54 protein-coding genes and 1 riboswitch (1 of these 55 only partly in view) are annotated in these 57,671 nt (G+C 65.0%); of the genes, 26 read left to right on the plus strand and 28 right to left on the minus strand.

Annotation, left to right across the window (positions count from 1 at the left end):
- Positions 1-4: 4 nt before the first annotated feature.
- From rpsA to KFF05_00615, 12 genes are all read left to right on the plus strand, one after another.
- Positions 5-1,813, plus strand: coding sequence for a 30S ribosomal protein S1 (rpsA, locus tag KFF05_00560; GenBank protein UTW51929.1), 1,809 nt, complete (start codon positions 5-7; stop codon positions 1,811-1,813).
- A 123-nt stretch (positions 1,814-1,936) separates the two neighbouring features.
- Positions 1,937-2,851 carry a signal peptide peptidase SppA gene (gene sppA / locus KFF05_00565; GenBank protein ID UTW51930.1) on the plus strand — a complete coding sequence of 305 codons (915 nt, stop codon included), beginning with the start codon at positions 1,937-1,939 and terminating at the stop codon, positions 2,849-2,851.
- A 67-nt stretch (positions 2,852-2,918) separates the two neighbouring features.
- Positions 2,919-3,200: an integration host factor subunit beta gene (ihfB, locus tag KFF05_00570; GenBank protein UTW51931.1), complete on the plus strand. Its 282-nt coding sequence runs from the start codon at positions 2,919-2,921 to the stop codon at positions 3,198-3,200.
- 55 nt (positions 3,201-3,255) lie between these two features.
- On the plus strand, positions 3,256-3,645 hold the full coding sequence (locus KFF05_00575; protein UTW51932.1) for a DUF1049 domain-containing protein: 390 nt from the start codon (positions 3,256-3,258) through the stop codon (positions 3,643-3,645).
- A gap of 94 nt (positions 3,646-3,739) precedes the next feature.
- Complete coding sequence (gene pyrF / locus KFF05_00580; protein ID UTW51933.1) at positions 3,740-4,474, plus strand: orotidine-5'-phosphate decarboxylase; 735 nt, start codon at positions 3,740-3,742, stop codon at positions 4,472-4,474.
- A gap of 354 nt (positions 4,475-4,828) precedes the next feature.
- Positions 4,829-5,470 (plus strand): phosphoribosylanthranilate isomerase, encoded by a 642-nt coding sequence (locus tag KFF05_00585; GenBank protein UTW51934.1) that lies wholly within the window; start codon positions 4,829-4,831, stop codon positions 5,468-5,470.
- Between the two features lie 142 nt (positions 5,471-5,612).
- Positions 5,613-6,821, plus strand: coding sequence for a tryptophan synthase subunit beta (gene trpB / locus KFF05_00590; protein UTW51935.1), 1,209 nt, complete (start codon positions 5,613-5,615; stop codon positions 6,819-6,821).
- 4 nt (positions 6,822-6,825) lie between these two features.
- Positions 6,826-7,674 (plus strand): tryptophan synthase subunit alpha, encoded by an 849-nt coding sequence (gene trpA, locus KFF05_00595; GenBank protein UTW51936.1) that lies wholly within the window; start codon positions 6,826-6,828, stop codon positions 7,672-7,674.
- 101 nt (positions 7,675-7,775) lie between these two features.
- Complete coding sequence (locus KFF05_00600) at positions 7,776-8,741, plus strand: acetyl-CoA carboxylase carboxyltransferase subunit beta (GenBank protein UTW51937.1); 966 nt, start codon at positions 7,776-7,778, stop codon at positions 8,739-8,741.
- 29 nt (positions 8,742-8,770) lie between these two features.
- Positions 8,771-10,096, plus strand: coding sequence for a bifunctional folylpolyglutamate synthase/dihydrofolate synthase (locus KFF05_00605; GenBank protein UTW51938.1), 1,326 nt, complete (start codon positions 8,771-8,773; stop codon positions 10,094-10,096).
- A gap of 31 nt (positions 10,097-10,127) precedes the next feature.
- Positions 10,128-10,502: a helix-turn-helix transcriptional regulator gene (locus KFF05_00610; protein UTW51939.1), complete on the plus strand. Its 375-nt coding sequence runs from the start codon at positions 10,128-10,130 to the stop codon at positions 10,500-10,502.
- Between the two features lie 3 nt (positions 10,503-10,505).
- Entirely contained in the window at positions 10,506-11,159 is a 654-nt protein-coding gene (locus KFF05_00615) for a cation transporter (GenBank protein ID UTW51940.1), read from the plus strand.
- A gap of 19 nt (positions 11,160-11,178) precedes the next feature.
- On the opposite strand, the gene KFF05_00620 is transcribed toward KFF05_00615, so the two are convergent.
- The 8 genes from KFF05_00620 to tsaE form a co-directional block, all read right to left on the minus strand.
- Entirely contained in the window at positions 11,179-11,508 is a 330-nt protein-coding gene (locus KFF05_00620) for a cupin domain-containing protein (protein UTW51941.1), read from the minus strand.
- An 11-nt stretch (positions 11,509-11,519) separates the two neighbouring features.
- Entirely contained in the window at positions 11,520-12,290 is a 771-nt protein-coding gene (gloB, locus tag KFF05_00625; protein UTW53514.1) for a hydroxyacylglutathione hydrolase, read from the minus strand.
- Between the two features lie 33 nt (positions 12,291-12,323).
- Positions 12,324-12,641 carry a thioredoxin TrxA gene (trxA, locus tag KFF05_00630; protein ID UTW51942.1) on the minus strand — a complete coding sequence of 106 codons (318 nt, stop codon included), beginning with the start codon at positions 12,639-12,641 and terminating at the stop codon, positions 12,324-12,326.
- Between the two features lie 194 nt (positions 12,642-12,835).
- Positions 12,836-16,264 carry a double-strand break repair helicase AddA gene (addA, locus tag KFF05_00635; GenBank protein UTW51943.1) on the minus strand — a complete coding sequence of 1,143 codons (3,429 nt, stop codon included), beginning with the start codon at positions 16,262-16,264 and terminating at the stop codon, positions 12,836-12,838.
- A gap of 8 nt (positions 16,265-16,272) precedes the next feature.
- Entirely contained in the window at positions 16,273-19,278 is a 3,006-nt protein-coding gene (gene addB / locus KFF05_00640; GenBank protein ID UTW51944.1) for a double-strand break repair protein AddB, read from the minus strand.
- Positions 19,275-20,012: a nucleotidyltransferase family protein gene (locus tag KFF05_00645; protein UTW53515.1), complete on the minus strand. Its 738-nt coding sequence runs from the start codon at positions 20,010-20,012 to the stop codon at positions 19,275-19,277. The genes addB and KFF05_00645 overlap by 4 nt, the downstream gene beginning before the upstream one ends.
- Positions 20,013-20,032: 20 nt before the next feature.
- The gene (locus tag KFF05_00650) at positions 20,033-21,055 is read right to left on the minus strand and encodes a phosphotransferase (protein ID UTW51945.1); all 1,023 of its coding nucleotides are present in this window, start codon (positions 21,053-21,055) and stop codon (positions 20,033-20,035) included.
- The gene (gene tsaE / locus KFF05_00655; protein ID UTW51946.1) at positions 21,048-21,539 is read right to left on the minus strand and encodes a tRNA (adenosine(37)-N6)-threonylcarbamoyltransferase complex ATPase subunit type 1 TsaE; all 492 of its coding nucleotides are present in this window, start codon (positions 21,537-21,539) and stop codon (positions 21,048-21,050) included. The genes KFF05_00650 and tsaE overlap by 8 nt, the downstream gene beginning before the upstream one ends.
- A 125-nt stretch (positions 21,540-21,664) precedes the next feature.
- Between tsaE and KFF05_00660 the strand changes: the two genes are divergently transcribed.
- On the plus strand, positions 21,665-22,702 hold the full coding sequence (locus tag KFF05_00660) for an NAD(P)/FAD-dependent oxidoreductase (GenBank protein ID UTW51947.1): 1,038 nt from the start codon (positions 21,665-21,667) through the stop codon (positions 22,700-22,702).
- Between the two features lie 94 nt (positions 22,703-22,796).
- Complete coding sequence (locus KFF05_00665) at positions 22,797-23,387, plus strand: c-type cytochrome (GenBank protein UTW51948.1); 591 nt, start codon at positions 22,797-22,799, stop codon at positions 23,385-23,387.
- Between the two features lie 21 nt (positions 23,388-23,408).
- Here KFF05_00665 and hspQ read toward each other — a convergent pair whose 3' ends face one another.
- From hspQ to KFF05_00680, 3 genes are all read right to left on the minus strand, one after another.
- Positions 23,409-23,738, minus strand: a complete 330-nt coding sequence (gene hspQ / locus KFF05_00670) for a heat shock protein HspQ (protein ID UTW51949.1) — start codon at positions 23,736-23,738, stop codon at positions 23,409-23,411.
- Between the two features lie 106 nt (positions 23,739-23,844).
- Positions 23,845-25,509, minus strand: a complete 1,665-nt coding sequence (locus tag KFF05_00675) for a PAS-domain containing protein (GenBank protein ID UTW51950.1) — start codon at positions 25,507-25,509, stop codon at positions 23,845-23,847.
- A 91-nt stretch (positions 25,510-25,600) separates the two neighbouring features.
- Positions 25,601-26,995: an adenosylhomocysteinase gene (locus tag KFF05_00680; protein ID UTW51951.1), complete on the minus strand. Its 1,395-nt coding sequence runs from the start codon at positions 26,993-26,995 to the stop codon at positions 25,601-25,603.
- A 299-nt stretch (positions 26,996-27,294) separates the two neighbouring features.
- Here KFF05_00680 and KFF05_00685 point away from each other — a divergent pair, with 299 nt between their 5' ends.
- Together KFF05_00685 and KFF05_00690 are read left to right on the plus strand one after the other, a co-directional pair.
- Positions 27,295-28,002, plus strand: coding sequence for a haloacid dehalogenase type II (locus tag KFF05_00685; GenBank protein ID UTW51952.1), 708 nt, complete (start codon positions 27,295-27,297; stop codon positions 28,000-28,002).
- A gap of 94 nt (positions 28,003-28,096) precedes the next feature.
- Positions 28,097-28,804, plus strand: coding sequence for an alpha/beta hydrolase (locus tag KFF05_00690; GenBank protein ID UTW51953.1), 708 nt, complete (start codon positions 28,097-28,099; stop codon positions 28,802-28,804).
- Positions 28,805-28,836: 32 nt separating this feature from the next.
- Here KFF05_00690 and KFF05_00695 read toward each other — a convergent pair whose 3' ends face one another.
- The 6 genes from KFF05_00695 to KFF05_00720 all read right to left on the minus strand — a co-directional run bounded on the left by KFF05_00695 (position 28,837) and on the right by KFF05_00720 (position 33,740).
- A complete protein-coding gene (locus KFF05_00695; GenBank protein UTW51954.1) occupies positions 28,837-29,766 on the minus strand; it encodes a hypothetical protein in 930 nt (309 codons plus the stop codon).
- A 5-nt stretch (positions 29,767-29,771) separates the two neighbouring features.
- On the minus strand, positions 29,772-31,523 hold the full coding sequence (gene ptsP, locus KFF05_00700; protein ID UTW51955.1) for a phosphoenolpyruvate--protein phosphotransferase: 1,752 nt from the start codon (positions 31,521-31,523) through the stop codon (positions 29,772-29,774).
- A gap of 10 nt (positions 31,524-31,533) precedes the next feature.
- On the minus strand, positions 31,534-31,827 hold the full coding sequence (locus KFF05_00705) for an HPr family phosphocarrier protein (protein UTW51956.1): 294 nt from the start codon (positions 31,825-31,827) through the stop codon (positions 31,534-31,536).
- A gap of 21 nt (positions 31,828-31,848) precedes the next feature.
- Entirely contained in the window at positions 31,849-32,256 is a 408-nt protein-coding gene (locus KFF05_00710) for a PTS sugar transporter subunit IIA (protein UTW51957.1), read from the minus strand.
- Between the two features lie 111 nt (positions 32,257-32,367).
- Positions 32,368-33,255, minus strand: a complete 888-nt coding sequence (gene rapZ / locus KFF05_00715) for an RNase adapter RapZ (GenBank protein ID UTW51958.1) — start codon at positions 33,253-33,255, stop codon at positions 32,368-32,370.
- Positions 33,252-33,740: an HPr kinase/phosphatase C-terminal domain-containing protein gene (locus KFF05_00720; GenBank protein UTW51959.1), complete on the minus strand. Its 489-nt coding sequence runs from the start codon at positions 33,738-33,740 to the stop codon at positions 33,252-33,254. The genes rapZ and KFF05_00720 overlap by 4 nt, the downstream gene beginning before the upstream one ends.
- Before the next feature lie 236 nt (positions 33,741-33,976).
- Between KFF05_00720 and KFF05_00725 the strand changes: the two genes are divergently transcribed.
- Together KFF05_00725 and KFF05_00730 are read left to right on the plus strand one after the other, a co-directional pair.
- A complete protein-coding gene (locus KFF05_00725) occupies positions 33,977-34,756 on the plus strand; it encodes an SDR family oxidoreductase (protein UTW51960.1) in 780 nt (259 codons plus the stop codon).
- A gap of 28 nt (positions 34,757-34,784) precedes the next feature.
- Positions 34,785-35,714, plus strand: a complete 930-nt coding sequence (locus KFF05_00730; GenBank protein ID UTW51961.1) for a class I SAM-dependent methyltransferase — start codon at positions 34,785-34,787, stop codon at positions 35,712-35,714.
- Here the strand turns inward: KFF05_00730 and KFF05_00735 are convergent.
- Positions 35,711-37,420, minus strand: a complete 1,710-nt coding sequence (locus KFF05_00735; GenBank protein ID UTW51962.1) for a stimulus-sensing domain-containing protein — start codon at positions 37,418-37,420, stop codon at positions 35,711-35,713. The two genes, KFF05_00730 and KFF05_00735, sit on opposite strands and share 4 nt — an antisense overlap.
- Before the next feature lie 58 nt (positions 37,421-37,478).
- Entirely contained in the window at positions 37,479-38,171 is a 693-nt protein-coding gene (locus KFF05_00740; protein UTW51963.1) for a response regulator transcription factor, read from the minus strand.
- 226 nt (positions 38,172-38,397) lie between these two features.
- A riboswitch (cobalamin riboswitch) is annotated at positions 38,398-38,649 on the plus strand.
- 83 nt (positions 38,650-38,732) lie between these two features.
- Here KFF05_00740 and KFF05_00745 point away from each other — a divergent pair.
- From KFF05_00745 to KFF05_00765, 5 genes are all read left to right on the plus strand, one after another.
- A complete protein-coding gene (locus tag KFF05_00745) occupies positions 38,733-38,918 on the plus strand; it encodes a CbtB-domain containing protein (protein UTW51964.1) in 186 nt (61 codons plus the stop codon).
- 10 nt (positions 38,919-38,928) lie between these two features.
- A complete protein-coding gene (locus KFF05_00750; protein UTW51965.1) occupies positions 38,929-39,675 on the plus strand; it encodes a CbtA family protein in 747 nt (248 codons plus the stop codon).
- Positions 39,676-39,757: 82 nt separating this feature from the next.
- Positions 39,758-40,498, plus strand: a complete 741-nt coding sequence (locus KFF05_00755; protein UTW51966.1) for a pyridoxamine 5'-phosphate oxidase family protein — start codon at positions 39,758-39,760, stop codon at positions 40,496-40,498.
- Positions 40,499-40,732: 234 nt separating this feature from the next.
- A complete protein-coding gene (locus KFF05_00760) occupies positions 40,733-42,340 on the plus strand; it encodes a phosphoenolpyruvate carboxykinase (protein ID UTW51967.1) in 1,608 nt (535 codons plus the stop codon).
- 197 nt (positions 42,341-42,537) lie between these two features.
- Entirely contained in the window at positions 42,538-43,200 is a 663-nt protein-coding gene (locus tag KFF05_00765) for a hypothetical protein (protein ID UTW51968.1), read from the plus strand.
- On the opposite strand, the gene KFF05_00770 is transcribed toward KFF05_00765, so the two are convergent.
- Genes KFF05_00770 through KFF05_00780 form a run of 3 tightly spaced genes read right to left on the minus strand, consistent with a single transcriptional unit; the run spans position 43,148 to position 45,080 of the window.
- The gene (locus KFF05_00770; protein UTW51969.1) at positions 43,148-43,528 is read right to left on the minus strand and encodes a DUF423 domain-containing protein; all 381 of its coding nucleotides are present in this window, start codon (positions 43,526-43,528) and stop codon (positions 43,148-43,150) included. The genes KFF05_00765 and KFF05_00770 overlap by 53 nt on opposite strands.
- Positions 43,525-44,373, minus strand: coding sequence for an NAD(P)-dependent oxidoreductase (locus KFF05_00775; GenBank protein ID UTW51970.1), 849 nt, complete (start codon positions 44,371-44,373; stop codon positions 43,525-43,527). Before KFF05_00775 ends, KFF05_00770 begins: the two co-directional genes overlap by 4 nt.
- Positions 44,370-45,080: a gamma-glutamyl-gamma-aminobutyrate hydrolase family protein gene (locus tag KFF05_00780; protein UTW51971.1), complete on the minus strand. Its 711-nt coding sequence runs from the start codon at positions 45,078-45,080 to the stop codon at positions 44,370-44,372. The genes KFF05_00775 and KFF05_00780 overlap by 4 nt, the downstream gene beginning before the upstream one ends.
- A gap of 92 nt (positions 45,081-45,172) precedes the next feature.
- Here KFF05_00780 and KFF05_00785 point away from each other — a divergent pair, with 92 nt between their 5' ends.
- On the plus strand, positions 45,173-45,712 hold the full coding sequence (locus KFF05_00785; GenBank protein ID UTW51972.1) for a hypothetical protein: 540 nt from the start codon (positions 45,173-45,175) through the stop codon (positions 45,710-45,712).
- Between the two features lie 65 nt (positions 45,713-45,777).
- On the plus strand, positions 45,778-46,389 hold the full coding sequence (locus KFF05_00790; GenBank protein UTW51973.1) for a PAS domain-containing protein: 612 nt from the start codon (positions 45,778-45,780) through the stop codon (positions 46,387-46,389).
- 13 nt (positions 46,390-46,402) lie between these two features.
- On the opposite strand, the gene KFF05_00795 is transcribed toward KFF05_00790, so the two are convergent.
- A complete protein-coding gene (locus KFF05_00795; GenBank protein ID UTW51974.1) occupies positions 46,403-47,848 on the minus strand; it encodes a glutamate synthase subunit beta in 1,446 nt (481 codons plus the stop codon).
- A 3-nt stretch (positions 47,849-47,851) separates the two neighbouring features.
- Positions 47,852-52,477, minus strand: a complete 4,626-nt coding sequence (gltB, locus tag KFF05_00800; protein ID UTW51975.1) for a glutamate synthase large subunit — start codon at positions 52,475-52,477, stop codon at positions 47,852-47,854.
- A gap of 219 nt (positions 52,478-52,696) precedes the next feature.
- Here gltB and KFF05_00805 point away from each other — a divergent pair, with 219 nt between their 5' ends.
- Positions 52,697-53,512, plus strand: a complete 816-nt coding sequence (locus tag KFF05_00805) for an undecaprenyl-diphosphate phosphatase (GenBank protein UTW51976.1) — start codon at positions 52,697-52,699, stop codon at positions 53,510-53,512.
- 4 nt (positions 53,513-53,516) lie between these two features.
- On the opposite strand, the gene KFF05_00810 is transcribed toward KFF05_00805, so the two are convergent.
- From KFF05_00810 to KFF05_00825, 4 genes are all read right to left on the minus strand, one after another.
- A complete protein-coding gene (locus tag KFF05_00810) occupies positions 53,517-54,449 on the minus strand; it encodes a glyoxylate/hydroxypyruvate reductase A (GenBank protein ID UTW53516.1) in 933 nt (310 codons plus the stop codon).
- A gap of 17 nt (positions 54,450-54,466) precedes the next feature.
- On the minus strand, positions 54,467-56,092 hold the full coding sequence (locus KFF05_00815; protein UTW51977.1) for an ABC transporter ATP-binding protein: 1,626 nt from the start codon (positions 56,090-56,092) through the stop codon (positions 54,467-54,469).
- Entirely contained in the window at positions 56,092-57,111 is a 1,020-nt protein-coding gene (locus tag KFF05_00820; GenBank protein ID UTW53517.1) for an ABC transporter permease, read from the minus strand. Before KFF05_00820 ends, KFF05_00815 begins: the two co-directional genes overlap by 1 nt.
- A gap of 79 nt (positions 57,112-57,190) precedes the next feature.
- Positions 57,191-57,671: the 3' end of a microcin C ABC transporter permease YejB gene (locus KFF05_00825; protein ID UTW51978.1), read on the minus strand. Its footprint extends 638 nt past the window's final position; the window shows 481 of its 1,119 coding nt (coding positions 639-1,119); its start codon lies off the right edge, out of view — the gene reads right to left on this strand; it ends in the stop codon at positions 57,191-57,193.

A 57,671-nucleotide genomic window follows, 5' to 3' on the forward strand; every position in this document is an offset into this window, starting at 1 on the left:
ACCAATGGCCACGACAGATGCCGCCACGGCGGCCCCTACCTCCAACGAAGATTTTGAAGCCCTGTTGAACGAGTCCTTCGGCGACAACGAAGGCTTTGAAGGCCGCGTGCTGCGCGGCGTCATTGTCAACGTCGACGGCGATTTCGCCGTCATCGACGTCGGACTCAAGTCCGAAGGCCGCGTGCCGCTCAAGGAATTCATGAGCCCCGGCTCCGACGAAGTTCTCAAGGCTGGTGACGAAGTCGACGTCTATGTCGAACGCTACGAAGACCGTGACGGCCTGGTCCGTCTCTCGCGCGAGAAAGCCCGCCGCGAGGAAGCCTGGGTCGGCCTGGAAAAGGCCTTCGAAAAGGGCGAGCGCGTCAATGGCGTGATCTTCGGCCGCGTCAAGGGCGGCTTCATCGTCGACCTGGACGGCGCCGTGGCCTTCCTGCCCGGCAGCCAGGTCGATATCCGGCCCGTGCGCGACGTGTCCCCCCTGATGGGCATGCCGCAGCCGTTCCAGATCCTGAAAATGGACCCCCAGCGCAACAACATCGTGGTCTCGCGCCGCGCCGTGCTGGAAGAAACCCGCACCGAAGCCCGTTCCGAGCTGATCTCCTCCCTGCAGGAAGGCCAGGTTCTGGACGGCGTCGTCAAGAACATCACCGATTACGGCGCCTTCGTCGATCTGGGTGGTGTGGACGGCCTGCTGCACGTCACCGACATCGCCTGGAAGCGCATCAACCACCCGTCCGAAGCCCTGTCCATCGGCGAGACGGTGAAGGTCCAGATCATCCGCTTCAACGCCGAAACGCAGCGTATCTCGCTCGGCATGAAGCAGCTTGAGGCCGATCCCTGGGACGGCGTCGCCGCCAAGTACCCGGTCGGCACCAAGTTCACGGGCCGCGTCACCAACATCACCGACTACGGCGCCTTCGTGGAGCTGGAGCCGGGCGTCGAAGGTCTGGTGCACGTGTCGGAAATGTCCTGGACCAAGAAGAACGTCCATCCGGGCAAAATCGTCTCCACCTCTCAGGAAGTGGACGTCATGGTGCTTGACGTCGATCCCGACAAGCGCCGCATCTCCCTGGGTCTCAAGCAGTGCAACGCCAATCCGTGGGAAGACTTCGTGGTCAAGTTCCCGGTCGGAGCCGAAGTCGAAGGCGAGGTCAAGAACATCACCGAATTCGGTCTGTTCATCGGCCTCGACGGCGAAATCGACGGCATGGCCCACCTTTCCGATCTGTCCTGGGACAAGTCGGGCGAGGAAGCCCTCGCCGACTACACCAAGGGCGACATGGTGAAGGCCAAGGTGCTGGACGTCGATGTCGACAAGGAACGCGTCTCGCTCGGCATCAAGCAGCTGTCCGGCGACCCGACCGAAGGTGCGATGGAAGGCCTGAAGAAGGGCTCCGTCGTGACCTGTACGGTGACCCAGACCAACGACGGCGGTGTCGAAGTCATGGTCAATGACGCCGTGCTCGGCTTCATCCGCAAGTCCGACCTGTCGCGTGATCGTTCCGAACAGCGCCCCGACCGTTTCGCCGCCGGCGAAAAGGTCGACGCCAAGATCACCCAGATCGACAAGTCCGGCCGCAAGCTGTCGCTGTCCATCAAGGCCCTTGAGGTCGAGGAAGAGAAGAAGGCCATGCAGGAATACGGCTCGTCCGATTCCGGTGCTTCTCTCGGCGACATCCTGGGTGCTGCCCTGAAGGAAAAGCAGGCGCAGGCCGCTGCCGAAGGTGACGACGAAAAGCCGAAGAAGGCCGCCGCCAAGAAAAAGGCCGCCAAGAAAGACGAAACCGAAGAAGCGGAAGAAGGCGCGGAATAACCCGCCTTTCCCGTTGCCCTGCCTTAGGGCGGGCGTGATACATTGGCCGGGAGCTCTCGCAAGGGGGCTCCCGGTTTTCTTTTGTCCGGTCCCACCGAATTTTTGACGGATGCCCGCCCCGCCATGAGCCTTGACGCCGACATGATTTTCGACCGCCGCCGCCTCAAGCGCGCCCTGACCTTCTGGCGCCTGGTTGCCCTGGCCGCCTTCGCGGGCCTGGTCGTGGCCGCCGCCGGACGGTTCGGCGGGGCGGATTTTATCACCCGCGACCATGTCGCGCGCATCACCATCGACGGCATCATCTTCGACGACGACGAACGCAGCCGTGTAATCAAGGACCTGGCCGCGCGCGACGACGTCAAGGCGGTGGTGGTCCGGGTTGATTCCCCGGGCGGCACTTTCGTCGGCGGCGAGGCCCTGTTCACGGCGTTGCGCCGGGTTGCCGACAAAAAGCCGACCGTCGCCGTCATGGGCGGCACCGCGACCTCGGCCGGCTATATGGTGGCCATCGCGGCGGATCATGTGGTTGCCCGGCGAGGCACGCTGACCGGGTCGATCGGTGTGATCCTGCAGACCGCCGACGTGACGCAGCTGTTGGACAAGCTGGGGATCAAGCCGGAAGTGTTCAAAAGCGGGCCGATGAAGGCCCAGCCCAATCCGTTCGAGCGCCTCAGCGATCCTGCCCGCGAGGCGACCCAGGACATGCTGATGGAACTTTACGGGCAGTTCGTCGACATGGTCGCGGACCGCCGCAAGATGCCGCGCGACAAGGTCATCGCGCTGGCGGACGGGCGCGTCTACTCGGGACTTACGGCCAAGAGCAACGGCCTGGTCGACGCCATCGGCGACGAGGATCAGGCCCTCGACTGGCTTGCCTCGGCCCATGGCGTGGCCCGCGACCTGCCCCTGCGCGACCTCAAGTTGACGGACGAACCCCTGCCGTGGCGCGACGCCCTTACATCGCAGCTGCAAAAAGCATTGTTTTCAGAACGACTTAGACTTGACGGCGTGTTCTCCCTTTGGCACCCTTCTTTGTAGATATTCACCTGTGAGGGAAAGGTCCCCGGCCGACCGCGTTATCGCGCCGCCGCCTGGGGTTGGCAGCATGACCAAATCCGAACTCATCGCCCGTTTGGCGGCGGACAATCCGCATCTCTACCAGCGTGACGTGGAACGTATCGTCTCCACCATTTTCGACGAGATCACCGGCGCATTGGCCCAGGGAGACCGGGTCGAACTGCGCGGTTTCGGCGCCTTCTCCGTGAAGCAACGGGGTTCGCGCACGGGCCGCAACCCGCGCACGGGGGCCACGGTCGAAGTCGATTCCAAGCACATTCCCTATTTCAAGACCGGCAAGCAGCTGCGCGAAAAACTGAACGGCAGCTGATCCCGGCCGGGGCCGGACGGTGGCTTCCGGAACCTTCAATCGTCAGGTGTCGCGCGTGGGCAAACTTCTTTCCTGGATCCTGCTGACTCCCCTCGTTCTGGGGCTGATCCTGTTTGCCGCCTCCAACCGCGCGGATGTCGTGCTGCGCCTTTGGCCCTTCGATTACGAATTGACGACCCCGGTGGCGCTGGTCGGCGTCGGTGGCCTTTTCCTCGGTTTTCTCTGGGGGGCGGTGATGGTGTGGATCTCCGGCGGTGTCGCCCGCGGCCGCGCCCGCCGCGAAGCCCACCGCGCCGAAGGGGCGGAAAAGGAAGTCCTGCGCCTTAAGACCGATGTCGAAATGTTGGAAGAAAAGCTTCGCGCCGCCGACGCCAAGGCCAAGTCCGCGTCGCTGCCGGTGCCGGCGTCGGATACGCAGGCGTCCGGTTCGCGCCATATTCTCTAGCCCAGGCTCACCCGCCGTTCTGTATTTTTGAGGATGGCCGCCCGGGGCCGGGATCAGTATAAATGACCATACGGCCAATTCTGGGACCAATTCGATGACGTCTTCGATCTCCGCGCCGGGCATCAAAAGCCCCGCCGACCGCATCCTGGTCGCGCTCGACACCACCGACGCGGCGGGGGCCCTGGCGCTCGCCCAGGGGGTCAAGGGGGCCGTGGGTGGGGTCAAGCTGGGCAAGGAGTTTTTCACGGCCCAGGGACCCCAGGGCGTGCGCCAAGTCTCGGCGGCGGGCCTGCCCGTGTTTTTGGACCTGAAATTCCACGATATTCCCAACACGGTCGCGGGTGCCGTGCGCGCCGCGGCGCCGCTCCAGCCCTTCATGCTCAACGTCCATGCCTCGGGCGGGCGCGCCATGATGGAAGCCGCCGCCAAGGCGGCCACCGACGCCGCCCAGGGCGGGCACCGCCCCCTGGTCCTTGCCGTCACCGTGCTCACCAGTTTGAGCGACGAAGACCTGATCGAAGTCGGCATCAATAATGAGACTAAGGCCCAGGTCGCCAAGCTGGCCAAGCTGGCCCAGGAAGCGGGCATGGACGGGGTGGTCTGCTCGGCTCACGAGATCAAGGTCATCCGCTCCGTCTGCGGGCCCGACTTCACCCTGGTCGTGCCGGGCATCCGCCCCGAATGGTCCGTCAAGGGCGACCAGAAGCGCGTGGTCACCCCGCGCGATGCGGTCTCTCTCGGCGCCGACTACCTGGTCATCGGCCGGCCCATCACCCAGGCCGACGATCCCATCGCCGCCGCCCGGCGCATCGCGGACGAGTTAGATTAATCGTCATTCTTGAAGATACGCCGCTTCAATTGCTTCCCGAGTGCAGAACAGCTTGGGGCAAAAACTAAGTACAGAAGAGGCCCAATTAATACGGTCATTAATCCCGCTAATTGCAGATCGTCGCTCATCATTCCTTGCAACTTCAAAATTGGCACATGTCGTTCGCTGATAGAGTCTTAAATACCGCCTCCCTGTTCTAGGGAATTATGCGCGGAACATCCCATGAACATACCATGTTTGGGTGGGGCTAATTCAACGAGACGAATCGCGAACGCAACTCGATTTTGTTAAATAAACTTGTTGAAAAACGCACTTGAGTGGTGGTTGAGGGCGGCCATGAGGAAAAACGTGGTTATGTCGACACAGGTGAAAATCTGCGGGCTGAAAACGGCCGACGCCGTGGACGCCGCCGTGAACGCGGGGGCCGATCTGGTCGGCTTCGTGTTCTTCAAGAAATCACCGCGCCATGTCACGCCCGCCATTGCCGGCGGGCTGGCGGTGCGCGTGCCCGTGGGTGTGCTCAAGGTCGGCCTGACCGTGGATGCCACCAACGACGAATTGGCGGCGATCACCGGCAATGGTGCTGTCGATATCTTGCAGCTCCATGGATCGGAGACGCCGGAGCGGGTCGCCGAGGTTCGGCGCAAGTTCGGCCTGCCGGTGATGAAGGCCCTGCCGATTGCCGAACCGGGCGATGTTGACGCCGCCCGCGCCTATGAAGGCGTCGCCGACCGCCTGCTGTTCGACGCCAAGCCGCCATCGGGGGCCGACCGCCCCGGCGGCAACGCGCTGGCCTTCGATTGGGGGCTGCTGGCCGGCACCCGGTGGAACGTGCCCTGGCTGCTGGCGGGCGGGCTGACGCCGGATAACGTCGCGGCGGCGATCCGGGTTTCCGGCGCGCCGGGGGTCGATGTGTCCTCGGGCGTGGAGACGGCCCCCGGTCACAAGGACGCGGGCCTGATCGACGCCTTCATCAAAGCGGCCAAGGAAGCCTAGGGCCAGCGCCCGGAAAAGGCCGTGCCCAGGGGCTTTAGTCCTTGGGTTCCAGGGGGCCTTGTGCTTTATTTGCGCCGCCCTCGGGTGCTGTCATCGTTAACCATAAAACGGCAGAAACCCAGGGATAAATGAGGATTGGTTCATGTCGAAGCTCAATACCTACCGCGAAGGCCCGGACGAATCGGGACATTTCGACATCTACGGTGGCCGCTATGTCGCGGAAACCCTGATGCCGTTGATCCTGCAGGTTCAGGACGCCTGGGAAAAGGCAAAGAACGACGCGGCTTTTTGGGATGAGTTCAACCGTTACATGAAGCATTACGTGGGCCGGCCCAGCCCGCTGTATCTGGCCGAACGCCTGACCGAAGAGTTCGGCGGCGCCAAGGTCTACTTCAAGCGCGACGAGCTGAACCACACGGGTGCCCACAAGATCAACAACACCATCGGCCAGATCCTGCTGGCGCGGCGCATGGGCAAGAAGCGCATCATCGCCGAAACGGGCGCCGGGCAGCACGGCGTTGCCACGGCTACGGTCTGCGCCCTGTTCGGCCTACCTTGCGTGGTCTACATGGGCGAAACGGATGTTGCGCGTCAACGCCCAAACGTGGTGCGCATGAAGATGCTGGGGGCGGAGATCGTCCCCGTCACCGCCGGCACGGGCACGCTCAAGGACGCCATGAACGAGGCGCTGCGGGATTGGGTCTCCAACGTCGAGGACACCTTCTACATCATCGGCACGGTCGCCGGCCCGCATCCCTATCCGGCCATGGTGCGAGATTTCCAATGCGTGATCGGCAACGAAGTGCGCGAGCAGATGATGGAGATGGAGGGCCGTCTGCCCGACAGCTGCATCGCCGCCATCGGCGGCGGGTCAAACGCCATGGGCCTGTTCCATCCCTTCCTGGATGATGAAAGCGTGCACCTGATCGGGGTCGAGGCCGCCGGCCACGGGATCGAGACGGGAGAGCATTGCGCGTCCCTCAACGGCGGGCGGCCGGGCGTGCTGCACGGCAACCGCACCTATCTGCTGCAGACCGAGGACGGCCAGATCCTGGACGGCCATTCCATTTCCGCCGGCCTGGATTATCCCGGGATCGGGCCGGAGCATTCCTGGCTACGCGATACGGGCCGGGTCGAATACGTCTCGGCGACGGACAAGGAGGCCCTGGCGGCGTTCCAGCTGTGCACCCGCAAGGAAGGCATCATCCCGGCCCTGGAGCCGAGCCACGCGCTGGCCTATGTGGCCAAGATCGCGGGCGACCTGCCCAAGGATCACCTGCTGGTCATGAACATGTGCGGGCGCGGCGACAAGGACGTCGACGCCGTCGCCGGCTATCTGGGAATGGACTGAACCTATGACCACGCAGACCGGGCCTGAGACCCGCATCACCCGCAAATTCGCCGAACTGAAGGCCGAAGGCCGCGCCGGTCTGGTGACGTTCCTGACCGCCGGCGACCCGTCGCCGGAGCTGTCGGAACAGATCATCGTGGAGATCGCGGAGGCAGGGGCCGACCTGATCGAGATCGGCATGCCGTTCTCCGACCCGATGGCGGACGGACCGGCGATCCAGGCCTCCAGCCTGCGGGCACTGAAGGCCGGCATGACTTTGCCGAAGACCCTGGATATCGTGCGCGCCTTCCGCAAACGGGACAACGACACGCCGATCGTCCTCATGGGCTACTACAACCCCATTTACATCTACGGGGTCGACCGTTTCCTGGCCGATGCCAAGGAAGCCGGGGTCGACGGTCTGATCGTCGTCGACCTGCCGCCGGAAGAAGAGGGCGAGCTGTGCCTGCCCGCCCTCAAGGCCGGCATCAACTTCATCTATCTGACGGCCCCGACCACAGACGACGCGCGCCTGCCCAAGGTCGTGCGCCATGCCTCGGGCTTCGTCTATTACGTCTCGATCACCGGCATCACCGGCACCAAATCCGCCGATGCGGGCGACGTGGCGGCCAGCGTTGCGCGCATTCGCCGCCACACGGACCTGCCGGTCGCCGTCGGCTTCGGCATCAAGACGCCGGATCAGGCCGCGGCCATCGCGCGGGTTTCCGACGCCGCCGTCGTCGGCTCGGCCCTGGTCGGGATCATCGCCGAAAACCGCGACCCGTCCGGCGTGCCCCTACCCGACACCAAGGACAAGGTGTTAGACTTGGTCAAGGCGCTGGCGGCAGGTGTGCGCGGCGCGAGAAACGGTTAGGTTTTGCGCAAATCGTCGTCGCGGGCCGAGGCACGGCCCGCTCGGGATTTGCGACTGACGATCGCCCGCCGACGCCGGGCGGGAACGGAGATTGGAAGAACATGAACTGGTTGCGCGAATTCGTCCGGCCCAAGCTGAAGCGTCTGGTCGGTGCGGGCAAGGAAATGCCCGATAACCTTTGGCACAAATGCCCGGGTTGCAGCCAGATGATCTTCCACCGCGATCTGGAAAAGTATCTCCACGTCTGCCAGCACTGCGGCCATCACCTGCGCATCGGCGCCGACAAGCGCCTGGCCATGCTGTTCGACGAGGGTGCGTTCGAAAAGATCACCTGGGACACGCCCAAGCCGGACCCCCTGAAATTCAAGGACACGGAAACCTATGCCGCGCGCCTTAAATCCGCGCGCGCCAAGACCGGCGACCAGGACGCCCTGATCGCGGGCGTCGGGCGCATGAACGGCCTGCCGGTGGTCGTCGCGGCCTTGAACTTCGCCTTCATGGGCGGCTCCATGGGCCAGGCCATGGGGGCCGGGCTTTTGGCCGCCGCGCGCAAGGCGGTGGATGAAAAAGCGGCCTTCGTGGTTATCCCGTCATCGGGGGGGGCGCGCATGCAGGAAGGGATTCTGTCCCTCATGCAGATGGCGCGCACGACCATTGCCGTGGACGAGGTCAAGGAAGCGGGCCTGCCTTATATCGTGGTGCTGACCGACCCGACCACGGGCGGGGTCTCCGCCTCTTACGCCATGCTGGGCGACATTCACATCGCCGAACCCGGGGCCGTAATCGGTTTCGCCGGACAGCGGGTGATCGAGCAGACCATCCGCGAAACCCTGCCCGAGGGCTTTCAGCGCGCCGAATATCTGTTGGAACACGGCATGGTCGACATGGTGGTGCCCAGGGGCGAGCTTCGCGACACCCTGGCCCGGGTCATCGACATGCTGCTGAACCCGGAACCGGGCCGCCGGGTCGAAGGTTCGGACCAGGATATCGACCTTCTCGAAGGCGAAATTCTGCCGCCGGCCCGCAGCCACCGGCCGGGCGCCGCCCCCGTGCCTGGCGACGACTGATTCCCTGATTCTGTCGGACCGACCCGTCCATGACTGATCCCCTCGGCGCGGATGCACCGGCGCCCCATCCCTGCGATGAAATCCTCGCCCGTCTGCTGACCCTGCATCCCAAGGTCATCGACCTGTCCCTGGACCGTGTCCATCGCCTGCTCGACCGTCTGGACCATCCGGAACGCGCGCTGCCGCCCGTGGTTCATGTTGCCGGCACCAACGCCAAGGGATCGGTCATCGCCATCCTGCGCGCCATGCTGGAATCCTCCGGTAAGCGCGTCCATGTGCATATCTCGCCCCATCTGGTGCATTTCAACGAACGCATCCGGCTGGCCGGCGAGCTGATCCCCGATGCGGATCTGCAGGCGTTGCTGGCGGAATGCGAGGACGCCAACGGTGGCGAGCCCATCACTTTTTTCGAAATCACCACGGGGGCGGCGCTGCTCGCCTTCGCGCGCAGTCCAGCCGACGTGCTGATCCTGGAAACGGGTTTGGGCGGGCGGCTGGATGCGACCAACGTCATTGATAAGCCGCTGGTCACGGCGATCACGCCGATCTCCCTGGATCATCAGCAGTTCCTGGGAAATTCCCTGGAGGAAATCGCGGCGGAAAAGGCGGGCATTCTCAAGCCGGGGGTGCCCTGCGTGATCGGCCCGCAGCGGCCCAGCGTGCTGGCCGTGCTGGATGACCGGGCCAAGGCGGTGGGGGCGCCGGTACTGGCCCATGGCCGTGACTGGACCGTGGCCGAAGCCCCCGACGGCACGTCGTTCGACCTGACCCTGGGCGGGGTGATGGAAACCTATCCGGCGCCGGCCCTGGCCGGACGGCATCAGCTTCTCAACGCGGCCCAGGCGATCGTCTGCCTGAAGACCATGGCCGGGTTCACCAGCGTGCCGGATCAGGTCATCCGCGGTCTTGCCACGGCGGAATGGCCCGCCCGCCTGCAACATCTGACGCAGGGGCCGCTGGTCGGCACCCTGGCGCCCGGCTGGTCGCTCTGGCTCGACGGCGGACATAACGCCGCCGCCGCCGCCGCCATCGCCACCCATGCGGGGGAAGCCTGGGGCGACAAGCCCCTGCACCTGATTTGCGGCATGATCAATTCCAAGGACCCCATAACGTTCCTGAGCGCCCTCGCCCCCGTCGCGGCGTCGCTCACCGGTGTCGCCATCCCGGGCGAGGCCAATACCCTGTCCGCCGACGAAATCGCCGCAGCAGGGGGCGCCGCCGGCCTGCCGTCGCGCACCGCCCCTTCGGTGCAGGCGGCGTTGCGGGACCTGTCGGCGCGCGAGCAGGTGGCAGCCCGGGTGATGATCTGCGGCTCTCTCTATCTCGCCGGCACGGTATTGCGGGACAACACTTGAACATCTGAACATTTGTTCATATGTTTGGTTTATGAGCACCGGAACCAAACCTGCGAAACCGCCCGCCGCCGCCCCGGCCCCCCTGCCGGAAGGCACGCTCGACCGCGACCGGGCAGAGGAAATCGCCTCCATCTTCCATCTGTTGGGGGAGCCCAACCGCCTGTCGATCCTGGCCGCCTGCATGGCCGGGCCGCGCTCGGTCAACGATCTGGCCGCGCTGACCGGCATGTCGCCGTCTCTGACCAGCCACCATCTGCGCCTGTTGAAGGCCGCGCGCCTGGTGCGCCCCCGGCGCCAGGGCAAGTTCGTGCATTACGCGGTGCACGACCATCACGTGACCTCTGTCCTGCTGGACATGATGGAACACGTGGCGGAACCCGAACATACCCACGACGAGGAGGCCTGAGCCATGTCCGCCTGCTGTGACCACGGCCATGACCACGGGCATTTTCAGGACGCCGCCACGTCCCGCGCCTACCGCCGGGTGCTGTGGTTCGCGCTGATCGTCAACGGCGGCATGTTCTTCGGTGAAATGGTTGGGGCCTATCTGTCGAAATCCGTGGCCCTGCAGGCCGACGCGCTCGACTTTATGGGCGATGCCGCCAATTACGGGATATCCCTTGCCGTGGTCGGGATGCACCTTGTCTGGCGGGCGCGGGCGGCCATGGTCAAGGGCCTGTCCATGGGCCTGTTCGGGCTTTGGGTGATCGGCACCATGATCTGGCGGTTCATGGAGAGCGGCGTACCGGAGGCGCACATCATCACCGGGGTCGGTGTTCTGGCCCTCGTCGCCAACGTGGTGGTGGCCCTGGCCTTGTTCAAATACCGCGACGGCGACGCCAACATGCGGTCCGTCTGGCTGTGCTCGCGCAACGACGCCATCGCCAATGTCGCCGTCATCGCGGCGGGCGGCGGGGTGTGGCTGTCGGGCACCTTCTGGCCCGACGTCGCCGTGGGCGGGATCATCGCGGGCTTGGCGCTGTTCGCCTCGGCCGAAGTCATCCGCCGCGCGCGCGGGGAATTGCGCCAGGCGCGTGAACCGCTGCCGGCGGCCGCCGACTGATCAATACGCCGTCTAAGGCTTAGCCGACCGGGTGAAAATCGTGCTCGCCGGTCCCCTGGACCAGCATGAATTTGCAGCCGGCCCCGTCCTTGCCATGCACTTCATGGGCCGTCTTCACGGGCACGGTCAGGCGCTGGCCCGGCATCAGTTCATGGGTTTGGCGGGGGGCGCGGGTTTCAATAACCATCGGGCCCTCCATGCAGACGAAAGTATCATCGACTTCGGAATGCCAGTGCCAGGGCACGCATTCGCCGGGGCCCAGTTCCATGATCTGCACGCGTAGGCCGTTGACCTCGCCGATAAGCTCCCGGTCCAGAATGGTATAGGGCAGGTCTTCCGGCTTGGTCATGGCGGGGCAGCCTAGAAGTTGTCTTTGAGCCTGCGGGTTTCGGCGAAGACCTCGACGTAATCCCGGCCGGCAAGCCCGATTGTGCGCTGTAAATCGGGTGAATCGGCGCGCAGAAAGGGATTGGTCTTCAATTCGATGCCGATGGTCGACGGCACGGTCGGGATGTTTTTCGCCCGCGCCGCGTCCACGTCCTGCATGCGCCGGACCAGGGCGGCATTGTCCGGTTCCACCGACAGGGCGAAGCGGCCGTTGGACTGCGTGTACTCATGGGCGCAGAAAACCCGGGTTTCCGGGGGCAGGGTTTTGAACTTCGCCAGGGATTTGACCATCTGCTGGGGCGTGCCCTCGAACAGCCGCCCGCAGCCCATGGCGAACAAGGTATCGCCGCAGAACAGAGCGTCCGATCCCTCGAACCAAAAGGCGATATGGCCGCGCGTGTGGCCGGGCACGTCGTAGACCCGGGCCTCGGCATTGCCCAGCATATAGGTATCGCCGTCGCCGACCTGCACGTCGATGCCGGGAATGCGGTCATGGTCGGCACGCGGGCCGACAATGGTGCAGCCCGTGGCCGCCTTGATTTCCTGGTTCCCGCCCGTGTGGTCGCCGTGGTGGTGGGTGTTCAGGATGTGGCTGATGGTCCAGCCCTTGGCCTTGGCCGCGTCCAGCACGGGCCCCGCCACGGCGGGGTCGACCACGGCGGTCGCCCCCGTTTCCGGGCAATGGGCCAGATAGACGTAGTTGTCGTTCAGGACCGGTATCTGATGGACGTCGAGCCGGCTCATCATTCCTGGGGAACCTCTAACGCCTTGCGGGCGCTAGATGTTCTGCTCCAGCCATTCCTGCAGCTTGCTTTTCGGCAGGGCGCCGATCTTGGTCGCCGCCACTTCGCCGTTCTTGAACAGCATGAGGGTCGGAATGCCGCGCACGCCGTATTTGCCGGGGGTCGAGGGGTTGTCGTCGATGTTCAGCTTGGCCACGGTGACCTTGCCTTCAAGCTCGCTGGCCAATTCCTCAAGCGCCGGGGCGATCTGCTTGCACGGGCCACACCATTCGGCCCAGAAATCGACCAGGACGGGCTCGCTCGATCCAAGAACGTCGGTTTCGAAGGAGTCGTCGGTTATCTTTTTCGGCATATCGCTCACCTTGGGATCTGTGTCGGGGTACAGTTTTTTATGGAATTTCAGTTTCTGGGACATGCCGCTGGGTTCTCTTGCGGCCCGGGGCGGGAACCTTTGGCACCTCACCCTGTCCTTGAATCTAGGGTCGCGCCCCGGCCTCGTCAAGCCGCCCTGGCCGGTGCAAAAATTCCCCTTGCTTTCTCCGTGGCTTAGGGCGCGGCTTTGTCCAAAAGGGCGTCCGGCAGAGCCATCATGCGCGCGCCTAGGGTCCAGATCAGGGCGCAGCGCACGGGCCGGTTCGGATACAAATCCATCAACGCCCGGCGGTACCCCGCCATTTGCGCGATATAGCCGGGATGGACGTCCTCCAGGCGTTCCGGCGGTGGCCGGTTGGTCTTGAAATCGGCGATCAGAACCTCCGTGTCGGTTACCAGCAGGCGGTCGATGCGGGCGGAAATCACCCGTCCGCCCGCCATGGCGACCAGGGGCACCTCGGCCCGGCTCCCGGGCCCGAACGGGGGGGCCAGCGTCGGGTCATCCAGAAGGGCCAGAGTTTCCGAGAGAATTTCCGCCCGCTCGGCGGCGTCCAGGTCATAGGCCGGGCGGGCCAGAAACCTTTCGGCCGCTGCGCGTCGGTCTTCGGGCGCCAGGTCCGGCAGGCTTTCCAGCAGTTTGTGCACGATCAGCCCGCGCTTGAACCGGGCTCCGTCGTCCGATCCCAACGGCGAGGCGGCGGGCGGGCTGTCCTCGGGCTTGGAGGGGGCGAGGGGTCTGGGTGGATCCGGCTCCTCCGCCGGCGGGTGGGCGATCCAGTCCGGAACCGGCAGAGCGGTGGGCGCGGCGGCGGCTTCTCTGACTCGGACCTCGGCGGTCTGCGGCGTTTCCAGGCGAAGCCCCCGGCCGCCCGGGACGTCCAGCTCCACCGCCCCGGCGCGCTCCAGACCGGCTTCGATCAGGTCGTACCAGCAGCCCTCGGCGCGGCCGCTCTTGGTTTCCCAGCCGGTTACGTAAAGCCGGTCGCGGGCCCGGGTCATGGCGACGTAAAGCAGCCGCCGTTCCTCGTTCTCCTGCGCCGCCTGGACCTGGGCGCGAAGGGTTGCGGTCAGATCGCAGTCGTCGTCCTTGCGCCCGGGCCAATAGACGGCGCCCGTGTCCTGATCCCGGTCCCACAGCAGGCTGATCGGCTTGCCCCGGCCCGTGGCGGCGCAGGTGTCGGGCAGAAACACCACGGGCGCTTCCAAGCCCTTGGCCCCGTGCACGGTCATCACGCGGACCTTGTCGCCGGCCTGATCCATGTCGCGCTTCACGACGGTTTCGCTGGCTCCGATCCAATGCAGGAAGCCTTCCAGCGACGGCGCGTGTTCGCGCTCGAACTGCAGGGCCAGGGCCACGAATTCCTCTATGGGATCAAGGGCATCCTGTCCCAGATGGCGGTGGAGGGCGGCCCGCCCGCCGCCGGGGCCGAGCAGGTCCGCATAGAATTCGAAGGGCGGAGTCTGATCGGCGGCGGCCAGCAGATCCGCCAGCCGGTCCGCCGCCGCCCGCCAGTGGGGGCGCTCATCGGCCCGGCTGCGCAGCTCCGTCCACAAGGCTCCCCGCCGGGGCGCGCAGAGTGGCGTCAGGTCGTCGTCGTCCGTGAAGTTGAACAGAGGCCCCTTCAGGACCGTCGCCAGGGTCAGATCGTCGTCGGGCAGAAGCGCGAACCGGCCCAGCGCGATCAGGTCCATGACCGCCATCTGTTCGGTCAGGATCATGCGGTCCGTGCCCGCGACCCGGATGCCGCGCAATTTCAGCTGGCGCACCATTTCCTCCATGAACCGGCCGCGGCGGCGCACCAAAATCAGGATGTCTCCCGCCGTCAGCGCGCGGCCCTGGGACGCCAGTTGCTCGCCCGTGTCCAGCCAGCCGCCGATGGTGTCGGCGATGGTCTCCGCGACCTGGACCAGCGGCGCGCGCGGCCCCGGGCGGTCCACGGGCGCGTCCCAGGCGTCGCTTTCGTCCTCGTCCTCGGGCGTCACGGTGGGCCATAGTTCGACCCGCCCGGCGTCGCCGTCGCGGTCCACCAGATGACGGATCGCCCGGTCCGTGGTGGTCAGGGACGCGCGCAGGTCTTCCGACTCGAAGGTCTTGTCGACGGTGTCCAGCACCGGCCAGGTCGATCGGAACGACACCGCCATTTCCAGCGACCGCTCCAACGTCGTCTCCAGGCCGGCGGCCCGCGCCTTGGCGGCGAACTGGGCGCGGGTTTCCTCGAAGCGCGTCGGCTCCGCACCCTGAAAGCTGTAGATGGATTGCTTTTCATCGCCCACGGCGAACACCGTGCGGGGCCCCCAGGCGTCGCCGTCCCAGGCCCCTTCGCCGGAAAAGAATTCTTCCGTCAGCTTCTCCAGAATGTCCCATTGCGCCGGGGCCGTGTCCTGCGCCTCGTCGACCAGGACATGGGCGATGCCGCCGTCCAGCTTGTAATGGACCCAATTGACCGCTCCGTCCGAGGCGCGCAACAGGGCGCGGGTTTTCAGGATCAGGTCGTCATAATCCATCAGCGCGCGGGCCTCTTTCAGCGCCGCGTATTCCCGCGCCATGACCTCGGCCAGGTCCATCAGGGCGGCGGTGTTCTTGGCGATGGCGAGCGCGCGCAGCTTGTCGTCGATGATCAGCACGCGGTCCTGTTCGGCGATCAGGGTGTCGAGCATGCCGGGGTATTTCTCAACGACGCCCTTGGTGGCCAGGCGGGCCAGGGGTTTGTGCTTCTGCGTCAAATAGGCCTGAGCGTAGGCATCGAAGCCGGAAACCTTGTCATCGTCATCGCCGGCCAGCCAGGGCGCCATGATCTCGGAACGCTCCTTGTCCGTCTTGGTTCCGTGGCTCAAGGCTTCGGCGGCATAGCGCAAGGAGGCTTCGTCGGCGGTGGGTGCGCTCACGATCACCGCGCGGCGGTCATCGCCCGGGGTCAGGCCCAGGCTGCGCCGGGTTGCCGTGGCCAGGCCTGCTGCCCCGCCGTGGCGGGCGAACAGGGCGGCCAACTTGCCGCGCGCGAAATCCAGTTCCGTCACCAGATCATCGAACCCGGTTTCCCCCAGGACGCCGGCCAGATGGTCCATGGCGCGGGCGGCCGGGCTCGCCGGGTCGGCGGCGGCGCGGGCCAGCAGGCGGTCGCGCGCCTCCTTGCGCAGCTCCGCTGCCGTGCGCTCGTCCATCACCTTGAAATGGGGGGCGACCCCGGCTTCGATCGGGAAGCGGCCCAGAAGCGATTCACAGAACGAATGGATGGTGCGGATGTTGGGGCCGTCCGTGGTGTCGGCGACCTCGGCGAACAGCCGACGCACGCGGGCAAGGTCGTCGCGGTCCAGCGGCACGCCCGTCTGGTCGCGGTAGCTTTCCATCAGGGCCGGGTCGTCCATCACCGCCCATTTGCCGAGCAGAGAGCCCAAGCGGTTGGCCATCTCCGTTGCCGCCGCCTTGGTATAGGTGAGGCAGAGGATGGTGCGGGGCGCCACGCCGCTCATCAACAAGCGCACGATGCGGTTGGTCAGCACATGGGTTTTGCCCGTGCCCGCGTTGGCCGAGACCCAATGGGAATCCCCGGGCCGCCCGGCAGTCTGCTGGACCTCCGTCGCCCGCCGCCGTGTTTCGGTCATGGGACCGCTCATGATCCGCCGCCCCCGTCATTTCCCCCATCGTCGCCGCCGACCGTGGTCCAGGCGCGCACCCGGGCCAGGTGATCGTAATCGCCCCGGTCCGCGTCCATCATCGGTTTGACACGGGGGGCGTAGGGGGTGTTCGGATTGGCGAACAGGGCGACCCGGCGGGCCAGACCTGCCGCTGCGTCCTCGATCAGTGTCTCGACATCCTTCAACGCCGCCAGCTTCCCGGCCTCGCGTCCGCCCGACATCTTCCAGTAGGCGAGGCCCGCCACGCCGTCCGCCGCGACCTGGGCGAAGCCGCCGGCCTTCAGCATCATGGCCTCCAGCGGCAATTGCGGTGAAAATCCGCTTTCCACCTGTTTCTGGCTCGGCGTGCGGCCGGTCTTGTAGTCGATAATCTCGATGCCGTTGGCCGGGTCACGGTCGATGCGGTCGGCGATGCCGCGCAGGCGGAACGGCCCGGCGGCGGTCGCAAGCTGGTATTCGCCCTCGGCTTCCCAGGCCAGGGGTCGGCAGCCCCGTGCCCGGCGCTCCGATTCCACCTCGACGAACCAGCAGGCGACGCGCAGGAACCGCGGCCACCAGAAGGCGCGCACGGCAGGGCGGTCGGCATGTTCGGCGAACACCTCCTCGCCCAAGGCGACAAGCCGTGCGCCGGCATCCGCCGGCAGGTCGCGAGGAAAGGCCGCGATGAATTTTTCCAGAGCCTTGTGGATCAGATCGCCCCGGTCACCGGCGCCGGGGTCGGCGTCGATGGGGTCCAGCGGTTTCAGCTTTAGAATATGGCGGGCATAGACCGCATAGGGGTCGCGTACCCATTTCTCGACCTGGGTCACGGACAGACCGGTCGGCCGGAGCTCCACGGGCGGACGCGGCAGAGGGCGCTGGGGCGGGATCACGGCGCCGGGATCGTCCAATGCGCCGACCCAGGCACGCAGGCCGTCCCGGCGCTGCAACACGGTCGCCGCCGGGGTGTCGGCAACCAGGTTCCCCAGGCGCGACAGCCAGCGCGCGGGCACGGTGGGGGCGCCCTCGGTCCGCTCGGCGCGTGTCAGCACGACCTCCTTCGCCATTGCCGCCTGGACGAAATCATGGGCCGTCAGGCCGATCCGCCGCTCCGGCTGCGGCAGGCCGAAATCGGCCAGCATGGGGCGGCTCATCCAGGGGCTGGGTTTCGGTTCGGGCGGCCAGCTGCCCTCGTTCAGCCCGGACAGGATCATCAGGTCCGCATGCTGCAACCGGGCCTCCAGAAGGCCCCAGACGTGCAGGCGCGGATGCGTTCCCCAGGCCGGACGCACGGCCCGCCCCGCCATCAGGGTGTCGAGCAGGGCCGGGTAGTGGCGGCCCGCGACGGCGCCCAGGGACGGCCCGGCATCCAGCATCTCGGCCATGAAGCCGGCCGCCGCCTCGCCGTCTTCGCCGGCCCATAGCCGTGCAGCGCCGTCCTGGTCATCGCTTCGGGCCATGGCTTCGGCAAGGTGCAGATGGGCAGCGGCCAGATCCGCCAGGGACGTTTCCGCCGCGTCCAGAAGGGCGCAGAAGGGGGCGGCGGCGTCCTCCAGCCGGGCCGCGAGATCGAGCAATGGCGCCGCCCTGTCGATATGGGCCAGGGCCGCGCGCAGGCCGGCGATGCCGGGGGCGGGGCGGATGCCGCGCAGGATATTCGCCGTTTCCAACCGGCGGGCGAGGGTGCGGAGGTCCTTGGGCGCATGGCCCAGGGCCGCCAGGGGATGTTTGAGGACAGCCAGCAGTGCGACGGGGGCAAACCTGTCCGCCGCCATGGCCGCGGTCAGGCGCAGGAAGGCGCCGGCCGGGGTTTCCGCCAAGGGAGTACCTGCCGAGGCGTCGACGGCGATGTCCCAGCGCCGCAGCTCGGCCTTGACCCGCCGGGCCAGGTCCAGATCGGGGGTCACCAGGGCGGCGGTCCGGCCGGGTGCTTCCAGGGCTTCCCGCAGCAGCAACGCCACCACGGCGGCCTCTTCCGCCGGGCCGGGGCAGTCGATACGGGTGACGCCTGCAAGGGCTTGGGAATAATCCGTATCGCCGTCGGGCCCCGCCCCCGTGACGGCGGCGGGGCGAAGGGCCTGCGACAACAGACGAAAGCGCGGCCCGCGATCGGATCCGTCGCCCACGGCAGTTTCCGGCGACCAGTCGCGCACGTCCTTCCGCGCGCAGCCGAGAACCCCCAACAGATGCTTGAGCCCGTATTGCGGGTGGTGCGGTTCCAGCGCCGCCCAGGCGTCGTCGGCCATGCCGCGGTCGAGGCCCGGCAGGATCACCGCCCCCCGGGGCAAGCCGGCGATGACGGCGAGCAGATCCGCCGTCGCCGGGACCGAGCCCGTGGACCCGGCGGCGATGACGGGGCCCGGGGGCGGGTCTCGGCGCCAATGGTCGGCCTGGGCGTCCAATGCCCGATTGCGGCGGTCGGCGGCGTCGATGCAGCCGGTGTCCTCGAGAATTTTCGGCCAGGCGGGCAGGACGATTTCCAGGAACTCCAGGGTCACCTGCCAATGATCGGCAAGGTCGCCCTTCTTGGGCACCAGTTCGGCCAGGCGCTCCGCGTCGAGGCGTTCCGTTTCGATCTGATCCATCAGCCGCGCCAGTTCCTGTGCCAGGCGGAGCGCCTGATCGGGCGTGTCCTCGCGGTCATGACGGGCCAGGATCAGACGGGCGAGAAGGGCCTGCCGCCGCATGCCGGACAATGCCGGCGGCAGATCGAGCCCGCCGATCCCTTCGTCCTCACCGCCGAGCGCCAGATCGTCGCCGTCCAGGTCCCCCAGGGGGGTCAGGCGCGGCAGCAGCACCGTGCGCCCGCCGGCTCGGCGCAGGAAGGCTTCGGTCAGGGCGCGTCCGGCGCGACGGGTCGGCAGCAGGATGCGATAGTCGGCGAGGGTTTCAGGTGCCCCACCGGTGTCGGTCAGCAGGCTTTCCGCCAGCACATCGACGAAGGGCCGACCCGGATGGATCGTGAAGACCTTTGGAGTACCGCCGCCCCCCGGGGGGGTCATCGATAGGTCCGCCCGGCGAAGCGTTCGGACATGTAGTCCTCGGCCTCGGCCAGGCCGTCGGGGGTGCCGACGTGGAACCATTCGCCGTCGTGCATGACGCCGTACAGCCGCCCGGCCTCGATCGCCTTGTCGTAAAGAACGTTGAGGGAGAACGCGCCGTCCGGCGTGCCCTCGAACAGGCGCGGATGCAGGATCTGCACGCCCGTGAACAGCCAGGGGGCGACCTCCATCTCGGGGCGGCGGGTCAACTGGCCGTCCGGATCGGCGCAGAAATCACCGGGCCCTTCATAACCGAAAGCCTCGACCGTGGAATGCAGCAGCAGCAGCCCGTCCATCTTGTCGTCATCCCAGCAGGATGCCAAACGCGGCAGGATGGGGTGCGGGCCGTTAAGCAGCAACGCATCCGAATTGGCGACATAAAAGGGCGCGTCGCCGAACAGGTGCAGGACGTTCTTCACCCCGCCACCGGTTTCCAGGCGTTCCGGTTCGCGGATGACCGTGATGCGCGGCGAGGAACGCCCGGCAAGATGGCTTTCCAATTGTTCGGCCAGGTGGAAGACGTTGACCACGGCGTCCGTCACCCCGGATTCTTCCAGGCGGTCGAGCATGTGGTCGATCAGCGCCCGCCCGTCGACGGCGATCAGCGGTTTCGGTTTGTCGTCGGTCAGCGGACGCATGCGGGTGCCCAGCCCCGCGGCCAGGACCATGGCCTTGGCCGGCCCCGGCGCCGCCATCGTGGCGTCCGGGGGCGTGCTCACGCCGCGGCCTCGGGCTGAGAGGGTGCGGGGACGGTGCGGTTGCCCTCGGGAATGGCCGTGTCGATCCAGGCCTTGACCTCGGCCAGGGCCGGATGGGCCAGGGAGCGTTCCAGCATGCGCCAGACATGGGGGATATGGGACAGGTACTGTGACTTGCCGTCGCGGTGGGACAGCCGCGTGAAGATGCCGATGACCTTGGCGTGGCGCTGGGCGCCCAGGATGGCGTAACTCGCCCCCAGGGCGTCATGGTCCATGTCCGGGAAGGCGGCCAGGTAGCGCGCCAGCATATGCGCGGTCAGCACGGGATCGACCTCGCGCCGGGCATCTTCCAGCAGCGACATCAGGTCATAGACCGGCGAGCCCGCGACCGCGTCCTGAAAGTCCAGCAGCCCGCAGCGTTGAATCCCGGTACGGTCCTTCAGCCAGATCAGGTTGTCGACGTGAAAGTCGCGCAGCACCAGGGTCTTGGGCTGGGCCAGGACCTGGCGAAAAGCGGGGCGCCAGGCTTCCTGATAGGCTTCGCGGGCCTCGTCGTCGATCTCGGCACCGGTGACCGCCGGCAGGTACCAGTCGGTCAGCAGGCTGGCTTCCTCCATCAGCTTGCGTTCGTCATAGGGCGGCAAGGCGCGGGGGATGGCGGCCTCGGGTGCCCGGTCGTGGATATGGATCAGCACGTCGACGGCGCAGGCGTAAAGCGCTTCGGCATCGGCGCCGTCGGCCAGCATGCGGGTATAGGTATCGTCGCCCAGGTCTTCCAGCAGCAGCAGGCCGGCGGCCGCGTCCTCGGCATAGACCTCGGGCGCGCTCAGGCCCAGCTTCAGCAAATGACGCGCGACGGAGACGAAGGGGCGCACGTCTTCCTTGGGCGGCGGGGCGTCCATCAGCACGGCGCGGCGGTCGCCGTTGGCAAGGCGGTAATAACCCCGGAACGAGGCGTCGGCGGCAAGCACGCTGCGCGCGGCATTGCCCCAGCCATGGTGGTCCAGGAAACCGGCAATCAGGTCGTCACGTTCAGTCATGGAGCTCCGCTCGTTTCAATCGTTCAGTCCAGTCACCGCCGCCGGAAAGCGTGACCCGCCGCCGGTTTTCGCCGTCGCCCGGCGACAACCGCAGGTCAAGCCGCCCGCCGGGCAGGTATGGCCCCAGGCGTTCCGGCCATTCGATCAGGGAGATGCCCTCGGCGAAGGCATCCTCGATATCCAGCTCGAAGGCTTCCTCGGGATCGTTCAGGCGGTATAGGTCAAAGTGATACAGGGTGGCGTCCGGCCCGTCATAGGGCTGAACCAGGGTGAAGGTCGGGCTCGGCACCTCTTCGTCGGGGCCCAGAAGGGCGCGAACGAAGCCGCGGGCGATCACGGTCTTGCCCATGCCCAGCCCGCCCCAGAGGGCGATCGCGTCGCCGGGCCGGCAGACCGCGGCCAGACGCGCGCCAAGAGACAAGGCCGCATCCTCCCCTTCCAGGGTCAGGACGAAACCGGTCGGTTCCTCGCTTGCATGCGCCATCGCAACCATTGCCGCCCTTTTAACGAAAATACCCTTGCGGGGACAAGGCTTGACCTGACCCGCGCGGCCCGCCATGTAAGGAATCCCGAATAACAGCCCGGAAAAGACCGAAGGAGCAGGCGCAGGTGTCCCAGACGCCGGAACGGACGGATGTGGTGATCATCGGCGCGGGCCCCGTGGGCCTGTTCGCGGTGTTCGAATGCGGCATGCTGGGCCTGAAGTGTCACGTGGTCGACGCCCTGGAAATGCCAGGCGGGCAGTTGAGTGCACTCTACCCGGAAAAACCCATTTACGATATCCCGGGATATCCCCGGATCGGTGCCCAGGACCTGGTCGACCGATTAACCGAACAGGCCGCCCCCTTTGACCCCATCTACCATCTGGGCAGTCCGGTCACCGTCCTGACGCAGGATGACGGCATCTGGCGGGTCGAAACCGCCCGGGGCACGGCGATCACCGCCCCCACGGTCATCGTCTGCGCCGGGGTCGGCGCCTTCGGGCCCAACCGCCCGCCCCTGGACGGCATCGAGGCCTATGAGGATCAGGGCCCCGGCCTGGGCGTGAAATACATGGTCGGGCGGATTGAGGATTTCCGCGGCCGCCGCGTGGTCATCGCCGGCGGCGGCGACAGCGCCGTCGATTGGGCGCTCAGCCTAGCGGAGGTCGCCGACAGCCTGGCTGTTGTCCATCGCCGGCCGAAATTCCGCGCCGCCCCCGACAACGTGCGCCGGTTGGAAGACCTGGCGGCGGCGGGTAAGGTCGATCTGGTCATTCCCTTTCAGCTGGGTGATCTTGAAGGGGGCGACGGGCGGCTCGACGCCGTCATCGCCCGCGATCTCGACGGCAACGCGCGGCGGCTTCCCGCCGACGTGCTGCTGCCGTTCTTCGGCATGCTGCAGCAACTGGGGCCGATCGCCGACTGGCAATTGGATCTCCAGGACAACCACATCGCCGTCGATCCGGCGACCATGGCGACGGATCGCCCGGGCCTGTTCGCGGCCGGCGATATCGTCACCTACCCCGGCAAGCTGAAACTGATCCTGACCGGTTTCGCCGAAGCCGCCGCCGCCGCCCACGGCGCCCATGCGGTGGCGCGGCCGGGCGAGATTCTGCATTTCGAATATTCCACGACCAAGGGCGTGCCCGGTCCGGGGAAGGATTAGGCCACGGCGGCCGAACCCGGAGGGATAACAATTGCGCTTGGGAAGATGGTTGAAAGGCGGCCTTGGGGCTGTGGTCTTGCTGGCGGCTGCGATTGTGAGCGGCGCCGCCGCATCGGAAGACCCACCACCCGCCGCCGTTCCCTGCCTGCGCTGTCACGGGCCCGCGCATCTTGCCGAGAAACCCCGCGTGCCGTCGATCCTGGGCCAGGATGCCAAATACCTGATTCATCAGATCGCTGCGTTCCAGCGTGAATTCGTGCCGCGGGGCAGCGGCTTCACCCGCCTGGAGCGTAAGCACCCGGTGATGAACGCCCAAGCGCCAAAGGTCGATCACAAGGATATTGGAATCGTCGCCGGCTATTTTTCACGCCAGGCCTGTGTCAACGCCCGCGACCTGGACGGCGGCCCGTCAGTCCCCCCGCCCAAACCCTTGTTGGCGACCCGGTGTTTTCTGTGTCACGGCGCGGCGGGGCAGAGCCGCCACATGTTCATTCCGACCCTCGCCGGACAACGGCAAGGCTATCTGCGCTCACAGCTGCTGTCGTTCCGCGATACCCATTGGATCGATCTGACCCGGCCGGGCCAGTCACGCGTGCACAGCATGATGACCCGCCAGGGCAGTTATCTGACCGATGCGCAGATCGACGATCTGGCCGCCTATTTCGCGGCCCAGCCGTGCCGGTAATTCGGTGATGCCCGAGGGGCGTCAGTTCATGGGATGGCGGTAGATCAGGCGGCCGTCGTCATCGACCGTGAAATAGTCCGGCAGATCCGGATGGTCGATCAGTTCGTCCGAATCCTCAAGTTCCAGGTTCTGCTCCGACACGTAGGCCACATAGGGCGACTTGTCGTGGTTTTCCGCAAGCAGGTGATAGAACGGCTGGTCCTTGCGCGGGCGCACGTCGGCGGGGATGCTGTCGTACCATTCCTCTGAATTGTTGAATTCGGGATCGATATCGAACACCACGCCGCGGAATCCATAGACGCGGTGGCGGACGAATTCGCCGAGCGGGAATTTCGCGAATGATCTACTCATGACCTTGTGGTCCTTTTATTGCCTTCTTCCGAGGGCGGCTGTTCGCAGGCGCACCCTCAATATAGTGCGTCGGTGTGCGGAGTCAAAGTCAGCCGAAAGTCAGGGGTCAAGGATCAGCAGTCAGGGCCCCGTTCGCCCGCGTTTCCGCATAGGCGATCAGCACGCCGCCGTCGGGCAGGGGCGTGTTGACGAATTCCAGCACACGGCCGTCGGCACATTCGATGGCGTCGCGGGTGACCTCGCGCCGGGTCATGGCGGACAGGATCTGTGCTTTCTTGGTGTCCCAGTCGCCGCCGGTGGCGGCCAAGGGGCGGGTCGCCTCGACGAAGTCGCTGACATGGGTGCCGGCGCTCAACCCGTCGTCGCCCAGATTCCATAGCCGGGAAAAGGCCGGGTTCCAAAATTTCAGGCGCCCATCCGATCCGAACACGGCGATGGCCTCGCTGAGATTCTCCAGGCTGGCGCGGTAGACGGCGTCGCGCGCGTTGTTGGCGCTTTCCAGATCCAATTGGTCGGTCACGTCGTCGTAACCGAAGGCGAGCCCGCCCGACGGCATGGGGTAGGCGACGGCGCGCAGCGTCCGCCCGTCGGGCAGATGCATGAGATCGCCCATGGGGTCGCCGGCCTCGTCGAACAGGGCCAGCTGCTCCATCTTGTAAGCGCGGAAGTCGGGGACCTCGGGCAGGCGGCGCTCGGCGCGAAGATGTTCGAGGATTTCCGGAAAATCGCGGCCTTCGTCCAGCCATGCGGCATCAAGCCGCCACATGTCGCGGTAGGCCTCGTTGAAGAACACCAGCTTGGCCGAGCGGTCGAAGATGGCGATGCCGGTGCCGAGGCCCTTGAGCACGGCCTCCGCCATTTGCGCCCAGGGCGGCAGGGCGGCCGGCTCGGCCGCCGGGGGCGGGGCCGGGTTGTCGCCCGATCCGTGGGGGAAGGCATATCCGATCAGGCCGCTGACGGCGGTGTCCGGTGCGTCCTCTCCGTCGCCGCCGCTGCCGTCGGTGGCGAGCGGGCATTCCGTGACGTCGAAGGACCGGGTCTCGCCGGCGTTTTCCAGGTCCTGGACGCGGGTTACCGCGCGGGCCTCGTCGCGGGCCGTTTCCGCCTGGCCGTCGTCGGGGCCGGCAACGCGCTGGTTGAGCGCGGCCTGGTTGGTGAACACGACGCGCAGGTCGCCGTCGCGCAGCCAGATCGGGAACGGCAGGGCATCCAGCAGGCCGCGCAGGTGCAGGTCGCGGGCTTCCGGCAGGTCGCCCTCGCCGGTCAGGTCGATCAGCAGTTTCGCGGCGGCGGAAATGTCGCGCATCCACACCATGTCGGCCAGCGCCTTGCCGTCCTTGGCGCTGGCGCGGGCGCCCACGGCCTGGACCATGCGCCGGCCGCCCGAATCGGCGGTGGTCAGCACGATTTCGAACCGACGGCCCTCTTCGTGCAGGAAAGTGACCGATGCCTTCAGCCGTTTTGCCGAATCGCCGTCGAAGCAGGCGATGACGTCCTCGAACTTGGCGTTGGTGCCGTCGGCCAGCGACAACAGCGATGCCAGCTTGCGCGAACAGGTGATGCCGCCCGATCCGCGGTCCCACAGAAACAGGCCGTCGGGCGATCCGGCCAGGATTTCCCGGGCCTTGACGGCCACGGCCTCGATCCGTCGGCGCTCGTGTTCAGCCTCGCCCGCGCGCCGCCGGAACATCCAGGCGACGATCAATAGCAGGCCCGCGCCGAGCAGCAGGCCGGCGCTGAATGCACTGATAGGGGTGATATTGCTTAGCACGCAGGGATGTTAATCATTGAACTGCCTGATAACAAAGCAAAAGGCGGCGCTTGCGCGCCGCCTCTTAACCTTTTTCGGCCGATGGGCCGGATTAGTAACGGTAGGCGTCCGTCTTGAACGGGCCTTTGACGTCCACACCGATGTATTCGGCCTGGTCCTTGCGCAAGGTCGACAACTGCGCCCCCAGCTTTTCCAGGTGCAGCATGGCGACTTTTTCGTCCAGATGCTTGGGCAGCACATAGACTTCGTTCTTGTACTTGTCGCCGCGGGTCCACAGCTCGATCTGGGCCAGGGTCTGGTTGGTGAAGCTGGCGGACATCACGAAGCTGGGGTGGCCGGTGGCGCAGCCCAGGTTGACCAGGCGGCCTTCGGCGAGAAGGATGATGCGCTTGTCGTCCGGGAAGGTGATTTCATCGACCTGCGGCTTGATGTTGTTCCACTTGAAGTTCTTCAACTTGGCGACTTCGATTTCGTTGTCGAAGTGGCCGATGTTGCAGACGATGGCCCGGTCCTTCATGGCGCGCATGTGGTCGACGGTGATGACGTCGATGTTGCCCGTGGTGGTGACGAAGATGTCGCCGCGGGGGGCGGCGGCTTCCATGGTCACGACTTCATAGCCTTCCATGCAGGCCTGCAGGGCGCAGATCGGATCGACTTCGGTGACCAGCACGCGGCAACCGGCGCTGCTCAGGGATTCGGCGGACCCCTTGCCGACATCGCCGTAACCGGCGACCACGGCGACCTTGCCGGCCATCATCACGTCGGTGGCGCGACGGATGCTGTCGACCAGGCTTTCGCGGCAGCCGTACTTGTTGTCGAACTTCGACTTGGTGACCGAATCGTTCACGTTGATGGCCGGGAACATCAGGGTTCCCTTCTTCTGCATGTCGTACAGACGATGCACGCCGGTCGTGGTTTCTTCGGTAACACCCTTGATGGCCTCGCCCTGGCGGGCGTACCAGCCGGAATCCTCGGCCAGTTTCTTCTTGATCGAGGCGAACATGTATTCGGCTTCTTCCGAACCCGGATTGTCCAGAACCGACGGGTTTTTCGCCGCCTCGATGCCCAGATGGATCAGCAGCGTCGCGTCGCCGCCATCATCCAGGATCATGTTGGCGGTGCCTTCCGGGAAGTCGAAGATGCGGTGGCAGTAGTCCCAGTATTCCTCCAGGTTCTCCCCCTTATGGGCGAACACCGGCGTGCCGCCGTCGGCGATCGCGGCGGCGGCGTGATCCTGGGTCGAAAAGATGTTGCAGGAGGCCCAGCGCACGTCGGCGCCCAGGTCCTTCAGGGTTTCGATCAGCACGGCGGTCTGAATCGTCATATGCAGGGAGCCTGCGATGCGGGCACCCTTCAACGGCTGCTGGGCGCGGTATTCATCGCGCGTCGACATCAGGCCCGGCATCTCCGTTTCCGCCATGCTGATTTCCTTGCGGCCCCAATCCGCAAGCGACATGTCGGCAACCTTGTAATCGTCGAAGGGCATATAGAACTCCTGTTTGTTCAATCTGTTCGGCGCAAACCTCGGGCGTTTTTGTCCGGGGCGCGTGATTGTGAAATAATTTCGCCGGGCAGGGTTACGCCCAGGTCTTGCGTGATGCGGGGATGTAGCAGTCTCAGGGCCAATCTTCAAGGGGCGGCCCGGGGAAGGCCCGGGGCCGGGCCCGCGCGCAATGCGGAGAAAATCTCGACCCTGGGCCTAGAATTTCGCGATTTTCCAAGCCCTTGGCCAAAGGCATACTGCGCGCTGCTCAACAACTGACGACCTGAAAGGGACCTTTCCACATGACCGATCCGGACATTCTCAAGCGCGAAATCAAGATTCTGGTGTTCGACCAGTACGGCACCGTCGTCGACATGCAGAAGGGCCTGACGGAAATCGCCACGCCGTTCCTGAAAGAAAAGGGCTGGGACGGCAATCCCCACAGCTTCGTCACCTGGTGGCGGCGCACCCATTTCGAAAATTCCATGATCGACGCGCTGTGCGACCGCGGCCATACCCCCTACCGGCAGATCGGCCATCGCGCCGTCTCCGTGGTCATGGACCGGGCCGGGATCAAATACACCCAGGGTGAGGTCGAATGGCTGGTCTCCGAGATCGAAAAGCTGAAACCCTTCCCCGACGTGATCGAGGCCCTGGGCCGCCTGCGGGATGCCGGATACGAGCTTGCCATCCTGTCCAACGGCGACCCGGACATGCTGGCCAACGCCGGCCCGCATATCGGCTTCGACTTCGACCATGTCATCTCCGTCGCCGAAGCGGGCTACTTCAAGCCCCATTGGGCGACCTACGCCACGGCCTGCGAGATCACGGGCTACGACCGCACGTCCTGCCTGTTCGTCGCCAACCACGAATTCGACGTGGTCGGGGCGAAAAGCTTCGGCATGCGCACGGCCTTCATCGACCGGCGCAAACGCCCCTTCGGCGCCTGGCCGGATCAGCCCGACCTGATCATTGAAAACTTCAAGGAGATGGCCGATACACTCTGTTAGGTCGCAAATCCCGAGCGGCCCCGTAAGGGGCCGCGACGGTGCATTTGCGCGGAAAAAAGTTTCCAGGAACTTTCGCGCCCGCTAAGACGGGACCATGACGACCTCTTCCCGCCATTTCCTTCTCTGCCCCGGCTTCATGACCGACCAGGCTCTCTGGTCGCGCATGGCGCCCGGGTTGGCGGAATTGGGGACCTGCACCTTCGCAGACCTCAGCCGCACCGACGATCTGGAGGCGGCGGCCCGCGACCTTCTGGCCGCGGCCCCTGACCGCTTCATCCTGATTGGTTTTTCCCTGGGCGGCTTCGTCGCGCGGGAGATCGTGCGCCTCGCCCCCGACCGGGTATCGGGCCTGGTGCTGATGAATTCCTCGTCCCGCCCGCCGCGCCCTGAAATCGCCAAGCGCAACGCCTTCCTGATCGGCCATACGAAGGAACGCGGGTTTCGCGGCCTGTCGTCGGACGCCGTGAAGAAGGCGTTCCATCCGGAACTGCGGGAAAACGACGCCCTGATTCAGGAGGTCAAGGACATGGCGCTGCGCATGGGCGGCGAGGCGTTCATCAGGCAGCTTTCCATCCAGCGCCCGGACCGACGCGCAGACCTGGCCGCAATCACCTGCCCGACCCTGGTCATCTGGGCGCGTCAGGACGAACTGCGTTCGATGAACGAATCGAAGGAGATGGCCGACGCCATCCCGAACGCGCGGTTCGAGATCATCGAGGACTGCGGCCACATGACGCCGATGGAAGCGCCTGACGAGGTACTCGATCTCATATCTGAATGGGTTCTTGGAGCGGCGATATAGCGAAATAGTCTCAGGAACTAGTTGTGACCGGCTTAGGGCAATTTTTCTGACAATCGACAAATCTCGATGGCAAGTTGAGTGCTCAAGGTGCGTTCTTCACCCGTCGAGGAAGAAGATTTTTTCAAAAAGGCCATAACGCATCGGGCATCATTGTTGAGATTTTTCGGAGATATAAAATGAGAACCTTTTCCGCTTATTTGTATTTTCCGTTGCATTAGTTCAAGGCGACTTAGCGCATATTCAATATGACCCTGCCGATAGGCGGCGAGCGTCTCGTCCAACTTACGATAAAATCTCTCATTCAGGGCGTGGTGGGTTTTCACCCCGTCATAATAGGTGCCGACTGCCAGAACAAAAATTGCTGCGGCGAAGGTATAGCCGACAGCTTTTGTCCAGGGCGGGCGTACGTGTGTGGTCAGAACCGCATATTTCTCTGTGAAATTTGTTTCTTCGTCATCAATGAATACGGCAACGCCACCTAACTCTTCTGCCTTTGTTGAAATCAAATTTTGCAGGGTGCTGGCGGAAATTGGCCAAAAACCGGAGACATTAAACTGAACGACTCCGTTGTTTCGCGGCGCCTTGCTGACGGTGCTGCCGATCGCAATCAAAAGTCGGTGGCCGTCGGTCTTTATGGCTTTGATTTCGTCCCATAAAATTTTTTTTGGTTTGATTAGCGTAACGCCGAAACTTATTCCTTCGCGGTCGATCAGTAATGCTGGACGCCAAAGGCCCGGTAGAAAGAACGCACATATCGTGAGAATAAACAGCGCAAGCGCGCCTTGGATCGATGCTTCCGCATAAGACGAGAAGCTGAAGTAAACATTCCTGAGTTCAAATCCAGTCGGGATGTGAAGCAAAAGCAACGCCGCGAGATAGGCAGGAAAGGCGATAAGGAGAAATCTCAAAACAATGTGACGGTATTTGATTCTCACGGCGCCCACGCCACTCGCGACAGGCATGCTGGTCACGCCAGCCCGTTGAAATCGTCCAGCAGTGTCGCGATGCGGCCCGGGTCGACCTGGCCCATGATGGCGTCGGCGCGGCGCGTGGCGGCGGCGATGTCCATCTCGCGGATGCGCTGTTTCACCAGCGGAATGTTGGCCGGCACCATGGACAGCTCGCGCAGGCCCAGGCCCAACAGCAGGGGGGCGTAGCGCGGATCGCCCGCGATTTCGCCGCAGAGTGAGATCGGGATGCGCGCGCGCAGCGCCGCACTGGTCGCGAACTGGATCAGGCGCAGCACCGCCGGGTGGAGCGAGTCGAACAGATGCGCCACGTGCTCGTTGGTGCGGTCCGTGGCCAGCGTGTACATGGTCAGGTCGTTGGAGCCGATGGCGAAGAAGTCCGACACCTGGGCGAGGGCATCGGCGGCCAGCGCCGCCGCCGGCACCTCGATCATCACCCCCAGGGGCGGCAGGGGGTTGGGCACCTTCTGCTTGCGGCGCTTGAGCTTCTGCGCGGCCCGATTGAGGGCATCCCGCGTCTGGCGCACTTCCGATACGGTGGACACCATGGGCAACAGAATCCGCACGGGACCGTGGCAGGCGGCGCGCAGGATCGCGGTCAATTGCGCGTCCATGGTTTTGGTGTGCTTCAGGGACAGGCGGATCCCGCGCAGGCCCAGCGCCGATGCCGCCGCCTCACCAAGGTCGCCCAACAATCCCTGAGCCGGTTTCTCCCCACCCACATCGAGGGTGCGGATGGTCACCGGTTTGCCGTCCATGGCGTCGACGATTTCCTTGAGGGCGACGTATTGCTCTTCCTCGGTCGGCGTGTCGTCGCGGCTCATATAAAGGAATTCCGTGCGCAGCAGGCCGATCCCGGCGGCCCCGTTGCGCTTGACCATTTCAAGCTCGATGGGCAGTTCCAGGTTGGCGGACAGCGCCACGGTCACGTTGTCGCGGGTGACGGCGGGCACGGTGCGCATATGGCCCAGGCGTTCGGCGACTTTCCGGGCGTCGACCTTAAGCTGTTCGTAGACGCCCAGTGTGCGTGCCGTCGGATTGACGATGATCGTGCCGCGGGTGCCGTCGATGATGACCTTGGCGCCCGTGCTTACCGCATCGGCCAAGTCTGGCACGCCGAGCACGAGAGGTATGCCCAGCGCCCTCGCCATGATCGCGGCGTGCCCCTCGGCCCCGCCGAGCGCCGTCGCGGCACCCGCGATGCGGGCCGGGTCCAGCTGCGCCGTGTCGGCGGGCGACAACTGGTCGGCGATGATGATCGCCCCCGACGCAGCTTGGCTGAACGGCTTCAACGGTTCGCGCATGAGATTGCGGATGATGCGGTTGCCGACGTCGCGAACGTCTTCGACCCGGGCCGCGATATAGGCGTTGTCCATGGCCTGGAAGGCGTGAATGATGCCGGTCAGGGTCTTCTGCACCGCCGCCTCGGCGTTCAGGCCCTTGCCCTGGATCAGGTCGTGGGCGCCGCGCACTAGGCGCGAATCCTCCAGCATCTGCAGATAGGCGTCGAACAGGAAATGCATTTCCTGGGTGACGGTGTCCTTCTGGGCCTGGGCCTTGAGGCGCTTGATCTGGCGGCGGGCCAGGATCACGGCGGCGGTCAGGCGCTTGGCCTCGGCCGGCCGGCCCTTCTTGGCGACGTGGCGTTCGGGAACTTCGAGCGTGCCGGCTTCGCGCACATGGGCGGGGCCGACGGCAATGCCGGGCGAGACGCCCATTCCCTCGAAACGTTTTTCCATGTTCCCCCTCATGTCACGGGCGTCACTTGCCCGGCGCCGGGGTGTCCGACAGTTCCTCGTCGAAGCCGTCCTCGACCAGCGCGGCCAGGGCTTCCAGCGCGGCCCCGCAGCCGTCGCCGTCGCAGGCGATTTCGATCTCCGTACCTGGGGCGGCGGCCAGCATCATCAATCCCATGATCGATCGCCCGCCCACGGTCTGGCCGTCCTTGGAGACCAGAACCTCGGCCTTGAACTCACCCGCCAGCTTGGCGAACTTGGCGGCCGCACGGGCGTGCAGGCCGCGCATGTTGACGATGGTGACGGTACGCGACGGCATATAAATCCCCAGCGCCTGGCGCTAGCGCGCTTCCTGGGTCAGCAGGTGCGAGGCGATGTTGATGTATTTGCGGCCCGCTTCCTGGGCCGCCTCGACGGCCTTGGCCAGGGGTTCGGTTTTGCGCACGCTGGCCAGCTTGACCAGCATCGGCAGGTTGATTCCGGCGATCACCTCGACATTGGCGCGATCCAGGATGGAAATCGCCAGGTTCGACGGCGTGCCGCCGAACATGTCGGTCAGCACCACCACGCCTTCGCCCGAATCGACCTGTTCGACCCGCTCCATGATTTCGGCGCGGCGTTCTTCCATGTCGTCCTCGGGCCCGATGCACACGGCGGCCACGTCGGGTTGCGGCCCGACCACGTGTTCCAGGGCGGAAATCATTTCCGTCGCCAGATTGCCGTGGGTTACGACGACCAATCCGATCATGACAGGCATTCCATCATTCGAGTGTGTCCCTCAAGAAGTAGCGGCTCCCCGGCCCGGCGGCTTATTTGGTCCGCTTCGGTATCTTTCCGGAAAGGGATATTGGTACGAATTTCATCGTTTGTCCAAGTCGCGATGGCGCACCCGCGCCTTTTCTCCCTGGCTGTCCAGCCAAGCGCCCAGGCGCTCGGCAACATAGACGGAGCGATGACGCCCGCCGGTGCAGCCGATGGCGATGGTCAGATAACTTTTTCCCTCGGCCGCATAGCGCGGCAGCAGCGGCCCCAACAGGGCCGTCAGGTGGCTGAAAAATTCGTCGAACCCGGGATCCCCCGCGACATGCAGGCCGACTTTTTCGTCCAGGCCGGTCAGGGGCCGCAGGTCCAGGTCGTAATGGGGGTTCTTCAGGAACCGCACGTCAAACACCAGGTCGGCGTCGCGCGGCACGCCGTTTTTGTAGGAAAAGGAGACCACGAACACAGGCAGGCCCGGGTCGCTCTGAACGGCGAAATGGTCTTCCATGGCCGCCTTCTGGGCGCCCAGCGACATGTCGGAGGTATCCATCACCACGTCGGCCTGTTCGCGCACGGGGGCCAGAAGGGTGCGTTCCTGGCGGATGCCGTCGGCCACGGGCCGGTCGATGGCCAGCGGATGACGGCGTCGGGTTTCGGCATAGCGGCGGGTCAGCACCTGATCGTCGCAGTCCATGAACAGGACCTTCACGTCGACATCGGCGCGCGCGCGCAGTTCCGCGACCTGTTCCAAGAATGCCTCGGCACCGAACTCGCGGGTGCGGATGTCGACGCCGGCGGCGATGGGATGGGGAAACGCCCCGGGGGCGACCAGCCGGCCCATCAATGACAGCGGCAGGTTGTCGACGGCCTCGAACCCCATGTCCTCAAGCGCCTTGAGGGCCGATGACTTGCCGGCCCCCGATACCCCGGTGACCAGCACCAGCGGCAGTTTCCCGGTCGGCGGCGCCTGTTCGTTGCCGGGCGTCATGAGTGTTCTCCGATGCGGCCCGCGATGATATCGGTGTCACCGTCCACCGCTTCCCAGGGCAGACGGCGCAGCGCCAGTCGGATCTTGGCGGGGGCCGAGGCTTCGAACGGGGCCAGCCGGATGAAGGAAATGTCCAGGTCCAGGATCGGGGTCGTCACGACTTCGGGCAGGCGCTCGACCAAAGGCGGAGCGACCAAGTCGCAGACCAGGGCGATGGGGGCTTCGTCCAGGGCCTTCATGGGCATGATGCCGACGCCGCGTACTTCCAACAGGCCCTTGAGAGGCCCAGGGGCCCGCGCCCAGACGCGCCCGGTGCGCAGGCTGAGGTCGACCCGATCGTCGGCGACCAGGCGGGGGCCGTCGGCACCGCCCCCGTCGATCAGGCGCAGCGCCAGATCCGACTTGCCCGCCCCTGACGGGCCGCGCAGCAGGACGCCCGCGCCGCCGATGGCGACGCAGGTGGCATGGACTTGTTCATGAACCATCCGCATAAGCGGGGAGGTTGGAATGGCTTGCCGGTCCTGTCCAGCCAATTCTTGAGACTTAAAAAGACCCATCGGCGCTATCGGTACATTTTCTTGTCCCGGTTTTTTGCAAACCGCCCGCGCGTGGGGAAAATTCACAAGGCCCCCCGTGGACGGGGCCGTTTCGCTGCGCCATGCTGCGCGCAAGCGGGGGCATCGCAGAACCTCACGGGAGGACAGATCACAGGGATTTCGAATTGAAGGGCAAGACCGCCTTCGTCACCGGCGGCTCGCGCGGCATCGGCCGCGCCATCGCGCTGACCCTGGCCGAACAGGGGGCCAATATCGCGCTGTGCGGACGCACGGCGGACAGCCTGGAGGCGACGGCGGCGGACATCCGCGAACTTGGGGTCGAAGCCTGGCCGTTCCAGGCCGACGTGTCGAAGCTGGAGGATGTGGAAAAATTCGCCGACCAGGCCCTGGCCGCCGCCGGCGGGATCGACATCCTGGTGAATAACGCCGTGACTTCGACCGCGGCCCCCTTTGATGAGCAGACGGACGAACTGTTCCGCTACCACATCGACGTCAAGCTGATGGCCTATATCCGCCTGGCGCGGATTCTGTTGCCGCGCATGGAGGCAAAGGGCTGGGGCCGCATCGTCAACATCGGCGGCATGACGGCGCGCATCGTCGCCCCCCTGCGGGTGACCAACGGCGTGGTCAACGCCGGTGTGGCCAACTTTACCAAGCAATTGGCGACCCGCGCGGCCAAGGGCGGGGTGACCATCAACTGCGTGCATCCCGGCTTCACGGCGACGGAACGGGTCATGCAGATTTTCCAGCGCGAAGCCAATGACGCGGGCATCAGCCTGAAAGACGCCATGGCCAAGCGGGAGCAGGAAATTCCCATGGGCCGGCTGGTCGCGCCCGAGGACATGGCCAATGCGGTCTTGTTCTTCTGCTCGCCCATGGCGGGGATGGTTACCGGCCAATGCATCGCGGTCGACGGCGGCTCCGGCGAATCGGTTAATTACTGATCCGCCGTCTGGGGGTATAAGGGCGGCCATGACCGCGAAATGCCCCGTCTGTTCCGGCCCCGGCGCCGTGATCCGCCACCTCGGCGCGGACGAGATCGCGCGCGGGCTCGACGCCGTGTTCGGGGCCGCCCCGCCCGCGGGGGCCGTGCCCGGCGACTACGACATCGTACGCTGCGCCGACTGCGCCCTGGTTTATGCGGACCCCATGTTGGCAGGGGGGGCGGCGTTCTACGACTGGCTGACCGGGTTCGCCAAGTACCACGCCCAAGGGCGCTGGGAATGGGCGCGGATCAAGGATGTGCTGGCGGCGGAGGCGCGGCCGCTGCGCCTGCTGGAGCTGGGCGCCGGGCAGGGCGATTTCCTGGAAACGCTGAAAGACCTGCCCCAGGTCACGGCCCAGGGCATCGACCTGTCGGAAAGTTCGGTCAAGAAGGCGCAGGCGCGCGGGCTCGACGTGCGCCGCGACACCCTGGAACAGGTCATCACCAAGGCCGCGGGGTCTTATGACGCCGTGGTGCTCAGCCATGTTTTGGAGCATGTCGCGACGCCGGGGGCCCTCATGGGGGCCGTGAAAAACCTATTGGCGCCGAAGGGCCGCATCCTGTTTTCCGTGCCCTATTCACCGATGAGCCGCGAATACCTGCATGACGACGTCATGAACCTGCCGCCCCATCACATGACGCGATGGAACATCCAGGCTCTCGGCGGCCTGGCGCGGGTGTTGGGGCTGGATCTGGAAACCTGGATGCCCAAGGCCAAGGCGCCCTGGAAACGGGCGCTCAAGCATACCTGCGATAAGGTACGGGGCGAAGGCCGGGTCCGCGGCCTCGCCCGCCTGCCGGTGGTGCTCGCCAACTGGGGCGAATTCCGCCGCATCCTGGCCGATCACCGAAACCGCGAACGGGTCGGTGGGCAGATGGCGGCGGACACCATCCTGGTCAGCCTGAAGAAGGCCTAGGCGGCCGGCAGGCAGACCGTAAACCGGGCGCCCAGAACCTTGCCGTCCGCGCCGATGCGGTTGGACGCGCGGATGGTGCCGTCGTGGGCGTCGACGATCTGCTGCGAGATCGACAGGCCCAGGCCCGAATGGGTGCCGAATTTTTCCCCCTGCGGGCGTTCCGTGTAGAAGCGCTGAAAGATCGCCTCTTCCTTGCCGGGGGGGATGCCGGGGCCTTCGTCGTCGATGGTGACGACCGCGGCCTTGCGGTCGCGCGATGCGGTGATGCGGATGGCGCCGCCCGGTGGGCTGAAGGTCACGGCATTGGCGATCAGGTTGCGGAACACCTGGACCAGGCGGCCTTCCATGCCCTGCACCGACAGTTTCTCGCCGTCCATGACTTCCAGCACCAGTTTCGGCCCCCCGTCCGCCGCCGTCGTCGCATGGACATCGGCCAGGGTCGACAGCATGCCGGCCAGATCGACCGGCTCGCGGTGTGAACGTGACAGTTCGGCATCCAGGCGGGATGCGTCGGAAATGTCGGAGATCAGCCGGTCCAGGCGGCCGACGTCGTCCTGGATGATCGACATCAGCTTGCGTTGCTGGTCGATGTCCTTGATCCGGGCCGCGGTCTCGACCGCGCTGCGCAGGCTGGTCAGCGGGTTCTTGATCTCATGCGCCACGTCGGCGGCGAACCGCTCGATCGCATCCATGCGGGTCCAGAGCGCCGCCGTCATGCCGCGGAGCGCATGGGACAGATCGCCGATTTCGTCGTTGCGGGTGGTGAAATCGGGGATTTCCTCTTCGCGGCTGTGGTCGCGTCGCACGCGGTCGGCGGCGGCAGCCAGACGCTTCACGGGGCGCGCGATGGTGCGCGCCAGATAGATCGACAGGAACGTGGTGATGGCGATGGCGACGCCGAAGATCTTCAGGATATCCAGACGCACGTCCAGCAGCGCGTTGTCGATGGTGGCCGACGGCTTGGTCAGCATCAGCGCCCCCAGGATGCGCTTGTAGCGCTGCACGGGCACGGCGACCGACAGCATCATGCTGTCCTGGGAATAGGCCCGCACGATCCGGCTGTCGTCGCCCATCAGGGCGGACATGACCTCGGGATAATCGGCCGCCGAAGGTTCCGGGATTTCCCGGTAATGGCTGAGCGGCAGGGTCCCCGGCAGCCAACGGGTGAGGCGGTCGTAGATGTCGAACACGGCGTCGGCCGTGCCGCCCTCGCCGGTGCCCGGCGGCGGCAGTTGTTCGACCTCCACCGCCTGACGGGTCTTGCCGAAATAGCGCGAGTCGGCGGCCAGTTCGCCGGCCCGGTTGAACAGGCGGGCGCGGGTGCCCGTGGCCTCGACCAACCGGCGCAGCATCTGGTTGCGGATGTTGGTGGCGACCTGCTGTTCCGATGATTGGTCCAGATGCATGGCGCCTTCGGCCAGGGCCACGGCGAACAACTGCGCCTGGGTGCGCAAGGCCGACAGCTCGGCGCGGATCAGGCTTTGCCGGTAGTCGCCCAGGTACAGCACCCCGGCTACCAGGATCGACAGGGCGAGCATGTTGATGGCCAGGATATGAACGGAAATCGGCGAGATCAGGCGCCGCTTGCGCTGCCGCTCGCCGCTGCGCGGGGCGTCTTCCGCCGGCCCGGCGGACGCACTGCCGCCGCCCGCCGGGGACTCCGGCGCGGTCGGGCCGTCCTCAGGATGGGTTCCGTCCTTGGCCATGGGCCCCCTTAAGCCCCGGAACAGGGCGGCAAACGCGGCGATCGGTGCTGCGTGCAAGCTATTCCGCCTTATAGCGGTAGCCGATGCCGTACAGCGTTTCGATCTCCGAAAATTCATTGTCCACGGCACGGAATTTGCGGCGCAGCCGCTTGATGTGACTGTCGATCGTTCGGTCGTCGACATAGATATTCTCGCCATAGGCGGCGTCAATCAACTGGTCGCGGTTTTTGACATGGCCGGGGCGGCGGGCCAGGGCCTCGACGATCAGGAATTCGGTGACCGTCAGGTTCACCTCCTTGCCCTTCCAGGTGCAAAGGTGGCGGGACGGGTCGAGCACCAATTCACCCCGGCGCACCACGTCCTTGGAATCGGGCTCTTTGCCTTCCAGTTCCCGGCGGCGCAGCACGGCGCGGATGCGCTCGATCAACAGGCGCTGGGAAAACGGCTTCTTGATATAGTCGTCCCCCCCCATGCGCAGGCCGACGACTTCGTCGACCTCGTCGTCCTTGGAGGTCAGGAAGATCACCGGCAGGTTGTCGCGCTCGCGGATACGGGACAACAGCTCCATCCCGTCCATGCGCGGCATCTTGATGTCGAGCACGGCCAGGTCCACGGGCGCCCGGCCCAGGCCTTCCAGGGCTTCGGCCCCGTCGGAATAGGTGGTGACGTTGTAGCCTTCGGCCTCCAACGCCATGGACACGGAAGTCAGGATGTTTTGATCGTCGTCGACCAGGGCGATGGAACTGGGCATGGAAATCTCCTTGCGGGTCGCCGGCGGGGGATCGGATGGCCCGCCGGGCGGCGAATGACGATATGCCGGATTTGCCATAAGGCCCCTCCGGCGGAAGGCCACTCTCGTCCGCCTTTATGGCAGAATTTTAACGCGAATGGGGCGTGTTTGACCAATCCCAAGGGGGAAATAAGGCAAAACCGGCGACCGGGTGGCGGCATTCCGTTGACCATCGCCCTCCCCGTTCCTTATAGTCCGGCCAGGTGGTTCCCCGATCAAGGGCATGAGGCCCCGGGGCTAAGAGGGAACACGAAACGGAGCAGACCCAATCCGGGGGCCCCCGAAACGTGGCTGCCCCCGCAACTGTGAGTGGCGAGTACCGTTCACCGTCGCGCCACTGGACGCCTGATTCTTCCGCAAGGAAGGTGGGGTGCCCGGGAAGGCCGGACGGTACGACGACCCACAAGCCAGGAGACCTGCCACCTGTCACCGCGTTACCCGAAGGACGGGGGTCCTGCAGGGGCGGTATGCCGCAGCGGTGAAACCTTAACGCGACGTTTTTGAAATCGGAGGTTTCACGCAATGACTGTACACACTGAAAATACCCAACAGGCCGTTCACACCACGGTTGCCGAGCGCGCCGCGCCGGCGGTTCTTGCTCTCATGTTCGGGGCGTTCCTGGTGTTCGGCACGGGCTTCGCCCATCCGGAAGCCATCCACAACGCTGCCCACGATACGCGCCACGCTTTTTCCTTCCCCTGCCACTAAGGGGGCCATCATGACAGGACGTATTTTTGCGGTCGCGCTGCTGGCCGGGCTGGCGGCTGGGCTGGCCGTATCGGTGCTGCAGCACTTCACGACCACGCCGATCATTCTTCATGCCGAGACATTCGAAGGCAAACCTGCGGCGTCCCTGGGCGGTCACGCCCAATTGGATTTGACGGCGCGCGGGCTGACCGGCGGGCGGCTCTACCTTGCCCATGGGGCGGCCGATCATGGCTCGAACGCGGAAGCCCAAATCTGGTCGCCAGAAGACGGGCTGGAGCGGACGCTGTTCACCACCCTGACAAACGTGCTGACGGCGATCGGCTTCGCCCTGGTGCTGACGGCGGTGATGTTCATGCGCGGCCGGCCCGTCGACGGCCGGCAGGGTGTGATCTGGGGCATGGCCGGGTTCGCGGTCGTGTCCCTGGCGCCGGCCCTGGGCCTGCCGCCCGAGGTGCCGGGCGCCATGGCCGCCGAACTGACCGGCCGGCAGGGCTGGTGGATACTCTGCGCCGCCCTGACGGCGGGCGGGCTTGGTCTGATGTTTCTCGGTGCTCAACGCTGGATGCCCTGGGCCGGGGCGGCGATGCTTGCCCTGCCCCATATCCTGGGGGCGCCCCAGGCCGACGCCATGGGCGGGCCCGTGCCGCCGGAACTGGCGGCCCATTTCGTTGCCGCCTCCCTGGTCACGGCGGCGGCCTTCTGGGCTTTTCTCGGCTTTGCCACGGGCACCCTGGCCAAACGCTTTCAGCTGACTTGAGCAGCGTCCTGCCTTCGGGCAGTCTTGAATGCCGGGCGGCGGGACGGTTCCGCCGCCCGCCGTTCAAGGAGGTTCCGCCGCGATGGTCCGCCCGCCTTCCGTTCCCCGAGATGCCCTGATTGCCGAGATTCGTCGCCTGCTGATGGGCGGGCGCGCCGGTGTCCTGTCCACGACCTTTCGGGGGCGCGCGCATTGGCCCTACGGTTCGCTCGTCACCTATGCGCCGGATACGGACGGCTCCCCCATTTTTCTGTTTTCCGGCCTGTCCGATCACACGGGCAATCTTGCGAAAGACCCAAAGGCGTCGCTGCTGATCGAACGCGCCCTGCGCCACAAGAACCCGCAGCAGGGGCCGCGCATCTCGGTTCTCGGCACGGTCGTCCCGACCACGGCGAAGCGCCATCGCGCCCGCTTTCTGGCCCGCCATCCGGGGGCTGTGCGCTATGCCGATTTTGGCGACTTCGGATTTTACCGCATGGACATCGACCGGGTGCATCTGGTCGGCGGGTTCGCCCGCGCGCAATGGCTGAAGGCGGCCGACATCGCGCCGCCCCCGGCCGCCGTGCGCGCCGTCGCCAAAGCGGAAGCAGGCGTCATCGATCATATGAATGCCGACCATGGCTCGGCCCTCGACCTTTACGCCAACAAGCTGTTGCGCAGAAAAGGCCAGGGCTGGCGCGCCGTCGCCTGCGATCCCTGGGGCCTGGACCTGATGCGGAACGACGCCCCGGCGCGCCTTGAATTCGATGCCCTGGCGGCCGATGCGGGCGGCCTACGGCAGGCTTTGGTCGATCTCGCGGCAAAGGCGCGGGCCAAGTCCTGAAACCCGGTATTTTCGGCGGCAAAAATGTGAAAGGAATGTTGCCCCCTCTTGTCGGGAAGGCTAGGTTTTGCTGGAAACCTTGATTAACAGGGCGCAGGGAAACACCAGGGACATCGCGCGTGACGATCCGCCGGGGGGCGGCCGTCGGCGTTTATCCATCCCTTTCATCGAATCGAAACGGTCACCGCATCGCCGCGGGTGACGGGCGTAATCATTATCCTCAGGGAGTTTATTGTGGAGAACGCAGGACACTTCATTTCCAGCTTCGGATTGGACAACCACGGATTGGCGGGGGTCAAACGGGCCTTTTGGAACCTTGATGCCCATCATCTGTTCGAAGAAGCGGTCCGCCGCGGCGAAGGCCGGGTTTCGGCCGGCGGCGCCATCGTTACCGAAACGGGTCAGCACACGGGCCGCTCCCCCAACGACCGTTTTATCGTCGAGGAAGACGCCACCAAGGGCGAGATCTGGTGGGGTAACGTCAACCGCCCGATTTCCGAGGCCCATTTCGACGGCCTGCTCGCCAAGATGCAAAAGCATTACCAGGGCAAGGACGCCTTCGTGCAGGACTGTTATGCCGGCGCCCATCCCGATTACCTCCTGAAGGTCCGGGTGGTGACCGAGGAAGCCTGGCACAATCTGTTCGCGCGCAACATGTTCATTCAGCCGCCGCGCGATGACCTGGCCGGGTTCGAGCCCGAGTTTACGGTCATCCAGGCGCCGTCGCTGACCGCCGATCCGGCCCAGGACGGCACCACGTCCGGCACCTTCATTGTCGTGCACCTTTCGCGTCGCATGATCATCATCGGCGGTTCGGCCTATGCCGGCGAAATCAAGAAGTCGATCTTCTCGATCATGAATTTCCTGATGCCGGCGCGCGACGTGCTGCCCATGCATTGTTCCGCCAACCAGGGTGCCGACGGCGCCACGGCGATCTTCTTTGGCCTGTCGGGCACCGGCAAGACGACCCTGTCGGCCGATTCCTCGCGCACGCTGATCGGTGACGACGAACATGGCTGGGGCGATGTCGGGGTCTTCAACTTCGAAGGCGGCTGCTACGCCAAGACCATCAACCTGACCCATGAGGCGGAGCCGGAAATCTTCGATCTCTGCCATACATTCGGCTCGATCATCGAGAACGTGGTGATGGACCCGGTCTCCGGTGAACTGGATTTCTTCGATCCGTCGCTCACGGAAAACGGCCGCGTCAGCTACGACATCTCCAAGGTCCACAATGCGTCCACCACCGGATGCGGGGGGCAGCCCAAGGACATCGTCATGCTGACCTGCGATGCCTTCGGCGTCCTGCCGCCGATCAGCCAGCTGACCCCGGATCAGGCCATGTACCATTTCCTGTCCGGCTATACGGCCAAGGTTGCCGGCACGGAACGGGGCCTGAAGGAACCGCAGGCGACGTTCTCGACCTGCTTCGGCGCCCCTTTCATGCCGCGCCATCCCACGGTCTATGCTAAGCTGCTGGGCGAAAAGATGGCCAAGCACAACGCCAAATGCTGGCTCGTCAATACGGGCTGGTCCGGTGGCGGCTACGGCGTGGGCGAGCGCATGAAGATCGCCTATACCCGGGCCATGCTGCACGCGGCGCTGGATGGCAAGCTCGACGCCGCCGGCTTCACCCCCGATCCCAACTTCGGGGTGCTGGTGCCCAACGCCTGCCCGAACGTGCCGACGGAGGTCCTCAACCCCAAGAACACCTGGGCCGACGCCGCCGCCTACGACGCCCAGGCGCGCGATTTGACCCAGCGTTTCGAAGCCAACTTCGGCCAGTTCGAAAGCCATGTGGAAGACAGCGTGAAAGCTGCGGCCATTCGCGCCGCCGCTTAATCCCGCGCCTCATATCGACCGGAAAACCGGCGCCCTCCTGGGGCGCCGGTTTTTCTGTGTGCAAGACAGGTTGGTTTTTGCTTGACATGCAAATGCGAATGATTTGCAATTGCATGGATTTACATGAACAAACAGCACATGGGACGGCATTGATGGGACATATGGGACCTGGCGGCGGAGACAGGATCGACGGGGCGATGCGGAGGGGCGCCGGTGCGCCGGTGGTGGCACCGCGCACCTTCGGCTACGAGGCCGGGGACGATGTCGTCGGCGGTACCGTGCCGGCTGCCGGGCGTTGCGGCCTGCGCCATCATGTTGCGGCCTGCGGCGCCATGGACCAGGGGACGGAACGTCCCCGGCGGCTTGATTTCTCCGACCTCGACCTGCCCGAATGCCTGCTGATCAAACCGATCCGCCTGTGGCTACACGGGCCGGAAAACTGGCCCCTGATCGGCGTGCAGTACCGCGCCCATTTCGGCGAGGTGCCGGCCATCCGGGCGATGGAGGCGCTGCGCGGGGTGATCGAAACCCTCAATGCCGGGGGGCGCCGCATGATGCATTTTCACAAGGCCTGGAAGCGCACGACCACCGGCGACGAACGCGCCCTGGTGGCGCTTGCCGCCGCCGTGCAGGCGGGCGATGGCGACCGGGCCCAGGCCATGGCCTTGCGTCTGGTCGGCCCCGACTGGCAACAGCCGCTGATCGACGACATGACGGCATTGTCCGCGGCCTTCACGGTTCGGGGCCACCGTTTCGTCCATCTGCCGCCCAGAGGGCAGGGGGGTGCCGGGTGGCACGCCGCGCCCGTCAGGGCCTTGCGCGAAACCCCGCCACGGCGAGCGCCAGCCAGCCGGCCATAAGGGCAAAGCCGCCCCAGGGGGCAAGAAAGGTCAGGCTCCATAGACCGAGCGCCGTCGCACCGTAGAGCGCGCCCGAGAAAAGCAGGATGCCCAACGTGAACAGGGCCGCCGCCCCAGCGGCCCACGGCCCGGCCCTGGTCCCTACCCGATCCCGGACCAGGGCCGCGCCGATCAGGGCCAGGGTGTGCCACATGTGAAAGCGGTTGGCGGTGGCGAACTGGTCCTTAAGGACCGCATCGCCCTCCAGCCCGTGGCTGCCATAGGCGGCCAGCGCCACGGCAAGGGCGCCTGAAACGCCGGCCAGAACGATCCACCAACGCCCCGTCACGACTGTGGCTCCGGTTCAAGATCAAGGGGCTCAAGTTCGCGCAGTTCGTCCAGCAATGCCGCTTCGAACGCGCCACCGCCATCATCCAGGGCGTCGAGATAGGCCTTCACGTCCTTTTCGATGATGCCGATGGTGTTGTTCGGATCATACCCTTGGCGCGACCAGTCGATGGCGTTGATGTTGTCGCCGTACCAGGTGGACCCCGACGACATGGCCATGACGTCCAACAGTCGGCGCCGGTCGAGGCCGAGGGCCTGGGCCGAGGCCAGGGCCTTGCGCACGGCGACCACGCCGACCACGCCGACGAAATTGTTCAGCACCTTGCAGGTCATGCCGGCACCCACGGGACCGAGATGATGAATGCCGTCGCCCATGATCTTGAACAGGGGCATCAGGCGCTCCACCGTCAACTCGGCGCCGCCGACCATGAAGGTCAGCGTGCCACGGGCGGCGCGATAGGGGGCGCCCGACATGGGGGCGTCGGCGAAATCGACGCCGTCCGGCATGCACGCCGCCAAATCGGCCACGGCGCGCGGTGACAGGGTGGAGCAGGTCACGAATAGATCCGGGCGGCGATCCCGCCGCAGGATGCCCTGATCGCCGAAACACAGATCTTCCGTTTGCCGCAGATCGCGGACCACGGACAGCACGATGTCGCAGCGCGCGGCGAAATCACCCGCATCCGCGATCATGCGCGGTGCGAAATTTCCGAATTCGTCAATATTTCTGACGTCATGGCCCCAGACATCGACCCCCGCCGCCAGCAGACATTCCGCCATGGGCAGACCCATGGTGCCGCAGCCGGCAATGCCGATGGTCGCCGTGCCGCCAGTCGGACCGCTCACCGCGCGGCCTCGACCAGGGCGCGAAACAGGGCCTGATTGGGATCACGCTTATCCAAAAAGAATTCCGGATGCCACTGGACGCCCATGCAGAATTTTCGGTCGGGGCGTTCGGCCCCTTCGATCACCCCGTCCGGCGCCACGGCGTTGACCACCAGCGTCGGCGGCAGCGGGCGGGGGGCTTCGTTGTGTGCTGTGTTGACCATGATCTCATCGTGCCCGACGATCCGATGCAACAGGGTATCCGGCATCACGGTCACCGCATGGGCGGGTTCTTCCGCCGGTTTTTCATTGAGATGGTCGATGGGACCCGCGATTTCAGATTTCAAGTCGCGGATCAGGCTCGCACCCTCGACCGCGGCCAGCACCTGAAGGCCGGCGCAGATGCCCAACAAGGGGACATCCTGGTCGATGGCGGCCCGCACCAGAGGGACCTCGGCCGCATGGCGGGGATGGGGCGCTTCGGCGACGACGATCTCGCCGCCGTAATAGACCTCAGGGAAGGGGTAGAAGCCGCCCGGCACGATGACACCGCCGACGGCCTCCAGATAGTCGTCCCATCCCTCTGCGATATAGGGCAGGCCCACGGGCAATCCGCCCGCTGTCCATACGGCGTCAAAATACGCTTGGCGCAACGCGTAATGCGCGCGTCGGGAAAAGCTACCCTCTTCTTGGTAGTCAAGCAGGATGCCGATAACGGGACGGGTCATCACGGCCGTATGAAATCATCTGTGGGCAATGGTTGATCTCCGATCGGATCAAGGCCTAACCTTTAATGGGATTTATACCCGAGGGGAGAAGAATGGTCGAACAGAAGCCGCGGATGGAAGCACTTTCCATCGATCCCCAAGTGATGGAACCAAGATTGGCGGCGCTGTTCGAATACTGGACAGGGTTGTCGTCCCCCCCTGATCTGCCGCCTTGGGGTGGCGCCATCGGGGAGGGATTTCGGCTGATCGACCTGGAGCCGGATATTCTCGCAATTCTGACAATTGTGGACACCGGCCCGGCGCCGACCGATTTCGTCTACCGGTTCTGGGGCACGGGGCGGTTTCTGTTCCTCGGCAACCGCCCGGACCCCACGGGCAGGCCGGTGATCGACGGGCTGAGCGAATTGAACGCGGCGGATGTCCTGGCGCAGTATCAGGCCGTCTACGATACGGGCCGTCCCGTGCTGATGCAGAACTCATGGAAACTTGATAGCGGATTGGTCGCCGAATGCCAGACCCTGCGACTGCCGCTTGCCGCCGACCACGGGCCCGGCATCGGGAAGATTGTCGCGGCGACGAAATTTTTGCGCCACGCGGAAGAGGTCAAGCGCCTGCTGAACGATGGCGGCTAGGAAACACGGACCGCAGAGCCTCGGTGATTTCATCCCTTTAAGCTAGATGGTCAAGGAAGTCAGGAATGTTCACCATTCCGGCGGAGATTAAGATGAGTGATATGGCGCCTGTAACCGATACCGTCACGTCCAGCATGGGTTACCTGGAGTACACGCTGCTCCCGATTGATTCTGCGCTTATGCCTGGTGAGATGGCGAAGGCATTCGAATATTGGAATGCCGTGCGTGGTGATAATTGGGCGCCCGCATGGGCGAATTTCAAGCTTCATGAATTGCCACCGTCGGTCGTTCCCATGACGGTCGTCGTCGATGTCGACGGTGAAACGCCTGATGTGGCGCGTTTTGTGTATCGGTTCTGGGGAACCCGCCGGGCGGAACTGTACGGGCGGGAAAACAAGGGGCGCGAAGTGCGTGACGCCCTGCCGGACAAGTCCGGGCCGATCATCGCCGAACAATGCGGATTGGTGCTGGCGGCGCGGGCCCCGATCCTGTTCCGCAACGTCTATCCGTACAAGCCGGCGGAGGCGGCTGTGTGCATCACCCTCCGCCTGCCGATCGCATCAGGGGACGGCCGACGTCTGGACAAGATCGCGACAACGGCGATCATCGTCGATAATCCGGATTCCTATGCGGAATTCGTCTCTTTGCCGGCTGCAGGGGAAGCGCAGAAACCTTAGTTAGGTACGCCGGTCAGCGCGGCAGGTCGCTGGTCCCCATCAGGAATTCGTCGATCGACTTGGCACACTGACGGCCCTCGCGGATCGCCCAGACGACCAGGGATTGGCCCCGGCGCATGTCGCCCGCGGCATAGACCTTGGGCAGGGACGTCGCGTACTTGTCCGTATCGGCCTGGATGTTGCCGCGGGGGTCGAGATCGACACCCATGGCTTCGATCATCCCGTCGTGGATCGGATGGACGAAACCCATGGCCAGCAGCACCAGATCGGCCTTCAGGGTGAACTCGCTTCCCGGAACTTCGACCATGTCCATGCCGCCCTTGTCGTTGGGCTGCCATTCCAGGCGCACGCCGTTCAGCGCGCTGACCCGTCCGTCGGGGCCGGCGGTGAACGACTTGGTCATCACCGCGAAATCCCGTTCCACGCCTTCCTGGTGCGAGGACGAGGTGCGCAGTTTGAGCGGCCAATCCGGCCAGGTCAGGGCCTTATTTTCCTTTTCCGGCGGCTGGGGCATGAGCTCCAACTGCGTGACCGAAGCCGCGCCATGGCGGTTCGAGGTGCCGACGCAGTCCGATCCCGTGTCACCGCCGCCGATGACGATGACATGTTTGTCCGTGGCCATGATCTCAGCACCCTGGGGCGTGTTGACCCCGGCGACCCGGCGGTTCTGTTGGGTCAGGAACTCCATGGCGAAATGCACGCCGGGCAGCTCACGCCCCGGTACCGGCAGGTCGCGGGGGCTTTCGGAGCCGCCGCACAGCGCGACCGCGTCGAAGTCCTTCACAAGGTCGCCCGCGTCCACGTTCACGCCGACATGGCTGTTGGGGCGGAATTCGACCCCTTCGGTCTGCATCTGCGCGATGCGCCGATCGATCAGGTGTTTTTCCATCTTGAAGTCGGGAATGCCGAAGCGCAGCAGGCCGCCGATGCGTTCGTTCTTTTCGAACACCACGACCTTGTGCCCGGCGCGCGCCAATTGCTGGGCGCAGGCCAGGCCCGCCGGGCCTGAGCCGACGACGGCGACGCGCTTGTCCGTGTGATGGACCGGGATTTGCGGTTTGATCCAGCCCTTGGCCCAGCCGCGGTCGACCAGCGAACATTCGATGGTCTTGATGGTCACCGGTTCGTCCTGAAGGTTCAGGGTGCAGGATGCCTCGCAGGGGGCGGGGCAGACGCGGCCCGTGAACTCGGGGAAGTTGTTGGTGGAATGCAGAAGCTCCAGCCCCTCGCGCCACTTGTTGCGATAGACCAGATCATTCCAGTCCGGAATGATGTTGTTCACCGGGCAGCCCTGGTGACAGTAGGGGATGCCGCAGTCCATGCAGCGGGCCCCTTGCTCCGACACTTCCGCGTCGGTCAGCGGTTCGACGAACTCCTGCCAATGCTTCAGGCGTTCTTCAACCGGGCGGTAAGACCGATCGTGACGCTCGATCTCCAAAAATCCAGTGGGTTTTCCCATTATTTATTCCCCGGCCAGTGCGGCCGTTTCTGCGCCGGCGGCGCGCTCCTGCATCTCGCGGAGCGCACGGCGGTAATCCACCGGCATGATCTTGACGAACTTGGGCAGGTAGGCGTCCCAGTTGTCCAGGATGTGTTTGGCCCGCGAGCTGCCCGTATAGCGCAGGTGATTCTCGATCAGGCCCTTGAGACGACGCGCATCAAAACGCATCGGGTCCGACGCGACGTCGGCGGTGCCGTCGTCGGGTTCGTTGGCGTCGATGGGCTCCAGCTCGACCATGCCCTGATTGCAGAGCGTGTCGAAGTTGCCCGCCTCATCCAGGATATAGGCGATGCCGCCCGACATGCCGGCGGCGAAGTTGCGGCCCGTCTCACCCAGGATGACGACGGTGCCCCCGGTCATGTATTCGCAGCCGTGATCGCCGCAGCCTTCAACCACCGCGGCCGCACCAGAGTTACGCACGGCGAAGCGTTCACCGGCGATACCGCGGAAATAACATTCCCCGGCGATGGCGCCATAAAGAACGGTATTCCCGACGATGATGTTTTCTTCCGGCACGATCGGGCTTTTGGGCGACGGATAGACGGCGATGCGCCCGCCCGACAGGCCCTTGCCCACGTAATCGTTGGCGTCACCGATCAATTCGAACGACACGCCTTTGGTCAACCAGGCACCGAAGCTCTGCCCGGCATTGCCGGTGAACTTCACGTGAATGGTATCGTCTGGCAGGCCTTCGTGGCCGTACTTCAGGGCGATCTCGCCCGACATCATGGCGCCGACCGTGCGGTTGATGTTCTTGATCGGGAACTCAAGGCTGACCGGGGTGCCGTTCTCGATGGCGTCCTTGGCCTGCTTGATGAGTTGATGATCGAGCGCCTTGTCGAGCCCGTGATCCTGGGTTTCACAGTTGTAAACGGCCACGCCCTCGGCCGGCTTGACCGGAGCCAAAAGCCGCGTCACGTCGACGCCATGGGCCTTCCAGTGATCGACCGCCGGCCGCACGTCCAGGGCTTCGCGCCGGCCGATCATTTCGTTGATCGTGCGGAAGCCGAGAGAGGACATGATTTCGCGCACTTCCTCGGCCATGAAGGTGAAGAAGTTGACGACGTGTTCGGGCTCCCCGGTGAAGCGCTTGCGCAGTTCCGGATCCTGCGTTGCGACGCCGACCGGGCAGGTGTTCAGGTGGCATTTGCGCATCATGATGCAGCCTTCGGCGATCAGGGCCGAGGTTGCGAAGCCGAATTCATCGGCCCCCAACAGGGCGCCGATCACGACGTCGCGCCCGGTGCGCACCCCGCCGTCGACCTGCACGGATATGCGGCCGCGCAGCGCGTTCATGACCAGGGTCTGATGGGTTTCCGCCAGGCCCAGTTCCCACGGACCGCCCGCGTTGAGGATGGAGGTCAGCGGGCTGGCCCCCGTCCCGCCGTCGTGGCCGGAAATGGTGACGTGATCCGCATAGGCCTTGGACACCCCGGCGGCGACCGTGCCGACGCCCACTTCGGACACCAGCTTGACCGAAACCCGCGCCTTCGGGTTCACGTTCTTGAGGTCGTGGATCAGCTGCGCCAGATCCTCGATGGAATAGATGTCGTGGTGCGGCGGCGGTGAAATCAGGCCGACGCCCGGGGTCGAATGCCGCACGCGGGCGATCCATTCATCGACCTTGTGGCCGGGCAGCTGGCCGCCCTCGCCGGGTTTGGCGCCCTGGGCCATCTTGATCTGCAGGTCGTCGGCATTAACCAGGTATTCCGTGGTCACGCCGAACCGGCCCGATGCCACCTGCTTGATGCGCGACTTCATGGAATCGCCGTTGGGCAGGGGCTTGTAGCGGACCCCGTCCTCGCCGCCCTCACCCGTGTTGGAGCGACCGCCGATGCGGTTCATGGCGATGGCCAGCGTTGTATGGGCTTCCCACGAGATGGAACCGAAGGACATGGCCCCGGTGGCGAAGCGCTTGACGATTTCGGATGCGGGTTCAACCTCGTCCAGCGGCACCGGCTTGCCCACGGGCTTCAGGTCGAACAGCCCGCGCAGGTTTTTCAGCTTGGCGACCTGGTTATCGACCTTGGCGGTATAAGCCTTGAACTGCTTGTAGTTGGCCGAGCGCACGGCGTGCTGCAGGGTGCCGATGGTTTCCGGCGTCCACACGTGTTCTTCGCCGCGGATACGGAAGGCAAGGTCGCCGCCGACATCCAGTTCCGAGCGGTAGATCGGCGCGTCGCCGAAGGCCAGCGCATGGCGGCGTTCGGTCTCTTCCGCGATCTCGGTGATGCCGGCCCCTTCGACCTTGGTCGCCGTGCCGGTGAAATAGGCGTCGATGAATTCGCCGGAAAGGCCGACGGCGTCGAAAATCTGCGCGCCGCAATAGGACTGATAGGTCGAGATGCCCATCTTGGACATGACCTTCATGATGCCCTTGCCGACCGCCTTGATGTAATAGGCATGGGCCTTGGCTTCGGACAGGCCGCTGGCCTTTTCCTGCACGATGTTGGAAATCGTGTCGAAGGCGAGATAGGGGTTGATGGCTTCGGCGCCGTAGCCGGCCAGCAGGCAGAAATCATGCACGCGGCGGGCTTCGCCGGTTTCCACGACCAGCCCGACCTCGGTCCGCAGGCCCTTGCGGATCAGGTGATGGTGCACGGCACCCGTCGCCAGCAGCGCCGGAATGGCGATGTTGTCGGCATCCAACCCGCGATCGGACAGGATGATGATGTTGTAGCCCTGCTCGCGCACGACCTTTTCCGCCTTGTTGCAGATGCGGTCCACGGCCTGGGCCATGGTCTGGCGGTTCGGGCCCGTGTTCTGATAGCTGATGTCCAGCGTATAGGTCTTGAACGAGCCGTCGACGTGGTTTTCGATGCGGCGGATACGCTCCAGATCCGTGTTGGACAGGATCGGCTGATCAACCTCAAGCCGCTTGTGGGTGCCGCCCGACCCCAGGTCGAGCAGGTCCGGGCGCGGGCCGATGAAGCTGACCAGCGACATCACCAGTTCCTCGCGGATCGGGTCGATCGGCGGGTTGGTCACCTGCGCGAAGTTCTGGAAGAAATAGTCGTAGAGCATGCGCGGCTTGTCGGACAGCATGGCCAGCGGAATGTCGCGGCCCATGGAGCCGACCGGGTCCTCGCCCTTCTCGGCCATGGGGTCGAGGAAGAACTTGAGGTCTTCGCGGTTGTAGCCAAAGGCCTGCTGCTGATCCAAAAGGGTTTTGGAATCCGGCGTCATCGGGCCGATTTCCGGCGGCAGATCGGCAAGATGGATCTGCGTCGCGTCCAGCCATTCCTGATAGGGATATTCGGCGGCCAGTTCCGACTTCACTTCCTCGTCGGAAATAATGCGGTGCTGTTCCAGGTCGACCACCAGCATCTTGCCCGGCTGCAGGCGCCATTTCTGGACGATCTTTTCTTCCGGGATCGGCAGCACGCCGACTTCCGACGCCATCACCACCAGGCCGTCGTCGGTGACGATATAACGCGCCGGGCGCAGGCCGTTGCGGTCCAGGGTGGCCGCGATCTGCCGGCCGTTAGTGAAGGCCATGGCGGCGGGGCCGTCCCAGGGTTCCATCAGGGCCGAGAAGTATTCGTAGAAGGCACGCCGTTCGGGGGCCATCGGCGGGTTGTTGTTCCAGGCTTCCGGAATCATCAGCATCATGGCGTGGGACAGGGAATAGCCCCCCCTGACCAGAAGCTCGAGCGCGTTGTCGAAGGTGGACGAATCGGACGAACCGTCGCCGATCAGCGGCCACAATTTTTCCAGGTCGTCGCCCAGGATCTTCGACGACATGTTATGGCGGCGCGCGTTCATCCAGTTGAGGTTGCCGCGCAGGGTGTTGATCTCGCCGTTGTGGCAGAGGAAGCGGAACGGCTGCGCCAGACGCCACGACGGGAAGGTGTTGGTCGAGAACCGCTGGTGGAACAGGGCGATCGCTGTGGCGAAATCGGGATCCTGGAAATCCACGTAATATTTGGACAGGTTGGGGGCCAGCACCATGCCCTTGTAGACGATGGTGGCCGACGACATGGACGGGAAATAGAAGTCCTGCCAGGACCCTTCGTCCTTGTCCCACAGGGCGTGATGGGCCTGCTTGCGGATGACGTAGAGCTTGCGTTCGAACGCCGCGTTGTCGGCGGTGTCCGGTCCGCGCTGGATCAGCACCTGCTTGATAACCGGCTCATTCGGCTTGACGCTTTCGCCGAGCACGCTGTTGTCCGTCGGCACGTCGCGCCAGCCCAGCAGGACCTGGCCTTCGTCGGCGGTGGTCTTCTCGATGGCCTTGATCGCCAGGTCGCGCAGCTTGTGGTCGCGCGGCAGGAACACCATGCCCAGCGCGTAGTCGCCCTTGGCCGGGACCTCGACGCCCTGCTTGGCGAAGACCTTGCGGATGAACGCGTCGGGAAGCTGAATCAGAATCCCCGCACCGTCGCCGGCCATGGGATCGGCGCCGATCGCGCCCCGGTGATCCATGTGATGGACGATATCCAGCGCCTGATGCACGATCTCGTGGCGCGGCTCATTATGAATGTCGGCGATGAAGCCGAATCCACAAGCGTCGTGCTCGTTCAAGGGGTCGTACATCCCCTCTTCAACGGGCAGTCCATAACCGTTGCGCCGTGAGGTCTGGCTCATGCGTTAACTTCCTATTCGCGGGTTCTTGAGAGCCCATTTAGATAGCAATCCAGACCCCGGACGCCAAACAAAAACCTCCTTCAACTGTCATAAAAATCACAGGAAATTGGCCCGTTCCGGCCCTTATGAGCAGGTGCACAATTGCTGTCCCGGCCCGCGCGGCCCCTTGGCAGCGCCCCGGTGATCGGCTAGAAGACCCAAAAGTCGTAGGAGAGAGCCTTGCCTACACTACATCTTGCGATTTTGGCGCTGATTCAGGGGATCACGGAGTTTCTCCCGATCTCTTCCTCGGCCCATCTCGCTGTGACGCCCCGGCTTTTGGGTTGGCCCGACCAGGGATTGCTGATCGACGTCGCCGTTCATGTCGGGACGCTGGGTGCCGTGGTGCTCTACGTCCATCGCGACATCTGGGACATGCTGTCGGGCCTGGGCCGCGTGCTCAAGGGCCGGCGCGACCGGGGGGCCAAGCTGGCGGGGCTGGTGATCCTGGCGACCCTGCCGGTGATCGGCGCCGGATATGCCCTCAACGAATATTATCCGAACGGCCTGCGCTCTCTCGAATTGATCGCCTGGGCGACCCTCGGCTTCGGGATTCTGCTGTATGTCGTCGATCACATCGGCATGACGCTCCGGCGTATCGAACATCTGGAAATCTCCGACGCCCTGGTGATCGGCATCGCCCAATGTCTGGCGCTGATCCCGGGCACCTCGCGCTCGGGCATTACGATGACGGCGGCACGGCTCCTGGGCATGGAGCGCACGGACGCCGCCCGCTTTTCCATGCTGCTGTCGATTCCGGCGATCGTCGGGGCGGGGGCGCTGAAGGGCTTCGAGCTTTGGAAATCCGGTGATGCGGCGCTGACTTCCGACGCCTTCACGGCGGCGGGCCTTGCCTTCGTCACGGCGCTGATCGCCATTGCCCTGATGATGGCCTGGCTCAGGCGCGCCAACTTCACGCCCTTCGTGGTCTACCGCATCGTGCTGGGGGTTTTCCTGCTGGCCGTGGCTTACGGCTACGTCGGGCCGTTCAACTGACGATCTAGTACCGCGTGCCGCGATCGACCGTGTTGAGCGGCGGTTCCCCCGCCTCCATGCGCCGGATGTTCGCAACGTACCATTCCGTCGATGAATGCGGCACGGTCAGGCTCGCCATATGCGGCGTCACGTTGACCTTGGGGTGGCTCCAGTAGGGATGATCTTCGGGCAGGGGCTCCGTGTGGAACACGTCGAGCGTCGCCCCCGCGATATGGCCTGACTCGATCGCCGCGATCAGGTCGTCGTCGACCACATGGCCGCCGCGCGCGCAGTTGATCAGGCAGGCCCCTTCGGGCAGGGCGGCCAGGGTGTCCTTGTTGATGATGCCTTGCGTGTCCGGCGTCAGCGGCAGCAGGCAGACCAGGATTTCCGTGCGGTTCAGGAACGGGATCAGCTGATCCGGGCCATGAAAGCATTCGACGCCGGGAATGTCCTTTTTCGAGCGTGCCCAGCCGGCGACCTGATAATGCAACGGCACCAGCTTTTTCGCCGCGTCGCTGCCCAACTCGCCCAGGCCCAGAATGCCGACCCGGCGCTGTTCGGCGTCGGCCTGGCGCAGGCGTTTCCACCGATGTTCGGCGGCCCAGCCGGCATAGACGCCCATCTTGCGGTGATGATGGATCGTCCAGTAGACGACATACTCGCTCATCCCCTGGGTCAGGCAGCGGTCGACCAGGCGCACCAGGGGCACGCCGTCCGGCAATTCCGGGTCGTTCCATAGATGATCGACCCCGGCCCCCATGGAAAAGATCGCCTTCAGGTTCGGCAGGCTTTTGAGCACCCCCGGCTTGGGCTTCCAAACGATGGCGTATTGGATGTCGGCGGGGTCGCCGGTTTCATCCTTGGCCGGGTCGTCGGACCACACGCGGAATTCGGCGTCGGGCATCTGCGCAAGAAAGGCGTCCCGCCAGGGATCGGGTTTATCCCCGGGGGCCATGTAGAGAACGGTAACCATTATGTTGAGACGACTCCGGTTTCGTCGGCCTTCAATTCGAAGGCGGCGGCCATCAAGGCCTTGGTGTAGGGATCCTTGGGTTCGTCGATGATCTGCTGTGCAGACCCGTATTCGACGACGCGGCCTTGGCGCATGACGGCAATCTCATGGCTGACGGCGCGCACCACCTTCAGATCGTGGGATATGAACAGGTAGGCCAGATCGTGCTTCTTTTGCAAGTCGCGCAGCAATTCGACGATCTGCGCCTGCACGGACATGTCGAGCGCCGAAGTCGGCTCGTCCAGGACGATCAACTTGGGCTTCAGCACCAACGCCCGGGCGATGGAAATGCGCTGGCGCTGGCCGCCGGAAAATTCATGGGGGTAGCGATCCTGCAGCTCGGGCGTCAGGCCGACCTCATGCAGGGCCTCGGCAACAAGTTGCCGGCGCGCGGCGCCGTCTCCGCCCAGGCCGTGGACGATCAGGCCTTCCTCGATGATCTGGCCGACCGAAAGCCGCGGGCTCAAACTGCCGAAGGGGTCCTGGAACACGATCTGCATTTCCCGGCGCAAGGGCCGCATCTGCTTGAACTGCCAGCCCTGGATGTTGGCGCCTTCGAACAGGATGTCGCCCCGGGAGCGTTCCAGGCGCAGCAAGGCCCGGCCGAGGGTGCTTTTACCCGACCCCGATTCGCCGACGATGCCCAGCGTATGGCCGCGTTTGAGCGCCAGCGAAATACCGTCGACGGCCTTGATATGGCCGACGGTGCGGCGCAGGAACCCGCGTTTGACGGGGAACCATACTTTCAGGTCGCGGCCCTGCAGCACCTCCGGCGCGGCCGGGTCGGCGGGCTCGGGCCGGCCCTTGGGCTCGGCGGCCAGAAGGTGGCGGGTATAATCGTGCTGCGGGTCGTTGAACAACGTCTCGGTCGCGTTCTGTTCGACGATCCGCCCGTCGTTCATGACCGAGACCGTGTCCGCCATGCGCCGCACGATCCCCAGATCGTGGGTGATCAGCAGCATGGCCATGCCCAGCTTCTGCTGAATCTCCTTCATCAGCTTCAGAACCTGGGCCTGGATGGTCACGTCCAGGGCCGTCGTTGGCTCATCCGCGATCAGCAGGTCCGGATTGTTGGCCAGCGCCATGGCGATCATGATGCGCTGCTGCTGGCCGCCGGAAAACTCGTGGGGCAGGGATTGCAGACGCGATGCGGCCTCGCCCAGGCCGACAAGGTCGAGAAGTTCCAGCACCCGGGCGCGGGCCTGCTTGGCGGTCATGTGCTGATGCAGGAACAGGACCTCGGCGATCTGCTTTTCGATGGAATGCAGCGGGTTGAGGCTGGTCAGCGGTTCCTGAAAGATCATCGCGATCTGGTTGCCGCGAATTTTGCGCATGACCCCGCCGGGTGCGCCCATCAGTTCCTCGCCGTTGAACTTGATCGATCCCTTGGGATGGCTGGCGAGCGGATAAGGCAGCAGCTGCATGACCGACAGCGCCGTCACGGATTTGCCCGACCCGGATTCCCCGACCAGGGCATGGGTCTCGCCCTTGCCGATGGTCAGGCTCGCGCCCTGCACGGCGGTGACGGCGCCATCCCCGGCGCCGAAGGTGACGTGCAGATCGTCGATTTCCAGCAGCTTGGACATTATTTGAAGACCTTCGGGGGGTCGAAGGCGTCGCGCACGGCCTCGCCGACGAAGACCAGCAGCGACAGCATGATGGCGAGGGAGAAGAACGCCGTGAAGCCCAGCCAGGGGGCCTGGATGTTGTTCTTGCCCTGGTTCAGTAACTCACCCAGGGACGGCGACCCGGCGGGCAGGCCGAAGCCCAGGAAATCGAGCGACGTCAGGGTGGTGATGGAGCCCGACAGGATGAACGGCAGGAAGGTCAGGGTCGCGACCATGGCGTTGGGCAGGACGTGCTTGAACATGATGACCCCGTCGGACACGCCCAGGGCCCGGGCCGCCCGCACGTAATCGAAATTGCGCGCGCGCAGGAATTCGGCGCGCACGACGCCGACGAAGGCCATCCAGGAAAACATCAGCATCAGGCCCAGGATCCACCAGAAACTGGGCGTCACGACGCTGGCCAGGATGATCAGCAGGTACAGGGTCGGCAGGCCCGACCAGACCTCCATGAAGCGCTGCGCCAACAGGTCGATCCAGCCGCCGAAATAGCCCTGCACGGCGCCGGCGGCGATGCCGATCACGGCGCTGATCGCCGTCAGCGCCAGGCCGAACAGAACGGAAATGCGAAACCCGTAGATCATGCGCGCCATCACGTCGCGGCCCTGGTCGTCGGTGCCCAGCCAATTGTTCAGTGACGGGGGCGAGGGGGCCGGGCCCGGCAGGTCCTTGATGATCGTGTCGTAGGAATAGGGAATGGGCGGCCAGATCATCCAGCCCTTGGCGTTGATCAGGTCCTTGACGTAAGGATCGCGGTAATCGGCCTCTGTCGCGAATTCGCCGCCGAAGGTGGTTTCCGCGTATGCCTCGGCCACGGGGACATAGAACCCGCCGTTGAAATAGACCAGGAACGGCTTGTCGTTGGCGATCAACTCTGCCCCCAGCGACAGCACGAACAACAGCACGAAAATCCACAGCGACCAGTAGCCCCGGCGGTTGCGCCGGAAATTGGCAAGCCGCCGTTCCGTCAGCGGCGTGATGCGCAGGCCGAACACGCGCCGGCCGGGTAGCGGTGGCGCGGTGGTCTCGGCGGCGGTTGCGGTATCCGGGCTCACGGCGTCACACCTCGCGCGCGTCGAAATCAATGCGCGGATCGATGATGTGGTACATCAGGTCGCCGATGATGCCCATGACCAGGCCCAGCAGCGTGAAGAAATACAGTGTCGCGAACATCACCGGATAATCGCGGGTCAGGGCCGCGTCAAAGCCCAGCAGCCCCAGCCCGTCGAGGGAGAAAATCACCTCGGTCAGCAAGGCCCCCGTAAACAGAATGCCGATGAAGGCCGAGGGGAAACCCGCGATCACGATCAGCATGGCGTTGCGGAACACGTGGCCGTAAAGCACCTGGCGTTCCGTCAGGCCCTTGGACCGGGCGGTCACCACGTATTGCTGGTTGATCTGTTCCAGGAACGAATTCTTGGTCAGCATGGTCAGCCCGGCAAAGCCGCCGATGACCATGGACGAGATCGGCAGGGTGAGGTGCCAGAAATAATCCTTAACCTGTTCCCAGGTCGAAAGCTCAGCGAAGTTTTCCGAGACC

Source organism: bacterium SCSIO 12827 (assembly GCA_024397995.1).
In the GTDB taxonomy this organism is placed as follows: domain Bacteria; phylum Pseudomonadota; class Alphaproteobacteria; order Rhodospirillales; family Casp-alpha2; genus UBA1479.

Bases quoted from the DNA above. Each gene is read 5' to 3' on its own strand.
- ihfB (UTW51931.1), top strand. From the start codon at position 2,919: ATGACCAAATCCGAACTCATCGCCCGTTTGGCGGCGGACAATCCGCAT.
- KFF05_00785 (UTW51972.1), top strand. From the start codon at position 45,173: ATGGTCGAACAGAAGCCGCGGATGGAAGCACTTTCCATCGATCCCCAA.
- trpB (UTW51935.1), top strand. From the start codon at position 5,613: ATGTCGAAGCTCAATACCTACCGCGAAGGCCCGGACGAATCGGGACAT.
- trxA (UTW51942.1), bottom strand. From the start codon at position 12,641: ATGCCGAAAAAGATAACCGACGACTCCTTCGAAACCGACGTTCTTGGA.
- KFF05_00740 (UTW51963.1), bottom strand. From the start codon at position 38,171: ATGCCCAGTTCCATCGCCCTGGTCGACGACGATCAAAACATCCTGACT.
- KFF05_00780 (UTW51971.1), bottom strand. From the start codon at position 45,080: ATGACCCGTCCCGTTATCGGCATCCTGCTTGACTACCAAGAAGAGGGT.
- KFF05_00795 (UTW51974.1), bottom strand. From the start codon at position 47,848: ATGGGAAAACCCACTGGATTTTTGGAGATCGAGCGTCACGATCGGTCT.
- KFF05_00650 (UTW51945.1), bottom strand. From the start codon at position 21,055: ATGACTGAACGTGACGACCTGATTGCCGGTTTCCTGGACCACCATGGC.
- KFF05_00605 (UTW51938.1), top strand. From the start codon at position 8,771: ATGACTGATCCCCTCGGCGCGGATGCACCGGCGCCCCATCCCTGCGAT.
- KFF05_00610 (UTW51939.1), top strand. From the start codon at position 10,128: ATGAGCACCGGAACCAAACCTGCGAAACCGCCCGCCGCCGCCCCGGCC.
- KFF05_00790 (UTW51973.1), top strand. From the start codon at position 45,778: ATGTTCACCATTCCGGCGGAGATTAAGATGAGTGATATGGCGCCTGTA.
- addA (UTW51943.1), bottom strand. From the start codon at position 16,264: ATGACCGAAACACGGCGGCGGGCGACGGAGGTCCAGCAGACTGCCGGG.
- KFF05_00690 (UTW51953.1), top strand. From the start codon at position 28,097: ATGACGACCTCTTCCCGCCATTTCCTTCTCTGCCCCGGCTTCATGACC.
- KFF05_00615 (UTW51940.1), top strand. From the start codon at position 10,506: ATGTCCGCCTGCTGTGACCACGGCCATGACCACGGGCATTTTCAGGAC.
- KFF05_00720 (UTW51959.1), bottom strand. From the start codon at position 33,740: ATGGTTCATGAACAAGTCCATGCCACCTGCGTCGCCATCGGCGGCGCG.
- sppA (UTW51930.1), top strand. From the start codon at position 1,937: ATGAGCCTTGACGCCGACATGATTTTCGACCGCCGCCGCCTCAAGCGC.
- pyrF (UTW51933.1), top strand. From the start codon at position 3,740: ATGACGTCTTCGATCTCCGCGCCGGGCATCAAAAGCCCCGCCGACCGC.
- KFF05_00695 (UTW51954.1), bottom strand. From the start codon at position 29,766: ATGCCTGTCGCGAGTGGCGTGGGCGCCGTGAGAATCAAATACCGTCAC.
- KFF05_00730 (UTW51961.1), top strand. From the start codon at position 34,785: ATGACCGCGAAATGCCCCGTCTGTTCCGGCCCCGGCGCCGTGATCCGC.
- gltB (UTW51975.1), bottom strand. From the start codon at position 52,477: ATGAGCCAGACCTCACGGCGCAACGGTTATGGACTGCCCGTTGAAGAG.
- addB (UTW51944.1), bottom strand. From the start codon at position 19,278: ATGACCCCCCCGGGGGGCGGCGGTACTCCAAAGGTCTTCACGATCCAT.
- KFF05_00765 (UTW51968.1), top strand. From the start codon at position 42,538: ATGCGGAGGGGCGCCGGTGCGCCGGTGGTGGCACCGCGCACCTTCGGC.
- KFF05_00745 (UTW51964.1), top strand. From the start codon at position 38,733: ATGACTGTACACACTGAAAATACCCAACAGGCCGTTCACACCACGGTT.
- KFF05_00600 (UTW51937.1), top strand. From the start codon at position 7,776: ATGAACTGGTTGCGCGAATTCGTCCGGCCCAAGCTGAAGCGTCTGGTC.
- KFF05_00815 (UTW51977.1), bottom strand. From the start codon at position 56,092: ATGTCCAAGCTGCTGGAAATCGACGATCTGCACGTCACCTTCGGCGCC.
- rpsA (UTW51929.1), top strand. From the start codon at position 5: ATGGCCACGACAGATGCCGCCACGGCGGCCCCTACCTCCAACGAAGAT.
- KFF05_00735 (UTW51962.1), bottom strand. From the start codon at position 37,420: ATGGCCAAGGACGGAACCCATCCTGAGGACGGCCCGACCGCGCCGGAG.
- tsaE (UTW51946.1), bottom strand. From the start codon at position 21,539: ATGGCGCATGCAAGCGAGGAACCGACCGGTTTCGTCCTGACCCTGGAA.
- ptsP (UTW51955.1), bottom strand. From the start codon at position 31,523: ATGAGGGGGAACATGGAAAAACGTTTCGAGGGAATGGGCGTCTCGCCC.
- KFF05_00705 (UTW51956.1), bottom strand. From the start codon at position 31,827: ATGCCGTCGCGTACCGTCACCATCGTCAACATGCGCGGCCTGCACGCC.
- KFF05_00710 (UTW51957.1), bottom strand. From the start codon at position 32,256: ATGATCGGATTGGTCGTCGTAACCCACGGCAATCTGGCGACGGAAATG.
- trpA (UTW51936.1), top strand. From the start codon at position 6,826: ATGACCACGCAGACCGGGCCTGAGACCCGCATCACCCGCAAATTCGCC.
- KFF05_00755 (UTW51966.1), top strand. From the start codon at position 39,758: ATGGTCCGCCCGCCTTCCGTTCCCCGAGATGCCCTGATTGCCGAGATT.
- KFF05_00750 (UTW51965.1), top strand. From the start codon at position 38,929: ATGACAGGACGTATTTTTGCGGTCGCGCTGCTGGCCGGGCTGGCGGCT.
- KFF05_00810 (UTW53516.1), bottom strand. From the start codon at position 54,449: ATGGCCCCCGGGGATAAACCCGATCCCTGGCGGGACGCCTTTCTTGCG.
- KFF05_00685 (UTW51952.1), top strand. From the start codon at position 27,295: ATGACCGATCCGGACATTCTCAAGCGCGAAATCAAGATTCTGGTGTTC.
- rapZ (UTW51958.1), bottom strand. From the start codon at position 33,255: ATGACGCCCGGCAACGAACAGGCGCCGCCGACCGGGAAACTGCCGCTG.
- KFF05_00620 (UTW51941.1), bottom strand. From the start codon at position 11,508: ATGACCAAGCCGGAAGACCTGCCCTATACCATTCTGGACCGGGAGCTT.
- KFF05_00680 (UTW51951.1), bottom strand. From the start codon at position 26,995: ATGCCCTTCGACGATTACAAGGTTGCCGACATGTCGCTTGCGGATTGG.
- hspQ (UTW51949.1), bottom strand. From the start codon at position 23,738: ATGAGTAGATCATTCGCGAAATTCCCGCTCGGCGAATTCGTCCGCCAC.
- KFF05_00585 (UTW51934.1), top strand. From the start codon at position 4,829: ATGTCGACACAGGTGAAAATCTGCGGGCTGAAAACGGCCGACGCCGTG.
- KFF05_00645 (UTW53515.1), bottom strand. From the start codon at position 20,012: ATGGCGGCGCCGGGGCCGGCCAAGGCCATGGTCCTGGCCGCGGGGCTG.
- gloB (UTW53514.1), bottom strand. From the start codon at position 12,290: ATGAGCCGGCTCGACGTCCATCAGATACCGGTCCTGAACGACAACTAC.